This is a genomic window from Gordonia jinghuaiqii, from assembly GCF_014041935.1.
GTDB classification, from domain to species: domain Bacteria; phylum Actinomycetota; class Actinomycetes; order Mycobacteriales; family Mycobacteriaceae; genus Gordonia; species Gordonia jinghuaiqii.
In genome coordinates this window covers 863445-920532 of sequence record NZ_CP059491.1, presented here as the reverse complement: position 1 = coordinate 920532, position 57088 = coordinate 863445, and the positions used below count along the sequence as shown (strand labels likewise).

The following is a 57088-nucleotide window of genomic DNA, read 5'->3' as shown; positions in this document are numbered from 1 at the left end:
CGTCCGACCCGGGCGCGTCCGGGGTCATCGGCGAGGTCGACAACGGATGGCGGGTGGCGATGAGCACCGCCGCCAACGAACGCGGCCTGTCGCTGCGCGCGCCGGGACGGTTCCTCGCCACCACGGACCGTCTGGTGGAGCTCTGGCGTTCCAACCGCGACGACGTGCCGTCGACGGCGAACGCCGACGCGCGTGTCGCCGACGCGTGGATCGGTTCCCGCGCCTACGAACTGTCGACCTATCAGACGGTGAGCCGTCTCGCCGCCGGCGGCTCACTGGGCATGGAATCGTCGATCAACAAGGTCTTCTGGTCGCAGTGGGACATCGCCGCCCACGAGACGGCCCTCGACCTGCAGGGGGCCGCCGCCGAGCTCGACGACCCGTGGATGGACGGTTACCTGTTCTCCTTGTCCGGCCCGATCTACGCCGGCACCAACGAGATCCAACGCAACGTCATCGCCGAGCGACTCCTCGGCCTTCCTCGCGGAGATCGGTAGAATCCCATGGACTTTCAACTCTCCGACATCCACACCGACCTGGCATCGACGGTCGACGCGATGCTGGGCAAGGCCGACATGCCTGCCGCGGCACGTGCCTGGGCCGCCGGTGATCGCACCGCGGTCGCCAAGGTGTACTCCCAGCTCGCCGACGCCGGGATCAGCGGCTTGCTGATCGATGAATCGCATGGCGGGAGCAGCGCGGGCGCCGTGGAGATGGTCGTCGCGGTCGAACAGCTCGGACGTCACTGCGCGCCCGGGCCGATCGCCGAGAGCGTTGCGGTACTGCCGGTCCTGTTCCGTGACGCCGACGTGTCCGGCCGGTACCTGAGCGAGCTCGCCGAAGGTCGCCTCGCGACCTGTGCGATCGCCCCGCTGCAGCCGATGGCACCCGACGTGGCGTCCGCGGATGTGTATGTCGTCGTCGACGGTGTGCTGTCGACGGCTTCGGTGGAGGGCACCGAGGCCTCCGTCGACCCGACACGCACACTGTCCCGGGTGGCGCCGGACAAGCAGCTCGCGTCCGGGGTCGACGCCTCCGATGCCGCCGACGCCGGTGCACTCGCCACCGCCGCACAGCTCCTCGGGCTCGGCCAGGCGATGCTCACGATCGCCGCGCAATACGCGCAGTCCCGCAAGCAGTTCGGCAAGCCCATCGGTTCATTCCAGGCGGTCAAACACCACCTCGCCGATGTGGCGATCGCCATCGAGATGGCCCGCCCGCTGGTCCATGCCGCCGCACTCGGGATCGACGGGCAGGTTCCCGAGGACACCGATGTGTCCCGGGACGTCTCGGCGGCGAAGGTCGCCGCGGCCGACGCCGCACACCTGTCGGCGCGTCGCTCACTGCAGGTGATGGGAGCGATCGGCTACACCGCCGAACACGACATCTCGTTGTACATCACCAAGACCCGCGCGCTGCTCAGCGCCTGGGGCGCTCCCGCCGTGCACCGCCAACACATCCTGGAGACGTTGTGACCGTGAACGTTGACTCCGGGACCCTGTCCCCCGCGATCTCACCGGAGGAGCGCGAAGCGCTCGCCGAGTCGGTGCGCGACCTCCTCCGGCGCCGAGGGGATTCGGCTGCGGTCCGCTCCGCGATGGCCTCGCCCGGCCGGATCGACGCGAGTCTGTGGCAGACCCTGTGCACCGAGATCGGGGTCGCCGCACTCCCGATCCCCGAAGCGCACGGCGGTGCGGGTGCGAGCTGGCTGGAAACCGCCGCCGTCCTCGAAGAACTCGGCGCCGCGCTGAGCCCCGTCCCGGCTTTCGGCTCGGCGGTACTCGCCACCTCGGCGGTGATGCTGGCCGCGGATGACGACGCCTCGTCGAGGTTGCTCGGAGATCTGGCCGCCGGTGAGCGGATCGCCGCACTCTGTTGGGCCGGCGAACGCGGCTGCGACCGCCCCGGCGTGCACGCCGACGCCGGACTGCTCTCCGGCACGGCGCATTACGTCGTCGACGCCGAGTCGGCGGATGTGTTCCTCGTCTTGGCCTCCGGCCCGGGTGAGCACGTCACCCTGCACGAGGTGGCCGCCGACTCCCCGGGCGTGACGGTGTCACCGATGCCGGTTCTGGACCCCACCCGCGCGCTGGCCTCCGTCCGCTTCGACGAGGTCGCCTCGACCGTGATCCCCGCCCCCGCCGACCTCGCGGCACGCCTGCGAACACTCGCCTGGGCACTGCTGTCGGCCGAACAGGTCGGTGGCGCGCAGCGCGCACTGGATCTCACCGTCGAATACACCAAGTCGCGCAAGCAGTTCGGTCGCATCATCGGATCGTTCCAGGCGCTCAAACATCGCATGGCCGACATGTATGTGCTCGTCGAGACGGCCCGGTCGATCTCGCGGGCGGCCGTCGCGGCGGTCGCCGCCGACGCGCCCGACGCCGCCGAACTCGCTCTGGCCGCGCACGTCTACTGCTCCGACGCCTACCGCAGCATCACCGGCGAGGCGATCCAGTTGCACGGCGGCATCGGCATCACCTGGGAACACGACATCGGCCTCTATTTCAAACGCGCACAGAGCACCTCACAGCTGCTCGGTGCGCCTCACAGCGCGGTCGCGCACGCCGCCGCAGGTCTTCGTTAGAGGAACGTCACCGACGGGCCGTGTTCGGGCTCGACCCCTCAAACGGCCGGTTTCCGAATCCGGTCGAGCATCCGCTCGGCCGGATCGGTGAGGACCAGCAACAGCAGGGGTACGTTGCCGCTGCGCGGGAACACGATGGCGATGATCAGGGCGACCGCCAGCACCAGCAGGGTGCCCAGTCCGCCGGAGAACTGCCTCCACCGTTCGGTCTGCTCGTCGTCGACGAGCAGGTCGCGATGACGCTGGCCCCATCGCGCAATGGCGACCAGCGCGGCCACCGACACCGCGAGGACTCCGATGTAGAGCACATTGGCCTGCTCGACGTGCTCGCCGTCGACGAGTGCGGTGGCGAACGGTAGCGCCACGATCGTCAGCAGCCAGACGAAGTGCAGGTTGACGATCGTCCGGTCATAGGCACGGAAGTACTCCATCGTCTGGTGGTGCTGCCGCCACAGGATCCAGATCACCACGAAGCTCACGAGGAAGCTGCCGAGCTCGACGGACTTGTCCGACACGACGTCGGCCACCGTGGTGCCCTCGCGCAGTTCGCTCGCGATGTCGACGAGCGGCAGCACCAGCAGGGTGAGTGCGATGGCGACCACGGCATCCGCGAACGCGATCAGCCGGCTCAGACCCTCCGCGGACCGCCGGTTCTCCGGTGCTGGCATGGGTTGCACTGTAGAACCGAAAGCGCACCGGCGCCCGGCGATCGCCGGACTGCACTTGGCGGCCGTACGCTGTTCAGCGTCCGAACGCCGCCTCGACCATCTCTTCGTCGAGCCCGTAGTCGGCCAGTTGGTAGCGGTGCTGTGGTTTTCGCGCCCCCGAACGGCTCTCCTCGTCGAGCGCTGCCACCGCGCCGCGCGCGGCGTCCGACATCGGGATGTCGAGAGCGGCGTACACGCGTTCGACGGTACCCATCGGATCCGAACGCAGATCGACGAAGTCGATGTCGAGGAACTGGTCGCGGTCGTATCTGGTTCGCGCGGCGGAGAACTCCCGCAATCCGCGCGACCACAGCTCCAGCTGATCGCGGCCGATCTGGTCACCGGTGAAGGTCGTCGACCATCCCGGGGTGGCGTGTTCGGCCAGGCTGCACATCGACGCGATGATGGTGCTGGGCTCCCGATGCGTCTGGATGACCAGCGCGTCCGGGTACGCCGCCATCAAGGCGTCCAGCGCGAACAGGTGACTCGGGTTCTTGAGCACCCACCTTTTTCCCGGGTCGTTCAGGCCGATCAGTTGCAGGTTGCGCCGGTGACGCCGGTACGCCGGCGTCCAGTCCTGCGCGGCGAGCCACTGTGAGTAGGTGGGGATGTGGGCCAGTGATTCGTACGAGATCGACATGACGCTCTGGCGCAACAACTGCCAGCATTCCTCGACCTCGCCCGCATCCATGTAGTGCAGGCCCATGAACTCCGGATTCTCCACATGGTGCTGCTCGAAGCCGGACTGGATCTGCTGGTAGACCGGGTTGTCGGTCCAGGTCTCCCGCGGGGGCCGGGGCTGCGGGAACTCCGCCAGCCACATCTCTAGGCCCTGATGGTTCGGGTCGGCGGCGAGAAGACGGTGCAGCGCAGTCGTTCCCGTGCGCGGCAGGCCGGTCACGAAGATCGGCCGGGTGACCTCGACGTCGGCGTGCGCCGGATTCGCCTTCCACGACGCCTCGCTCAGCAATCTGGCGATCAGGGCGCCCTTGAGGAAGAAGCGGAACATCTTGCTGCCCAGCTCGGTCAGGCCGGCCTCGGCCCGATACGAGTCGAGCAGGATGCCCAGCGCTTCGAGGTAGTCGGGGTCGCCGAAGTCGTCCAGGCCGGTGGCGCGTGTCGCCGAGGAGTGCAGATCCTCGATCGTCCCGACGTCGGTCCGAGCCGCACTAGTCATGGTATTCACCGCAATTCACGTCCAGCGTGTGCCCGGTGATGGCCCGCGCCATCGGGGAGGCGAGGAACACGACGGCGTCGGCGATCTCGTCGGGTTCGGGCAGACGCTTGAGGTCCGACTTCGAGGCGGTCTGTTCGTAGACCTGCTCGGGGGTGATCCCGTACTTCTTGGCGACCTCGCCGAAGTACCACTTCAGCTGGTCGTCCCAGATGTAGCCCGGTGCGACCGAGTTGACGCGGATCCCCTTGTCGCCGAGCTCGGTCGCCAACGACTGGGACATGGCCAGCAGTGCCGATTTGGCGATCTTGTAGCTGCCGTACCGCGGTTCGGAGTGCCGGATGACCATCGAGTTGATGTTCACGATCGAGCCGTCGGCGTCGGCCAGCGTGTCGGTGAACGCTCGGATGACGCGCAGCGTACCCAGCACCGTCACGTCGATACTGGCGGCGATCTGGTCGAGGTCGGTGCGTCCCAGCGGCTTCATCGACGGCAGGGCGAAGGCATTGTTGACCAGCACGTCCGCCCGCCCGAACTCGGCGACGGTGGTGGCCACGAGATTGTCGACCGCGGCGTCGTCGGTGATGTCGGAGGGCACCACCAGACTGGTGCCGCCGGCCGCATCGATCTCGGCGGCAACCTCTTTCAACCGGGACTCGGTACGGGCCGCGAGCACCACCCGTGCGCCTTCGGCGGCCGCGCGCAGGCAGATCGACCGCCCGAGACCCGGTCCCACCCCCGATACGACGACCACCTTGTCGTCCAGCAGTCCGGCACCGGGCACTCCAGCACTCATCCCAGCATCCTCTCCGCGAACGCGCGTTGCCGCGCCGCGATCCGCTCCGCCCAGCCGTCGGCGTCGATCTTGTTGTGCTCGAGATACGGCAGGTGCGTGTGCACCTCGTCGAAGCCGACCACCTCGGCGGACGGCCCGAGGTCGGGCCCGATCGGCGAATCGGTCCGCTGCCAACGGAACTGCAGGATGCCCTTCGACCGCCCGGTGGTCTCGATCCAGTTGGCCACGCCCGGATCGCGGTGCGCCACCACCATCCGGATCATCCCGTCCGGATCGACCTGCGCCTGAGCCGAGTTGAGGCTGGTCTGGTGGTTGACGTAGTCGAGCGAGATGTACCACATGCTGCCGAGCTGAAAGCCCTGATAGGGCGCATCCGAACGCGGGATGGTGATGACCATGGCCTCATCGGGCCCCAGCCGGAAATGCCCGACGGACGAGAACTGGGTACTCAGGCCTCCCGGCGTCTGCCGCGGCGGGGTGAAGGTGTTGACCGGCTCGTCGAGGTAGAACCACTTGGGGAAGTTGAACCAGGTGTTGATGCGCGCCGTGAGCATCTTGCCTGCGGTGGCGTAGCGCCTGGAGACGCGTGCCAGATCGGGTTCGGCCGGCGCGGTCCCCACCGTGTCGACACGTTCGACGGTGATCGACCCCTTGCGCTCGGTCCAGTCGGAGTAGACCTCGCGTACCGCCAGCATCGACGCCCCGTCGCCGAGCGCGAAGTAGCCTGCGGGCGGGTCGGCGATCGGCGGGCCGAACGTGAGCTCGAATGTCCCGTCGTCGGCGATGTCGAGGCGGCGGTCGTCGAACGCGTCCTCACCACCGGGAACCGCCGACGCCGTGTAGTCGCCGCGCAGGACCTGGAAGCTGAGATCGGTGGTGGTGCCGCGGCGGCCGCGGACCACGTAGGTGCCCGACGGTTCGACGTCGGCGTGGTAGTAGAGCGTGTCCGGGTTGTCCAGCCCCATCTTGGTCGCCGGCCCGGTGGAGGTGACGAAGTTCGGGTGCGACAGCGATCGCGCCCGGACGAGCTGGACGATCGCGGCGATGCTGCCGGCCAGATAGTCGTACCCCTCGGCCAGATCCTGCTCGGTCTCGGCGAATTCGGCTGCGGTGACGAGCTTCTCGGCCTCGGCGATCGCGTCGGTGAGCGGCTGGGTGACCAGAGGCCGGGTCACCGGTGTCTGGGGGGCGTCGTCGGTGTCGGTGGTGCTGTCCGGACTCACAGCCACGTGTCCCCGCCCGTCCACGTCAAGAAGTTCTCCAGTTCTGCCTGCGCGGGGGTGACCCGCGGGTGTTCGGTCGAGAGGTAGCCGCCGCGGTAGAACAGCAGAGGCTTGTCCTGCAACACCTCTCCGAGCGTGAGTGCCCGGCCGATCACGATGTGGTGGTCTCCGCCGTCGGTGACGCTCTCGACGTCGCACTCCACCCAGGTGAGCCCGTGCCGGATGACCGGCAGACCCGCCGGTGACGGGTCCCAGGTGATGTTGGCGAACTTGTCGTCACCGGGCGCACCGAAAGCCGCGCTGACGTCCTGTTGCCGATTGGAGAGGATGTTGACGCAGAACTTGCCGGTCTCCTCGATGACCTTCCAGCTCCGCGAGGTCTTCATCGGACAGAACAGCACGAGCGGCGGGTCGAGGGAGAGCGCGGCGAAGGACTGGCAGGCGAACCCCACCGGGCCGCCGTCGGGGCCGAGGGTCGTGATGACCGTGACACCGGTGCAGAACTGACCCATCGCGGTGCGGAACTGCCGGGAATCGAACTCGGCGGAACCGTAGGGCGTCCGCGTGGAAGTCCGCTGGGTCATGTCAGCTCTTGAATCCGACGGTGAAATCGTGTCCCCACAGGCTCACCGCGGTGCTTTCCCGCGCGATCCACTCGTCGTCTTTGACCGTTCTTCCCTCACAGCCGAATTCGACGTCGAATCCGCCGGGGGTCTTCATGTAGAAGGAGAGCATCAGGTCGTTGACGTGCCGGCCCAGCGTCGCCGACATCGGGACCTTCTTGCGCAGCGCGCGGTCGAGGCACAGGCCGACGTCGTCGGAGTTCTCCACCTCCACCATCAGGTGGACGATCCCGGTGCTGTTGGGGATCGGCAGGAACGCGAGCGAATGGTGCCGAGGGTTGCAGCCGAGGAAACGCAGCCACGGGACCTCGTCACCCTCTTCCCGTCCGACGACCTGCGGCGGCAGCCGCATGGAGTCGCGGAGCCTGAATCCCAGGACGTCCCGGTAGAACTCGAGTGCCGCCTTGTCGTCTGAGCAGGTGAGCACGACGTGGCCGAGGCCCTGCTCTTCGGTGACGAACCGATGACCGTAGGGGCTCACGATGCGCCGGTGCTCGAGTGCCGCACCGTGGAAGACCTCGAGGGTGTTGCCTGCCGGGTCGTCGAAGACGATCATCTCCGCCACCCGACGGTCGGCGACCTCTTCGTCCTTGCCCTCGCGGAACAGCACACCCGCACGCGACAGGCTGTCGCGAACCTGCTGCAGCGCTGCGGCGTTGGCGACCTCCCAGCCCGCACTGGACAGCCGGTCGTGCTCGGACGGGACGATCACCAGTCGCGCCGGGAAATCGTCCATCCGAAGGTAGAGCGCGCCTTCGGTGAGCCCGGACCCCTCGATCATGCCGAGTACCTTCAGCCCGTAGGTGCGCCATGCCTCGACGTCGGTGGCCTCGATCCTCATGTATCCCAGCGACCGGATCGGACTCTCACTCATCTGATGACTCCTGAAGTTGTGCCTGATCGAGCGTCTGTTGCACCCTGCTCACACCATCGTGTCACCGATGGGAATCCCGAACTCGCCGTTGCCGAATGCCACGTATGCGCGTTCGGGATCGTTGGCGGCGTGCACACGACCGGCGTGTGCGTCTCGCCAGAACCGCTGGATCGGGGTGCCGTTCTCCAGGGCATGCGCGCCGGAGTTCTCGAAGAGCCGGTCGATGGCCGAGATGGCCCGCCCGGTGGCGCGCACCTGATCTCGACGCGCGGCCAGCCGCAGTTCCATCGGGACCTCCTCGCCCGCCACGATGAGGTCGTATTCGGCCTGCAGGTTGCCCGACAGCTGGCGCCAGGCGGCGTCGATGTCGCTGGCCGCCTCGGCGATACGGACCTTGGCGAAGGGATCCTCCTTGGCCTTCTCGCCGGCGTACGCGGCGCGGACACGCTTGCCCTGATGCTCGACGTGGGCGTGGTAGGCGCCGTAGGCCATGCCGACGATGGGCGTCGCAATGGTGCTGGGATGAATTGTGCCCCAAGGCATCTTGTAGACGGGCGCGGTGTTGATCTCGAGCCCCGGACTCTGGCCCATCGACATCGTGCGCATGCTCAGCATGCGATGCGTGGGCACGAAGACGTCCTTGACCTCGATGGTGTTGGAGCCGGTACCGCGCAGGCCGACGACGTTCCAGACGTCCTTGATGGTGTAGTCCTCGCGCGGGATGAGGAAGCTGACGAAGTCGACGGGCTTGCCGTTCTTGATGACCGGACCGCCCACGAAGACCCAGTCCGCGGTCTCGCAACCCGACGACCAGGCCCAGGAACCGTTGACCTTGTAGCCGCCGTCGACCACCTCGCCCATGCCCATCGGGGCGTACGACGACGAGATGCGGACGTTGGTGTCCGATCCCCAGACATCCTCCTGCGCCCGCTGGTCGAAGAGCGCGAGGTGCCAGTTGTGGACGCCGATGATGCCCGACACCCAGCCGGTGGAACCGCACGCCGAGGCGATGCGGCGGACAGCCTCGTAGAACGTGACCGGATCGACCTGATGGCCGCCCCACTGCTCGGGCTGCAGCAGCCTGAAGAAGCCGGCGGTCTCGAGGCTCGACACGGTCTCGTCAGGGATGCGTCGCAGGTCCTCGGTGGCCTGTGCGCGCTGCTCGATCTCCGGGAGCAGCGCGTTGATCTTCTCCAGGACCTGCTCGGCGGCTTCGCTCCGTTGTGCTGGCATCTCGCCTGCTCCTACTCGTCTCTTCTCGACCGGACAACGCCGGCCGCTGCACTCACGAGTTCGAGATTAGAACACGTTCTCATTTCTGTCGAGCACCGGGACTTTGTGCCCATGTACAGGCCCGATCGCGCTTACGGGACGCGTTCCGCCTGACAAATCTGAAACGTGTTCTAGTATTGAACGCATATCCCCGACGCGACACGAGTCACAGACAGGAGAGGGCACATGTCATCAGCACCCGACACGATGACCCCGAACACAGGCGCAACCGGTGGCGCCGCCCCCGACCACGCCGACGTGGGCATCCGCGAGATCGACACCGGCGCCCCGCCCACCCGGTTCGCCCGCGGGTGGCACTGCCTGGGCCTGCTCGAGGAATTCTCCGACGGCGAACCCCACTCGGTGCAGGTGTTCGGGACCAAGCTGGTGGTCTGGGTCGACACCAAGGGCGAGGTCAACGTGCTCGACGCCTTCTGCCGTCACATGGGTGGCGACCTCTCCCAGGGCAGGCTGTCGGGGGACAACGTCGCCTGCCCGTTCCACGGCTGGATGTGGAAGGGCAACGGACGCTGCGCGGGCGTGCCCTACGCCAAGCGCAATCCCAAGCTGGCCAAGACCCGCTCGTGGCCGTCGATGGTCCGCAACGGCCAGGTCTTCGTCTACAACGACCCCGAGGGCAACCCGCCGCCCGAGGAGTGCATCATTCCCGCGCTCGAGGAGTTCGGCTCCGACGAGTGGACGCCGTGGACCTGGAATCGCATTGTCATCGAGGGTTCCAACTGTCGCGAGATCATCGACAACGTCGTCGACATGGCGCACTTCTACTATGTCCACTTCGCGCTGCCGGACTACTTCAAGAACGTCTTCGAAGGCGAGATCGCCGCGCAGTACATGAACTCCCACGGCCGGCCCGACGTCACCCTCGGCACCAACTACGGTGACAGCCGGCTGGAATCCATCGCCGCGTATTACGGGCCGTCGTACATGCTCAACCCGATGATCCAGTACTACGGCGGGTACGCGGTCGAGACCATCCTGACCAACTGCCACTACCCGATCGACGAGAACTCCTTCGTCCTCATGTACGGCGTGATGGCCAAGGTGCCCGAGGGCCTCACCGCCGAGCAGGCCGCGAAGATGGCCACCAAGATCAGCGCCGGCGTCGAGGTCGGCTTCCTCCAGGACGTCGAGATCTGGAAGAACAAGACCCGTATCGACAACCCCCTCCTCGTCGAAGAGGACGGGCCTGTCTACCAGCTCCGCCGCTGGTACGACCAGTTCTACGTCGACAAGGCCGACGTCACCGACGAGATGACCGGCCGGTTCGAATACGAGATCGACACCGCCAAGGCTCTCGAGAGTTGGAACGAGGAGATCCAGGAGAATCTTCGACGCCAAGAAGCCGAGAAGGCCGAACAAGAGCAGACCGAGACCGCGGCGGACACCACCAAGGCCGAGGTGTGACGATGACCCGGGCTGTGTCGCGATCACCCGGGTGGGCCAAGGCACCCGATTTTCACGACGATCCCGACCGGGCGGCCCGGGTCCAGGCGGCCACCGAGCGCGACCGCGAGCACTACCTGTCCGGCGGCATGCGCGAGATCGAATGCCGCGCATGCCATGCCTGCGTGATGGTGAAGAAGACCAGCTCGTTCCACACCAGCGTGCAGTGGAACGCCGACGCCCGGAACCGCTGCCACGGTCTCGAGCAGATGCGCGCCGGCGGGGACGAGACGAGCGGCACCGGGGGTAACGGACCGCTCCTGCCGGGCGCGATGATGCCCACCTGCGCACGACTGTCCGCGAGTATCGACCACGGCGTCATCGAGGGCATCATTCCCGCCGGGTCGCCGGACACCGATCCCGACGGCTACTGGTGATCTGCCGGGAGAATTTGCCGGCACCGCAATCACATTAGGCAACACAAGCCTCAGGCATCACATCAGTCACGCGTGCGTCACGTGTCGAGAACGAAGGGCGACACGCCGCCCGCGCTCGGTCACGCTGACGTCATGTCCGATTTGCGAACCCGCTGTACGCGGGTCACCTGCGCTGTTGCCATTTCCGCCGCTCTGTCCGTCGCGGCGCCGTTCGCGGGTTCTCCTTTTGCCGATGCCGGTCGCGCCGCCGCGGCCGGTTCCAGCTCCGGCTCCAGCGACTCGACAGGCTCGGTGCCGATCTACCTCCCCATCCCCACCCCCACCGGCCTGACCGCCCTCGCCGCGGCGATGACTCAGATCGGCAAACCGTACCGATGGGGTGGCACCGGCCCCCACTCCTGGGACTGCTCCGGCCTGATGCAGTGGGCCTTCTACACCGCAGGCGTCAAACTGCCCCGGACCAGCCAGCAACAGGCGAGGGTCGGCAATGCGATCCCGCTCAGCGCCCTCGCCCCCGGCGACATCATCATCTTCGGCCGCGACGCCGGTCACGTCGGCATCTACGCCGGCGGCGGCCGCCTGTTCAACGCCTACACCACCGGCAAACCCATCGGCTTCACCAAGGTCAAGGACATGGGTCCCATCAAGACGATTCGTCGTTTCGGCTGACCCGCGCAACACCGGCCGCACCCCCTGACCACACCGAGGTCACGACCGCGAACCCCACGACGACGAGCAACAGCACCGCGACAACAACGGTGCCGACCAGCCCGTAACCCGGCTGCATCGTCGGGAGGTCGAGGTCGAGTGCCTGCGACACGCGTTCGGAGAACAGGTGCGCGGCGGGGTCGCTCAGCGTCCGGATGCCCACGACAAGTGCGATGACCGACGCCAGACCGATCAGCCCGATGGCCGCAGGCCGGAGCCGGGCGCGCCACCACGCGAGTGCGGCGACCACGGCGATCACGGCGCCGAGCAGGATCACGCTCAGGCCTGGGCGATCGGTGTTGTCCTCGAAGAAGAACGCCACGTCTTCGTCGCTCGCACCCGGCACGGTGACGCGGCCGAGGCCCGTGATCGACGGCTGGACCCCTTCGTCGGTGCTGCCCCACTCCACCTGCGCGAGTAGCACGAGCAGCAGTCCCCCGACGAGTGCGGCGGGCCACACGAAGCCGCGGAGCCGGTCGACGGTGAGGTGTTGCGTCGTCATCCGACAAGAGTGCCACGCGCCCCCGGCGTCGATCCGGCCACGCCGCCGCCATCGGTGGTTCCGGGCGTCGATCCGGCCTGGGTGCTCCCTCGGACGGCTTGGGCGAATCGTTCCGCGACCGATGAGTTTGCGCGACCCTGGAGGTCAGAAGTGTCAGCAGCAAACACAACCGAGTAGTGACGAGAGGACGCGACGATGGCTGAGTACGCAGCCCCCTCGGGGGCGCCGATCTGGTTCGACCTGATGAGCAGCGACACCGCGAAGGCCGAGGACTTCTACGGCCAGATCTTCGGCTGGGAGGCCGAGACACCGAACGAGGAGTTCGGTGGCTACCGCAACTTTTACAAGAACGGCAAGCGCGTCGCCGGGCTGAGTCCGACGATGGAGGGCGCCGGGCCGCCCAACATCTGGTCGGTGTATCTGCACGCCGAGGACGCCGAGGCCACCGCGAAGGCGGTCGAGGCGGCGGGCGGCAGCATCATGGTGCCGCCGATGGCGATCGGCGACGAGGGCACGATGATGGTGGCCGTCGACACCGCCGGCGCGGTCATCGGGTTCTGGCAGCCGGGCACCCACCAGGGTTACGCCGAGTACGGCGACCACGGCACGCCGTACTGGTTCGAGTGTCAGAGCAAGGACTACGCCAAGTCCCTGGACTTCTACCGCACGGTGCTCGGGGCGCGGATCGAGGAGGTCGGCACCGGAGGCGACCCCGATGCCGTCGGACCCGACAATTACGGTCAGATCTTCTACGGCGACCTGTCGTACGCCGGGATCATGGACGCCGCCAAGATGTTTCCGCCCGAGGTGCCGTCGTTCTGGCAGCTCTACATCACCGTCGACGACGTCGCGGCGAGCGTGAAGCAGGCCGAGACCCTCGGCGCCGAGATCCTGATGCCCGGCGAGGACACCCCATGGGGAACACTCGCCGCGATCAAGGACCCGCTGGGTGCGTTGATCTGCCTGGGCCATCCGCCGGCAGGCATGTGATCGCAGCCGTACGTGGCCGGACCGGAGCTCCACCGCCCGAGTCCGGCCACGCCGGTAGGCGTCGCATTCACTGATTCGCTGTTGAGTTCTCAAAGGACACACACGATCCCGGACATCCGGGAAGCTCTTCACCTCTGCCGAACCCGCCTTCTGGGGCCGGCGTACCCCCGTGCTTCTGGCGGCCGAATCGGCCCAAGCAGTCAGGCGAGTACCGCGATCGGGGCACCACCCCTCCGCGCTACACAGTCAGGTCGTCGAGTCGCATGGTGCGCCCTACGCAGACCCGGCGGTGGTGACGGTCGCGCCGATCGCGGCCTGGTCGAGCAGCACCTCGAAGCCGTCGGCCCACCGCTGTTCCCGCGAGCGGCGGTCTGCGGCGCCGTCGGGTTCGGGCCGGGGACAGGAACGTTCATCGATCATAGACAGGAATTTCTCGCCGATCACCGCGGTCACGTCCGCGGCGATCGCCACCCGACCGTCCCCGGTGACGTGTCCGGTCACCGAGTTCAGCGTGGCATCCTCGGCCGCGGGGACACCACCATCACCAGCGTCTGCGATCCGATGCCCGATGCTCCGGGCGTGCTCATCGATCTCCGCCGGGGTGGCACCGGAGAATGCTTGCGTGAAGAATTCGGCTTCGTAGATGTCGCGGTCGCTTTCAGAAATCGCTGACGGTGAACGCTTCTCGATGTGGTTGACTCCGCGGACGATCGCATCGACGCATTCACAGGCCAGGTAGCCCTCCGCCGCGCAGCCGGCTACCTTCGACAGCGACTCGAGGCTGCCACCGATCCGCAGATACCGCTGTGCGACCGACGGCGGCATACCCATCTCGATCAACACCCCCCGCGTCGTCGACCCCGCCTTCTCGGCAGCGCCGGAGTCGTCGAAGGCCGAGACGTGGACGGCGATCTGGTGGTCGATGACGTTGCGCAACAACCGAAGCTCGTTTATCGCATCGAGCACTGCTTTCCCGGTCGGATTGGCCGGGACGCCGAGTGTTGAGATGATCGCGGATCTCGGTGATCGAGGGCATGAATTCACAGTACGGGCACATCCGTTCGATCAGCCACAACTCTCCACAGGGCAATCACGGCGAATCATGGTTCTTCACAGACACTTTCACTCACACCACACCGGTGAACCCCAGTGGACCGTGGTGAACAGAAGCCCCACCAGTCACACCGGCACCGGCACCGGCACCCGGAGCAGTTCGCCCGACGCCATGCCACGCACGGTGCGCGCGGCGACGACCGTCCATGCGGTCACCAGGATGACGAACCCGGCGACGGCCGCCACCTGGAAGACCCTCCAGCCCAGGGTGAGTGCGAGCGCGCTCGACGCCGTGACGTAGGTGCCGACCGGGAAGGTGAAGGACCACCACGTCATCGCGAAGGGCATGCCGGTGCGCGTCGTGCGCACGGTGAGCCGCGCGGCGATCCCGATCCAGAAGGTGGCCGCCACCCAGACGACCAGCCCATAGGTGAGAGAGAAGTCGTGCATCGCCGCGGCGATCGGCGTCGAGACGACCTGCGGCGCAACATGCGCCAGAAGGCATGCGGCGGTGACCGACTGGCCGAGCGGACCGAGCACGATCCACCAGGTCGGCATCATGTTGGCCGCACCGAGGTCCCCGGTGCGCAGACGGGCCACCAGCGCCACCATGATCGGCGTCGCCGCCAGGAGAGCCAGCGCGAACATCGCGCAACCGATTCCGACTACCAGGTCTCGCGCCCAGCCGGCGTCGAGTTGACCGACCAGGACCGCGGCGGCCGATGCCGACACCATCGGCGGTACGACCGGCATCAACCACCCGCCGAAGGCCTCGCCGACACCCGGCCGAGCGGCGATGAGGTGTCGGTACGGGATGACCAGCGCGGTCACCACACCGCCGAGAGTGCCGACGATCCAGCAGACCACGTCGACGCCGAGTGCCGCCTCACGACCGATGATCGCCGCACCCACGACCATGGTGCTGGTCCCGACCGTCATGACCGCCATCGGCACGGCGCCGTAGAAGTGCGCGACGACACGATGCCCGTGATGACCGCGGGCGACCTGCGGATCGCGCACCCAGTGGCGGATCGTGGCCGCTACCACGCCGATGAACACCGCGCACGCCAGCAACCAGAACCCTGTGGCGACAACGCGCAGACCGGCCGGCTGCCACGGCAGACTGTGCGCTGCGATCGCGATGATCCCCGTGCCCATCACCGCCGCGAACCAGTTGGGCGGAAGGTAGGTCGCCTGCCGAACGGATACGTCGGTCCGGCTCCGGAGGAGGGTCGTCGTGGTCATGTCCCCACCTTCCCGCGGCCGACGGCCCGCCAGTAGGGGCCGAATCCTTGGGAGGTTACAAACCGAGGTTGTAGCCTCTGGGGATGGTGCTCAGTCCGCGGATGCCCGATCTCGCGTCGTTGGAGACGCTGCAGGCGGTCGTGGACACGGGGAGTCTCAACGCGGCCGCAACCGAGCTCGGCGTCACGCAGCAGGCGGTGTCGGCGCGCATCCGCGCGATGGAGACCCAGCTCGGCGTCGCACTGCTCACGCGAACGCCACGCGGTTCGGTGCCGACAGAATCCGGGAGGCTCGTCGCCGAATGGGCCGACAGGTTGCTGACCCTCGCCGGTGAATTCGACGCCGGGCTGGCCGCACTACGCCTCGAACGCCGTGATCAGCTGCGATTGGCTGCCAGTCTCACCATCGCCGAGCACCTGCTCCCCCGCTGGCTGGTCTCCTTCGCGGCCCAGCACGAGCACGCACCGAAGGTCTCGTTCACCGCCACCAACACCGAACAGGCTTGCGCGATGGTCCGCGCGGGCGATGTCGAACTCGGCTTCGTCGAAGGGTCACGTGTCGCTGCGGGAGTCCGGAGCAGAACGGTCGCCCGCGACGAGTTGGTGCTCATCGTTCCGCCCGATCATCCGTGGACGCGAACCCGTAGACCGATCACCGCCGCCGACGTCGCCCGCACCGCACTGGTGACCCGCGAAGAGGGATCGGGCACAAGGGAATTCCTGGAACGCTCGCTGACCTCAGCGCTGGGGCCGGACCGCGAGGTCACCCCGCCGGTGCTCGAACTGTCCACCACGGCATCGGTCCGCGCGGCGGTCATCGCCGGTGCCGGACCGGCGGTGCTCAGCAATCTGTCCGTCGCAGACGATCTCGGGCGGCGGCTGACGCGCATCCCGGTCGAGGACCTCGATCTCGAACGGTCACTACGCGCGGTGTGGCTCGCGGGCCCGCAACCCGCCGCGGGCGCCGCCCGGGACTTCCTCGCGCACATCGGCCGTCACTGAGCCCGACGCTTCGCCGGAGCCCGCGATGGCCATGCCCGCGCCCGTGCCTCAGGGAATCGCGACGGCGTCGTGTTCTCCCCTGCGCGGGAACAACTTCGACATCGCCTCGTGCTGGCGGAGGATGAGCTTGCGGCGGTCGGGGCCATTGATCTTCTCGGCTCGCGCGGCGTTGCCGCCGGCAATCCACACCGGACCGTCGGCGAGATGCTCGAGACCTTCGCGTGCGACGTCGTCGGGTTCGCTCACCCCCATGGCCGCACCGAGGTTCAGTCCGGCGCGCTCCATGGCGGGCGTCCGCGTCACGCCCAGAACCAGCTCGAGCACATCCACTCCGTGATCGCGCAGCTCCAGCCACAACGACTCCGCGAACACCCGCCCGAATGCCTTGACGCCGCCGTACACCGAGAGGTGCGTGCCACCGAGGTAACCGCTCATCGACCCCACCAGCAGCAGACCGCCTCGCCCGCGATCCCGCAGGCGACGACCGAAGTGATGGACCAGCGCCAGCTGCGCGGTGATGTTGAGGTCGATCACGGTGCGGAATCCGTCGAGATCGCCGGTCACGAACTCACTGCCGTAACTGTTGGCCCCGGCATTGTAGACGAGGAGTCCGACGTCGAGATCGGCTGTCGCCGCGATGATCTCGTCGATCGCCGACGACTCGGTCAGATCGACCGACAGGGTCACCGCCCGTACCCCGCGGGCGCGGACCGCCTCGGCGGTCTCTTCGAGCGGGCCCGGCTTGCGGGCGATCAGCACCAGGTCCACACCGGCGTCGGCGAGTTGCAGCGCGAAGGACGCACCGACTCCCTCGGAGCCTCCCGCGATCACCGCCCATGGGCCGTATCTCGCGGGGTCGAAGCCAGCGGGGTCAAGGCCAGCGGGGTCGGAGCGTGCGGTGTCAGACACCGGCATTCGCGTCCTGCTTCTTCTTGAGCTCCAGGGCGATGTCGATGAGCTGGTCTTCCTGACCGCCGACGAGTTTGCGGTTGCCGGCCTCGATCAGGATCTCCGCGGCCGACACCCCGTAACGCTCGGCGTGGCCCTCGGCGTGCTTGAGGAACGAGCTGTAGCAGCCCGCGTAGCCCATCATCATCGCCGAGCGGTCCACCAGGCATTCGGTCGGCATGACCGGACGGACGACATCCTGGGCGGCGTCGGCGATCTTCATGAAGTCGATGCCGGTGCTGATGCCGAGCTTGTCGCACACACCGACGAACGCCTCGGTCGGCGTGTTGCCCGCACCTGCCCCGAAACGGCGGATCGATCCGTCGATCTGTTGCGCCCCGGCACGAATCGCGTTGACGGAGTTGGCCACCGCGATGTCGAGATTCTCGTGACCGTGGAAGCCGACCTGTGCGTCGTCGCCGAGTTCGGCGACCAGTGCCTGCACCCGGACGGTGACGTCCTCGAGCACCAGGGCGCCCGCGGAATCGACCACATACACGCACTGGCAACCGGCGTCGGCCATGATGCGTGCCTGCTGGGCGAGAACTTCCGGGGGCTGGCTGTGACTCATCATCAGGAATCCGACGGTTTCCAGACCGAGCTCGCGCGCGAGCCCGAAGTGCTGGATCGACACATCGGCCTCGGTGCAGTGGGTGGCGATCCGGCAGATCTGGCCGCCGTTGTCCTGGGCCGCCCGAATGTCGTCCTTGGTACCCAGGCCGGGCAACATGAGGAAGGCGATCTTGGCCTGCTTCGCCGTCTCCGCGGCAGCCTTGATCAGTTGCTGTTCGGGCGTTTTGGAGAACCCGTAGTTGAACGACGAGCCGCCCAGACCGTCGCCGTGGGTCACCTCGATGACCGGCACGCCTGCGTCGTCGAGGGCGCCGACGATCGATCGCACCTCGTCGGTGGTGAACTGGTGGCGCTTGTGATGGCTGCCGTCGCGCAACGACGAATCGGTGATCCGGATGTCGAGCGCGTCGGAGTACTTGCGTGCGTTCGCCATCAGTCCCGCATCGCGCGGCGTCGTGTGCACATTGGTGCTCATGCCGAAACTCCCAACTTCTGCTTGGCGATCTCCTCGCCGACCTTGGTGGCGGCGGCGGTCATGATGTCGAGGTTTCCGGCGTACGGCGGCAGGAAGTCTCCCGCGCCCTCGACCTCGACGAAGATCGACACGCGGGCATGTCCGCCGTTGAGCACGCTCGGCGGATCGAACTGTGGGTCCTGCAGCAACCGGTACCCGGGCACGTAGGCCTGTATCTCCTTCTCCCGCCGGTGGATCGACTCGGCGATCGCATCGGTGTCGGCATCTGCCGGGATGGCACAGAAGATGGTGTCGCGCATGATCATCGGCGGGTCGGCGGGGTTCAGGATGATGATCGCCTTGCCGCGATCGGCCCCACCGATCGTCTCCACGCCTGCCGACGTGGTGCGGGTGAACTCGTCGATGTTGGCGCGGGTACCGGGCCCCGCGGAAACCGAGGCCACCGACGCGACGATCTCGGCATAGGGAACCGGCACCACCGAGCTGACCGCGTGCACCATCGGGATGGTCGCCTGTCCACCACACGTGATCATGTTGGTGTTGGGGGCGTCGAGGTGTTCCCGCAGATTCGCCGGCGGCACGACGGCCGGCCCGATAGCCGCGGGCGTCAGGTCGACCGCGATGATCCCCGCCTCCTGGTATCTGGGTGCGTACTCGCGGTGCACGTAGGCCGAGGTCGCCTCGAAGATCAGATCGGGCTTGTCCGACGACGCGAGCAGTTCGTCGGCGCCACCGCTCATGGTGATCAGGCCGCGATCGGCCGCCCGCTTCATTCCTTCGGAGTCGGCGTCGATGCCGACCATCCATCGCGGGTCGATCACCTCCGAGCGCTCCAGCTTGTACATCAGGTCGGTGCCGATGTTGCCCGACCCGATGATCGCTGCGGTCAGCTTGGCTGCCACAAGTGCCTCCTCATGCTCGGTGAGTTCGTGTTGTCTAGGTGAAATCGAGTGTGACGCTGCCCAAGCCGGCGAAGTCGGCCACGAAGTGGTCGCCCGGGGAGATGTCGATGGCCCGGGTCGCGGTGCCCGGGAGGATCAGGTCGCCCTTGCGGAGCCGGACCCCGAAACCCTCGACCTTGCGCGCCAGCCAGCTGACGGCGTTGAGCGGATGCCCCAGCACCGCAGACGAGTTGCCCTTCGCCACGATCTCCCCGTTTCGGTGCAGCACCGCGTCGACGTCGCCGGTGTCGATCTCGTCGATCGGCACCCGTTGCTGTCCGAGGATCCAGCCGCACGACGACGCGTTGTCGGCGATGGTGTCGCAGAGGGTGATCTTCCAGTCCTTGATCCGCGAGTCGATCAACTCGATGGAGGGCACCACCCAGGCGGTCGCGTCGATGACGTCCTGATTGGTGCATCCCTCACCGGGAAGGTCCTCGCCCAGGATGAAGCCGACCTCCACCTCGACGCGCGGAAAGCACAGCTTCCCGGTGTCGATGGGAGTGTGCTCGAAGTACTGCATCTCGTCGAGGAGGTGGCCGTAATCGGGCTCGTCGACGCCCATCATCTTCTGCATCGCCTCCGATGCGAGGCCCACCTTGTGACCGGAGATCTTCGCCCCGTCGGCCAGGCGTTTGCCGATGTTGAGGAGCTGGATCTCGTACGCGTCCACGACGTCGAGATCGGGATGGCTGTCCGTTGGGCGGTCGATGGCGGTCGCCGACTGCTCCGCGTTCCACAGGTCTGCCGCGATGCGCTCGCGTATCGCCTGGTCAACCGCCATATCGGCCTCGCCTCCCGGATGTGAACCTGTTCTAGTTTAGAACACGTTGCAGTGATGCGACACCGGCAACCGCTCAACCGATACGAGGACGATTTCCACGCACGACGACGTGACGTCACACCGTCGCGGCTGCCTCGACTCCCATGTAGGCCTGTTCGATGCGCCCGGGGTTCGCCTTGAGCGCCGACGCCCGATCGTCGATGGCAATGGCGCCGTGGACGAGAACGGCAGCCTTGTCCGCCACGCCGAGGGCGAGGTGGACGTGCTGCTCGACGAGCAACACACCCATGCCGGTTTCGGTGGCGAGGCGGCGCAGCACTGCGAGTATCTCGTCGACGACAACCGGGGCCAGACCCATGCTGAGCTCGTCGATGAGCAACACCTTGGGCCGTTGAACTATCGCTCGGCCGATGGCGAGCATCTGCTGTTCTCCACCCGAGAGCCTGCCGGCATCCACTTTGAGACGCCTCTCGAGTGACGGGAAGTACTCGAGGACCTGGTCCACGGCGGCGGCGCGACGGGCCCGCTCCCGGACGGCCAGACGCAGGTTCTGCACCGTGGACAGCTGCCTGAACAGAGCGCGGTCGTCGGAAACCAGCACCATCCCCGCCCGCACCGTGTCACGAGGACGTCCGCTCCCGAGCGATGTTCCGGCCACCTCGACGACGCCGTCGAATCTCGGCAGCATGCCGGCAAGAGCCAACAGCAGCGTCGTCTTGCCTGCGCCGTTCGGACCGAGCAGGCACCGGATCTCACCCGGCTCGACCACAAGGTCGACGTTGCGGACACACGGCCGTTGCTTGATGTAACCGGTCGACAGTCCGCGACAGTTCAGAGCGCTCATGACAGGACCTCCCGGGTGCTTGTGACCTCGGTTGCTGTGTGTAGTTCCGGGATCGCCTCGTGCTCGACGTCGAGCTCACCACTGGGCATCCCCAGGTAGGCCCGGATGACGGACTCATCGGTGCGGATCTGCTCGGGGGTTCCGATCGCGATCACCTTGCCCAGATCGAGGACCACCACGCGGTCACAGATCGACAGGACGAGGTCCATGTCATGGTCGACCATCAGGATCGACGTCCCTGCGTTCCTCGCCATCCGCAATCGTTCGCCCAGCCATTGACTCTCGGAGGAGTCCAGTCCGGCAGCCGGCTCGTCGAGCAGCGCGACGCGCGGTGACGCCGCCAGCACACGTGCCACCGAGACCAACTGTCGTCGGCCCTGTGACAGGGTGGCGACCTCGACGTCGGCCACCTCGTCGAGTCCCACCATCTCCAGCACATTCGCCACGCGCCTATCCGCCGGTACGTCCGACCGCGACCGGCTCGCGCCGACCGTGACGTTCTCGATCACCGACAGGTCGTCGTAGAGTTCGACGTCCTGAAAGCTCCGGCCCAGGCCTCGGCGGCTGCGCACATGCGGGCGCAACGCGCTGATCTCGCAGCCGTCGAGCCGGACCGTACCGGTGGACGGCGCGAATCCGGTCAACGCATCGATGACGGTGGTCTTGCCGGCACCGTTCGGTCCGATGAGCCCGACGATCTCCCCCGCAAAGACCTCGAACGAGACGTCCTCTGCGGCAACCACTGCGCCGTAGCGGACACCCACCCGGTCCACGGCGAGGACAGGACTGGTCCGGTCGATCGCCGGCGCGGGAGCTCCCGCGGTCGCGGGAGCAGCGACCGGCGCCACCTCCCCGGCCGGCCGGCGATGCATCGACGGCAGTGCAGGCCACGGGACGTGCGGCAACCGGCTCGCAATACCGTCCGGGTTGACCATCACGGAGACGATCAACAGGATTCCGCTGATCAGCGTGTAGTACTCACCGATGTCGGCAGTCCGGTCGAGGACGATGTAGAGCAGACCGCCGGGCGCCATGATGCCGGCGAGGATACCGCCGGTGATGGAGGTGATACCGGCGATGTACATGACCGCGAACAGGCTGATCCCCAGGAACACGGTGAAGGATTCGGCGGTCGCAAGGGTCTGCTGATAGCCGAGCAGGGAACCGCCCAGGCCGGCGATGAAAGCGCCGATCCCGAAGGCGGCCAACTTGGTTCGCGACACATTGATCCCGGTGGCCGCCGCCGACCGCTCGTTGGCACGGACGGCCAGCATGTCGGTGCCGAGTGTGCTGCGGCGCAACCACACCACGCCGAGACCCACGACGACCAATACGAGCAGAGACAGGATGCCGAAGGCCAGCCGCGGATAGCCCTCCCCCGCGCCGATCCCGAGGTCGATCCCGAAGATCCGCGGCGTGTCGATGGGCGCGCCGGCCATGCCGCCGTTGAGCGACGGGTTCCGGAACCAGAACGCCTCCAGGAACACCGCGAGAGCGAGCGTCACGACCGTCAGGGGGAGGCCCCGGACGCGCAGAGCCGGGAGACCCACGACGACGCCGAGCACGGTGGCGAACACGGCTGCGATCAGGGGCGCGAACGGAAACGGGATGCCCAGGTGGGTGTTGAGCACCGAGAGTGCGTAGGCGCCGACACCGGCGAGGGTCAGCTGCGCGAGAGACACCTGTCCCGCGTACCCGGTGACGACGACCTGCGACAGGGCGACGACGGCGAAGATGATGCTGGTGATGACTGCGGCCCGGTAGCTGCCGGTGGTCACCATCAGTGCGATGACAGCCACCACGATCGACACCAGCGCCGGGAGCAGGATGTGCTCCGGTCGCGGCGCCCGCCCCAGTGCCTGCCTCACGACCGCGCCACGGTCGGGCAGCGGCCGCCCCTTCACGACCAGGAAGCCGAGAATGAGGAGGAGTGGAATCGCCTCGGAGAGGCCGGTTTTGGGGAGAAAGTCGAAGGTGTTCTGCAGATTCGTCGCCTCGGACTGCATCGCCCCGATCGCGATGCCTGCGGTCACCGTGAGCCAGATGGACGAGAAGTTCCCCACGAGCGTCGCGGCCAGCGCGGGCACGATGAACATCGTGTAGGCGACCGGGTTCAGTGCGACCAGCGGCGCGATCAGGATGCCGCCGAGTCCGGCGAGCACCGACGACAGCGCCCAGTTGCTGAACGCGATCTTGTCCGGTGAGAGTCCGGTCAGGTAGGCACCCTTCTCCGACTCCGCAGCCGCTTCGGTGGCGACGCCGAACCTGGTGTAGCGGAAGGCGATCGTGGTGACGATCGCCAGGCCGACGACGCAACCGGCAAGCCACAGGCGGTCGGTCGGTGCGACGCTGCCGCCGATGGGGATCGTCTTCATCGGGAAGATCGGCTCCACCAGCGGGATCTCGGTACCGACCCGCTGTGCGATGACCGCCTGCAGCACGATCATCAGGCCGATCGACGCCACCGCCTTGGCGACGACCGAGGCATTGCGCATCGGCCGGAAGATCAGCGCGTAACACAGCACGCCGAGCAACGCGGCGATGACGAGCGCGATCAGCATGGCCGGGAACACCCCAAGAGGTCCACCGAGCTGGACCGTCTTGGGGAGTCCCGGTATCGGGACCATCAACTCCCCGTCCCTCAGCAGGACGTATGTGTACGCGGTATAGAGCGCGACCGCGCCGGTCGCGAAGTTCACGACGCCGGAGCTTTTGAAGGTCATCACGAGCGCGAGCCCGATCGCCGCATACACAGCACCGTTGCCGAGGCCGAGTACGAGATATGAGAGATGGTCGGTCATGTCACTTCCTTTGTGCCCTCGGTGCTTACGCTGACGGCTTCTGTCCGGCGAGCTTCAGGTCGACCGGGACACCATCGTCGTTGAGGGGGCCGTAGAGCATCTGCGTCGAGCACAGGGTCGGCATCTGAGGGAAGGCGGTGCCGTCGCATGTGAAGGTGATCCCGCCGCCGGCCGGCATCTCGACGTCCTTCGCCGACTTCAGTGCCTGTGCAATGGACGCCGCGTTGACCTCACCCTGGACATCCTTGGATGCACGGACGAGTCCGAGAACGACTTGGTAGCCGGACGAACCCGCTCCGGTGATCGACAGGTCAGGTGCGTACTGCCCCATCACGCTGCGGTAGAGGACGGTGTCGGGCTGATCGGAGAGATAGTCGGTTGCCGTGATGCCGATGTTGCCCTTGATCGCGTCCATTCCGACGACCTTGGTGACGTTCGGGTCCAGGCACGTCGGGATCAGGAGCTTCTTCACATTCGGGTCCTGTGTCTGCACCGCCTTCAGCACCGAGGCGCAGGTGCCCGCGTCGGCGACCACGCTGATCCCGTCCGGCTTCTCCGACAGGCCTGCGGTCACCATGGGCGTCGGGTCGGGCACTCCGAGAGGGATCGGCACGACCTTCAGATCGACACCCATTCCCTGGAAGATGGGGCCACCCATCTGGCTGATCACGGTGCCGATCCCACCGCCGTCACTGGCGAAGATGGTGACCTTCTTCAGGCCCGCATCTTTTGCCGCAGTGGCGGTGGTGGTCAGCGACCCCGGAAGACCCGAGGACAAGGCCGACACACCGGGCGAGGACAACTCGGCCGCGGACACCGCGTTGAGGGTGACGTACGGGATCTTGGCGCCGGAGATGATCGGTACGATCACCTGCCCCATCGAGGTACCGGGCGTGAGGACGGCCGCGACCCCCTGCTCGACCAGCTCGTTGGCGCATTTGGTGGCCGAGGTCGGCTCCTCCTGCTGCTTGCACACGACAAGCTCCACCGGTCGACCCGCCAGACCGCCGGCGTTGTCGTTGACGTACTTGACCGCGGCCTCGGCACCCTGGCGGTACTCGGGAATCGACACCGCCGCACCACCTTCGGGAGAGATGAAGCCGACCTTGACGGGCGCGCCGTCGGCCGGGTCCGCAGGCAGGGACGTCGTCGGAGCCGCCGAGGCATCATTGCTCGACGACTCGTCACTGCCGCATGCCGTCAGCCCCGCCATGCTCACCAGCGCCAACGCGCTCAGGCCGGCAATCGCTCGCCTATGGCGAGTTTGTCCACCCAGTTTCATTCCAGGTACTCCTTCACAAGAACTGCGAGGCGCGCGTGCCGAACGGGACATCCAACACATCGGCTCCCCCCGCGGAATTCGCATCACCCATCGATGCAAGCAGTGAATTATGTACGGACGGAACGACGATGCGGAGACAGCGTTTCCCGGTGACCGGGAGGTTCGTCGGCAATCCATCCGTCGGCTCGATGACGCTTCGCACATATTGACAGGTTGTGACAAAAATGGTCACCTCGATACGTGCTCACCGCCGACGACCCAGCCGCCTCCGCGTCCGGTGCCTCGCCCCGCGGACGCGGACGGCCGTCGGTGATCGATTCGGGAGCGGTGGCCGAGGCCGCGTTCCGGCTCTGGCGTGAACGCGGGTTCCGCGACACCAGCTGGGCCGATCTGGCCGATGCCACCGGCGTCAGCACCCGGACCCTGCTCCGCCACTTCCCCACCAAGGCCGACATCGCCTGGATCGGGGTGCCTCGAGCCACCGCCCGCCTTCGGGATGCGCTCGCGGCGACTTCGCCCACCAGCGCCCTCGACGACGCCATCCGCACCGGCGTGGTGAGTTCGGTGTCCCACGACCCCCGCGTGCAGCGCGTCAACCCTGCGTGGCTGCGCCTGATCGCCGGCGAACCCGAACTGATCGCGATGGCACCCGCCGCATACCGCCCGTGGATCGACGAGCTCGCGGGATTCATCAAGCGGCGGGTTCCTGCTGCGCCGCAGGCAGTCTGCCGTGCACTCGCCTCCGCCTACCAGGCCGCGGCGTTCGCCGCCCTCACCGAGTGGGCCGACGCCGGCGCACAGGGAGATTCCGCGGACGCCGTCGATGCGATGCTCGCCTGGATCGACATCCGGATTCCGGACATACAGACCGGTTCGTGAGCCCCGTATCCCAGCGGTTTTCGCCTTCCGTCCGAACACAGCCCCCGCCCCACCGTCACCCCGATACTCAGCCCCAGCCCGAACCGAGGAGATCCCGATGTCCGACAACAACCCACCACCCGTCTCGGCGACGACCGCTGTCGACCCACTGGCACCGGCCCGCCTGGGGCCGGTGTCGATGCGTAACCGCATCATCAAGTCCGCGACCTTCGAAGGTGTCACCCGAAATGCCCTGGTGACAGACGAACTCATCGACTTCCACGTCGCCGTGGGCAAGGGCGGCGTCGGCATGACCACCGTCGCCTACCTCGCGGTGGCCCCGGAGGGACGTACCGAGCGCGACCAGATCTATTGGCGACCGGAGGCTTTGCCGGGCCTACGACGATTGACCGACGCGGTGCATGCGACCGGCGCCAAGGTGTCGGCCCAGATCGGACACGCCGGGCCGGTCGCGAACTCCCGGTCCAACGGGTTGCCCTCCATCGCCCCTTCGTCCCGGCCCAATCCGCTGGCGATGGGATTCGATCGCGCAGCCTCCGAGGGCGACATCGCCCGGGTCATCACCGCGCACGGGCAGGCCGCACGCATGGCCAAGGACGTCGGCTTCGACGCCGTCGAGATCCACCTCGGACACAACTATCTCGCCAGCTCCTTTCTGAGTCCGAACATCAACCGCCGCAAAGACTCCTGGGGAGGGCCGCTGGCCAACCGCGCGGAGTTCGCGCGTCGTATCGTGGCCGAGGTCGGCGAGGCGGTCGGAGGCGAGATCGCCGTGCTGGCCAAGGTGAACATGGCCGACGGGGTACCCGGAGGCCTGTGGCTCGACGAATCCCTGCAATTCGCGCAGATGCTCGAGACCGACGGGCATCTCGACGCGATCGAACTGACCGGCGGTTCGTCGCTACTCGACCCGATGTACCTGTTCCGCGGCGACGTGCCGGTCCGCGCGATGGCCGAGACACAGTCCGGCATAGTCAAAGTCGGAATGAAGCTGTTCGGCCGCTTCGTGTTCAAGAAGTACCCGTACCAACCGCTCTACTTCCGCGATCACGCGCGCCAGTTCCGTCAGGCACTGAACATGCCCCTCGTGCTGCTCGGCGGAGTCACCGACCACGCAGGCATGACCACCGCGATGACCGACGGCTTCGAGTTCGTGGCGATGGCCCGCGCACTACTGCGCGAACCGGACCTGATCAACCGCATCCAGATGGATCTGGCGACGACCTCGCTGTGCATCCACTGCAACCTCTGCGCAGCCAGCATCTTCACCGGCACCCGGTGTCCGCTCGCGGTCGGCACCAGGGAGTGACCACCGGAACGCCGGCATCTTTCTGTGCAGCATTTCCGTGAGCTACTTCACATCGTCCACTCGATGTGGTTCTATTCCTAATAGAAACAGCCACGTCAGGGCGATCTTGCACATCAAGGTTGCAGCCCTAGAGGAGGACCGACCGGCATGTCCATTCCGACCGAGATCGTCGACGATTCCCCATCAGCGCCGAGCGCCATCCTCGATCGGCTGTCGCTCGTCCTCGACGCCTTCGACGGCCGGGGCAGACTCAGCCTCGCCGAGATCGTGTTGCGCACCGGACTCCCCCGTTCCTCGGCACATCGGATGCTCGACCGTCTCGTCGCCCTGAAATGGCTGAGCCGAGAGGGCCGCAGTTACAGCCTCGGCATACGGCTCGTCGAACTGGGGTCGCTCGCCGTTCACCAGGACCGTGTGCACGCTGCGTCCATGGAACACCTGCACCACCTCTATCGCACGACCGGCATGGTGGTTCACCTGGCCGTCCTCGACGGTGAGGACGTGGTCTATCTGGAGAAGATCGGCGGGCGACTCGCGCCCCTCGTACCCACCCGGATCGGCGGGCGCCGGAACGCGCACAAGTCGGCGCTGGGCCGGGCGCTGCTGGCCTACAACGGACAGCAGATCCCCGGTGCCGACCTGATCCTGGAACACGGAATCGCTTACGAGCGCAACGAATCCCTGAGCGGATTCGGATGCATCGCCGCGCCGATCGGCCCGATCGGCGAGGCGACCACGGCGGTGTCTGTGTGCGGGCCACTACGCGACCTGACCTTCGATTCCACGATGATCACCCCCGTACGCCTGACCGCCGGCGCGATCTGGCGCAGCATGAGCAACGGAACCCGGGTCACCCCGACCCTCCAGCGTCGCAACATGATGCGCTCGATGCCCACCGCCGCCCGCGTCCTCGCCGAAGGCTGACCCGGCGCCGGCATCATCCAGGCTCGCCCCGCTCCGCAGGGAGATCGCGCCACACGCCGGGGTTCTTGGGGATCGGCAGACCGCGCTCGTCGCGCTCAGCGATGGTCTCGAATCTCTCTGCGGCCGCGTCGATCTCGCCCAGCAGCTCTTCGGCGAGCTCGATCTCCGACTGGTAGTGGCGGTGCGCCCAGCGCAGACTCAGCTGAGAGAACGCCCAGCCCGGCTCGGCTTCGGAATGCTCGGCGTGCAGCGCAGCACGTTCCGCTGCCGCGCGGAGATTCGCGATATGTGCGTGCACAACACGTTTGAGTTCCTCGGGCGTCTGGAGATGGCCCATGTACATACGGAGCATCACACCGTCTTTGAGAACCGGGATGTCGATGTCCGCCGAACGCGACCAGCTGCGGAGCGCCTCGAGTCCTTTGTCGGTGATTCCGTAGACGCGCCTGCCGCGCACACCTTCGTCGGACACCTTCCGCGACACGACGAGCGACTGATCCTCGAGCTTCTTCAACTCGGCGTACACCTGACTCACCGAGGGACTCCAGTAGAAGAACCCGATGCTCCAGTCCGCCCACTTCTTCAGATCGTTGCCGGTCAGCTCCTCCCCGAACGACAACATGCCGAGCACCGCCCAGCTCGTAGCCGGCAGGTTCGGGTAAGAATCGTCGCTCACCAGCCGAGACTACCAACGCGACCCCCTCTGATCGGCCTCCGCTTTCCCGGCCACCGGGAGCCCGCCATGCCCGGCCGGCGCATCTCCCGTCCACCGGGAGATCAGCACGCGCGTGGTCCACGACCCGGTTAGCGTGACCATCCATGAACGACCGAACCATCTTCATCGTCGATGAGGTCGTCCTCAAAGCCGGTGCCGCACGCGATTTCGTCGCCGCATACCTCGATGAGTACGCACCCTCCGCCCAACGACGAGGCCTGACGCTTGATCGGGTCATCGTCACACCACCGATCTGGCTCGACGACGACAGCAACACAGTGACCGCAACATGGTCGGTACCGGGCACCCGAGCGTGGTGGCAGACGATGATCGTGGCCAGACACGACCCCTCCCCCTCACAGTGGTGGGCGGACATGGCTCCGCTCATCGTCGAGCGCTCCCGGTCCATGGCCGCGGACGTCGGCGATGTGGATGGACTCTGCATGGCGGAAGGACTGGACGTGGTGGAAGGACTGGACGATGTATGAGGTCACCCGACTCGTGAACGTCGTCGAGCCCGGCGACGAACAGGTGGTGGCCGCGGTCGCCGACCAGATCTCCGCCGCCGCCACCGCCACCGGTGCGCGTACGACGCTGGTGTCGCCGACCCTGCCCGGAGCACGCAACGGGGGTGACGTCGTCGCCCACCTGCAGTTCGACTGCGAGGATCAATGGCGGCGCACCCGCGCCGACTTCGACCTGGCCACCTCGAGCGCATCGGTCGCGCGCATCAACTCGGTCGAGTACCACGGTGGGAATACACGATGGGCGGTGGACTCCGGCCGTCGTCATCCCGCCTCTCACGGAACCGTCTACCGCACACTGTTACTGCGCGTCGACGAGACGGCCACGTGCGCTCAGATCGACGAGTTCGAGGAAGCCCTGCTGCGCATGCCGCGGTACATCGGCTCCATCCAGGCATGGCAGCTCAGCCATGTGGCCGTGGCGCACGGCGACTCGCGGTGGACGCACGTATGGGAGCAGGAGTTCGCCGACGTCGACGGTCTGCTCCGCGAGTACATGGACCACCCTTTCCACTGGGCTTCGGTGGATCCGTTCTTCGACCCGGAAAATCCCAAGTGCATCGTGAAAGACCGGGTATGTCACAGCTTCTGCCTCACGGAGGACCACGTGGTGGCGCCGGCGGAACCAGCCCGATCGGTGGACTCGGCGCTGTGACGACTCCACGCGCGGCGGCCTCTCGCGCACAGAGAAGCCGCCACCGCGATAATGGTCGGTCAGCGTGTCAAGAATGCGAGAACCGCTGACTCCCAGGCTTTCTGTTGTTCGATCATGACCCAGTGACCGCAGTTGGGGAAGATGTGGACCTCGCCGAACGGCAGGGTTCGCATCGGGATGATCGACATGTCGACAGGACTCACCCGGTCGTCACGTCCCCAGGTGATCAGGGTCGGCACCTCGAGCCGTCGGAGATTCGCCCAGCCGGGCGACGCCTCCGAGTTCCGCATCGCATCGGTCATGCGCTGCAGCGCAGCCGAGCCGTACATGGCGCGCGAACTCGCCAGCGTGTCCGGATCCGTGGCCTGCTCCCACCTCTCCTCGACCATCTCCTCGGTGATCAGCGAGCGATCGAAGACCATCGAATTCAGCCATGCGACCAGGGATTCGCGGGTCGGGTTCTCGACGAACTCGCTGAGGCGGATGATGCCTTCGCCCGGTTGCGGACCGAAGAGGTTTGTACCGGCACCGCCGACCGTCACCAGGCGTTCCACCCGGTCCGGCGCGGCGAGGGCGAAGTCGGTGGCGATGAAGCCGCCCATCGAGTTGCCGATCATTCGGACGCGTCCGAGGTCGAGACCGTCGAGGAAGGCCCGGATTGCGGTCTGCGCGGACTGCATCGGGTGCGGAACCCCGAAACCGTCACTGACGCCGAAGCCCGGCAATTCGAGTACGAAAGTCCGGAAATGCTCCGCCAGGGCCGGGAGATTGTTCCGGAAGTTCCGCCATCCGGTGACCCCGGGCCCCGAGCCGTGCAGCAGGACCAACGGCGGCCCGTCGCCGGCCTCTCGATAGCGCAACACACCGTGTTCGGTGGGCAATTCGAGGAGCGCCGGCCCGGTCTGGGTGTCGGCAGTCCGGGTGTCGGCGGTCTGGGCGTCGGCGGTCCGGGTGTCGGGGTTGATCGTCATCTGACGAGCGTGCCACCGCCACGTCGGCGTGACCGTCGACGATCCCGTTCACCGGCACACGCGCGACGCCGGGCCGATCGAGGCGCGGCGGGCGACCCGCCACGGCGTCCTCGATTCAGTGGAGTCTCGGAAGGTGTTCCGCCGACGGTAATTCGAGAGTCGACTCGGGAAGTTCATCGTCGAGCACGGCTTGGTCGATCGTCCGGCGCAACTGGTCGCAACTGCGAGAGTGCGACCCGAAAATGTCGGAATCGGCGAGCGCAGCGATGAAAGGACATTCGCGAGAGTCGAAGGTCCATTCGACGGATGTGTGTGCCGCGCTGAACTTCTCGACGCGAACGACCCTGCCGCAGCCCCGGCAGTTCAAAGGTGTCATCGTCATGGCAGTCCCCGGGCAAGTTCCGCGGCTGGAGGCAGTCGGCCGGCTGCCGCGAGGGCAGCGATGTAACCGTAGACCAGCCCCTGGCCGATCGTCGCGCCCGCGCCGGGATAGGTGGAGCCGAAGGCGTTCGCCGCGGTGTTACCGACAGCATAGAGCCCCTCGATCACCGAACCGTCCTCACGCAGCACACGAGCGTGGTCATCGGCGCTCAAACCGCCGCAGGTTCCCAGGTCGCTGAGTACGACCCGGACCGCGTAGAGCGAATCTCGCTTCAATGTACGAAGATTCGGGTTCGGACTGATGGTCGGATCGCCGTAGTAGCGGTCGTACGCACTCGAACCGCGACCGAAGGCGTGGTCGACACCCACCTCGGCGGCGGCGTTGAACGAGTCGAAGGTGTCGACGAACCCGGACTCGTCGACCCCCATGCGCACCGCCAGCTCCCGCGGATCGCCGGCCGCGACCGCGATGCCCTCGTCGTACCACTGCTGTGGCAGCGGCTGCCGCGGGAAGAGTCCACCCGCCATGACATAGCTGTTCCGGTACTTCTGGTCGAAGACGAGCCACATCTCCCCGACCGGGTCCCCGGCGCGCTCGCGCTCGAGCACGCACTGACCGAAGCTCATGTAGTCCACGGCTTCGTTGATGAACCGGCGACCCGAGGCGTCGACGATGAACGAACCCGGCAGCGACCGTTCGGCCAGTAGGACCGACGGCGACTGCCCCGGGACGGCGGCGACGGCGGGAAACCACCACGCCTGGTCCATCGAGGCGGTCCCGGCGCCGAGCTCCTGACCGACCTTGATCGCGTCGCCGGTGTTGGTCGTGGCACCGAGACTGACCCCGTCGATCAGGCGCTCGGACTGGAACTTGTGGCGCATCTCCATGTCGTGATCGAATCCGCCTGCTGCCAGGACCACACCCCTGCGGGCATGCACGACGGTCTCGACGCCGTTGCGCCGCACCACCGCGCCTGTCACCTGCCCTCGGTCGGAGGTCAGCCGCACCATCGGCGAGTCGGTCCACACCGGGATACCGGCACGCACGACGCCGGCGAACAAGCCCGCGGCCAGGGCCTGTCCCCCGGCCACGTACTGCTTCTTCAGGGCCAGTCCGCCGACACCGATCGCGAGCGCTTTGGCCATCCGCCACATCGCCTTTCGCGGCACCCTCGTGAGCAGGTTGAGCCACTTGTAATCGGCTCCGGTGATCGGCACGGGCAGCGGCGCCTCCATGAGGCCCGGACGCAGCCGCGGGCGTTCCGGCCCGAGCTGTGCCACATCGAACGGCTTGCACTCACAGGTCCGGCCAACCGCGGAACCTCCCGGCAGTTCAGGGTGATAGTCCGAGTACCCTTCCGCCCACATGAACTTCATCGGCGTCGTGCGCGAGAGCATGGCGACCGCGGCCGATCCGTGGTCCAGGAAGGCGGCGCCGCGCTCCGGCGGCGCGGAGTCACCGACAACCGACTTCAGATATGTCGCGGCCACCCGAGTCGTGTCCTCGGGCTGCTCGCGCGCGAGAACCGGGTTCCCCGGAATCCAGAACGCACCACCGGACCGTGCCGTCGAACCACCCACGTATTCCGACTTCTCGACCACGAGTGTGGTGAGTCCGAGCTCGTGTGCGGTCAGTGCTGCAGCCATACCGGTTCCGGCACCGATGACCAGGAGGTCGACGGTGTGCGCCGGCGATGACCCGCTCATCGGGCCGTCTCCGCTGCTGCGCGCGCCACGAAGGTCATGTCCTCGGCAGCCGGTTCGCGCATCATCGTCCAGTAGTCGACCAGTCGCCAGGGACACGGCACGATGGGCCGTCCGCTGCTGTTCCGGTAGTAGCTGTTGACCGGTCCCCCGGTGTGCACCCAGACCGTCTCGTCGAGGGCCTTGTCGACCTCGGCGTTGTAGTCGTCGAGCACATCCTGTCGCACATCCATGGAGGCGTAGTCGTGCTCCAGCAGATACTGGAGGCATTCCACGACGTAGTGGACCTGTTCCTCGCTGGTGATGTTGTGTCCCGCGCCGTGATTGGGCGCCGAGTTCGGCCCCGAGGTCACGAAGAGGTTCGGGAAGCCGGACACCTGCACACCCTTGTACGCGCGCGGGTCCTCCCCGCCCTTCCACACGTCGGCCAGCTTCTCGCCGTTCCGGCCGACGATGTCGATCTTCGTCGTGAAGTCGAGCGTGAAACCGGTGGCCAAGATGATCACGTCGGCCGGGATGAACTCGCCGGTGGTGGTATGCACCCCCTCGGGGGTCACGCGCTCGAACGAGGCCCGGTGCAGCGAGACATGGTCGCGGGTCAGGGCGGCGTAGAAACCGGGGTCCTTGACGATGCGCTTGGCGTAGGGACGGAAGTCCGGTGTCAGCTTCTCGATCAGGTCGGGACGGTCCGGGAAGCTGTCCCGCAGGTACTTCTGGGCGTTCTGCAGGACCATGTCGTTCTCGGCGGACGCCGAGAAATGGCTCGCCGCCCACTCCGGGTCGACCCGCGGCAGCCGGTAGAGGTTGTCCGAGGCGAACCAGTAGGACCGCAGGCGGAACCACTGGTTGTAGAACGGGAGGTGTTCCAACGCCCACCGCTGGCCGGCCGGCACGTCCCGGACGACCGTGCGCTCCGGAACGATCCAGTGCGGGGTGCGGACGACCACGTCGAGGGCCGACACCTTGTCGACGATGCTCGCGACGACCTGCACCGATGTACAACCGGTGCCCAGCACGATGACGCGTTTACCGGCGACGTCGAGGTCGGCGTCCCACTCGGCGGTGTGGATGACACGTCCGCCGAAGGTGTCCAGGCCGGGCACGTCGGGGATGTTCGCCGAATTCAGCATCCCCAGTGCCGAGATGACGGCCTTCGCCCGATGATGCTCGACGCGGCCGCGGCGATCCCGGGTGGTGACCTCCCAGACCTGGTCCTCTTCGGACCACGTCATCGACTGGACCGAGGTCTCCAGCCGGATGTGCTCGCGCAGCTCGTACTTGTCGACCACGTCGAGCAGGTACCGCTGATACTCCGGCCCCGTCGGGTAGTACCGGGACCACTCGGGGTTCAGCTCGAACGAGTACGAGTAGTAGTGGCTCGGCGTGTCGACGGCCGCACCAGGATAGGTGTTGCGCGTCCAGGTGCCGCCGATCTCGTCGCGGGATTCGAAGACGGTATAGGAAAAGCCTGCCTGGCCGAGCTTGATCGCGGCGTTGATACCCGTGATCCCGGCACCGACGACGATGATCTCGAAGTCGTTCGGCGGCGTCACGGTCACCGGAACATACCGCTGGTCGGTGACGAAACCGGCTTGTTCACGAAGCAGCGGGATGAACTCCTCGTCGACCTCCTGGGAGGTGGCCACCCGGGCCATCCCGGCGAACACCTCGGGCGCCGGCACTTCCAGATGCGGCACGAGATCGGAGTCGGTGAGGATCTCGAGGGCCCGGGCCCGGATGTCGTCCGCCACCTCCTGTGGGTACTGACCTGCGGGCAACGAGTTCGGCGACGGTGTCCCGTAATGCGTTCCGGGACGGGAATATTCGATCCGAGACCCGAACTCCTCGAGGAGTGCGGTGTCACCGGTGAGGTGGATCAGCGACATGAGCAACGGCGCGGGGTCGCATTCGGCGAGCACGTCGCGCAGGACCTTCGGGTCGATCCGGACGCCGAGTTCTGTTCCGGGGGTGATGGTCTCGGTCATGGATTGCCTTCCGGGAACGGCACACCCATCCGGGTGAGCATGTCTCGTGGATCTGATGGCGGGAGGAGGTCGAGGAGCTGACGGCCACGACGACGCGCGGCGGCCGTGCACATCTCGTCGTCGGAGTGAATCCAGAACTCGCCCTTCGCGATCTGCTCGAGCATGTGCTCGGCAGCATCGAGGGGATCGAGACCCGTGGTCGCGTTGTCGCGTTGCATGGCGGCGAAGACCGCATTGGCGGTCGGGTTGTCGGTCGGCGCCTCCCGTTGGGCGGCGAGGAAGATCTGACTGCGGACCGAGTGCGGGATGATCGCGCTGACCTGGATCGGGGCACCGACGATCGACAGATCCTGGTGGAGACACTCGGTCATCGCGAGCACTGCGTGCTTGCTCACGATGTAGGGCGCCTGCACCGCGACCGCGTTGAGACCGCCGACCGAGGACATGTTGGCGATGCACGCGTGCGATCCCGCCGCGATCATCCGTGGCACGAACGATCGGAGGCAGTAGAACACCCCGTCGACGTTGATCTGCATGAGGCGTCGCCACCGGGCGTCGTCGATCTCCCAGAGCAGACCGGCTGATTCGATCCCCGCGTTGTTGATGAGCAGTTCGACGCTGCCGTATCGATCGAACACCGACTCGGCCAGTGCCTCGACCTCGTCGGGGCGACTGACGTCGACGCCGCGCCCTTCGGCATGTCCACCGCAGGCGGAGATGTCGGCGGCCACCGAGACCGCGCGATCGGCATCGATGTCGGCGACCACAACCGTCATCCCGAGAGATGCCAACCGGCGGGCAAGTCCCTCACCGATGCCCGCAGCCGCACCGGTGACCACCGCCGTACCCGTAGAGAACCTCTGTTGCGCAACAGCGCCCATCGTCGTGCTCACTCCTCGGGCGTCAGAGCCCGGTCGGGCGGATGTTGGGATTACTCCATGACGGCGGCTCCCGGCGCGGCAACTCGCCGCGGCCGTCCAGCGTGCGGACGGTGGTCTCGGTCGCCCACGGGTAGTGGAGACTGAATGCGATCAAGCCGGTTCGCTCCGCGGCCGGTTCGGTGCACATCTCCAGGACGGTCTGGGCGAGGTATTCGACGGGTTCGGTCTCGTAGCCCTCGGGCAGCAGCGCCGCCGCCCCGGGAGTCCTGATGGCGGTCGACGGACCGACGGCGTTGACCGCGATGTTGTCGTCGAGGAGTTCCGCTGCCAGACCCTGGGTGAACCGGTGCTGCGCCGCCTTGGTGGCGGCGTAGATGACGTCGCCGGAGGTCTTGTTGTACTCACGGAAGGGTCGGATCGGGCTCATCCCGGTCGAGGACCCGATGTTGACGATCCACCCCGCTCCGCTCTTGCGCATATGCGGTATCGCACTCTGCGACAGCAGGAACGGAACCTTCAGATAGTGCTCGACGGTGCGGTCGAAGGTCGCCTCGCTCATGTTCTCGATGCTGCTGTAGTCGGCGAATCCCGCGTTGTTCACCAGGATGTCGATGCCGCCGGCCGCCTCGACCACGGCGTCGACGAGGCCGTCGCGGTCGACCGGGTTCTCCAGGTCGGCCGGGATCGCGACAGCGGTACCGCCGTCCTCCTCGATCGCCTGGACAGTCTCGGTCAGTGTTCCCGACAGCACCTGGGTCTCCCCGTTGCGCACCGACGGTGACGGCTTCGCCGACCGTGCCGTGACGACCACCGTCGCACCCTCCGACGCCAGCCGGCGGGCGATCCCCCGACCGATGCCGCGACTGCTGCCGGTGACCAGGGCGACCTTGCCCGTCAACCGACGGCCCGCCACCTGTTCTGTCATGACCACCTCTGCGCATTCTCGTTGTTCGGCTTCACATCTCGCCCCATGCTCGGCCGTCGGCTGCGGCATCGGGCCGCACCGGCCCACTCAATGGGAGGTGGATTCACGGCTCCGGGGCCAGGACATCCCGCATCATCTGCCAGACCTTCTCCCGCGCAGGCGGTGTCAACGACAACTGCGGAAAGGTCAAGAACCCGTGGAACAGTCCGTCGAAGCGGTGCTCGATCACCGGAATCCCGGCCTCGCGCAGTCGATGTGCATAGTCCTCCCCCGCCGAACAGGGAGGATCGAGTTCGGCGGTGGCCACCACCGCCGCCGGCAGACCGGACAGCGAAGACGCACGGGTCGGGATGATCAGCGCGCTGTCACGCCCCTGCGGCGCGTACTGCTCCCAGTACCAGCGCATCGCCTTCGTGGTGTTGTAGTAACCGACTCCGTAACGACGGTACGACTCGGTGTCGAGGTCGTCGTCGATGACCGGGTAGAGCAGGACCTGGGCCGCGATCGCCGGTCCGCCGCGGTCGCGCGCGGCGATACTGGTGGTCGCGGCCAGGTTGCCGCCGGCGCTGTCGCCTGCGACGGCGATCCGAGCGGGGTCGCCCCCGTACCCGGCGATGTTCTCCGCCGTCCAGCAGACCGCCCGGTACATGTCCTCCATCGCCGCCGGCGCGGGATTCTCCGGCGCCAGGCGATAGTCGACCGACACCACGACGACGCCGACCTCGGCCGCCATCGTCCGGCAGAATTCGTCATGGCTGTCGAGATCGCAGAAGACGAAGCCACCGCCGTGCGCGAACACCACGACGGGCAGGGCGTTCTGCCGGAGCTGAGCATCGGACTCGTCGGAACGACTGTGCGGGACGAAGATCCGTAATCCGAGACGGCCACCGGGGCCGTCTATCGCGATGTCACGAGCGAGCGCCATGTCGGGTTGTCGCGACAGCGGCGCCCGCCTGGACACGATGATCTCGCGGAGTTCGGCGGCATCGTGCTGCGTCACGTCGGGGAAGCCGGCCTCGAGCGCGGACAGCATCGCCTCGACGTCGGGGTGCAGATCCTCTCTGCGTCCGCTCATGGTGTCATCGTCTTCCCGTCTCACGAGATCACGAATCCCTTGTAGCCGGCCTCGGCCACCTCCGCGCAGATCTTCCCGTAGTTGCCGAATCCGCCGATGTAAGGCATGAACACACGCGGCTTTCCCTCGATGTTCGCGCCCATGTACCACGAGTTCGCGGTGGGGAAGAGTGTTCCGGCAGCCTTGGCGTTGCATTCGGCGACCCAGGCGTCGACGGCTTCCTTCTCCGCCTCGATCGCCGCCGCGTTGTGCGCGTCGACATGGGCGATACACGCTGCTATCCAGTCGATGTGCTGCTCGGCGCCGAGCACCATGTTGGCGAGCACGCTCGGGCTTCCGGCTCCGGTCACGAAGAACATGTTCGGAAACCCGTTGACGGCGAGCCCGATGTAGGTGCGCGGGCCGGCCGACCACTCCTCGGCCATCGTCCGTCCACCCCGACCACGGATGTCGATACGGGACAAGGAACCGGTCATCGCGTCGAATCCGGTGGCGAAGACCAGCATGTCGAGCGGGTACTCCTGCTCGGTGGTTCGCACACCGCGCGGCGTGATCTCCTCGATCGGGGTGGCGCGCAGGTTCACCAAGGTCACGTTGTCGCGGTTGAACGTCTCGAAGTAGCCACTGTCGGTGACGATCCGCTTGGTTCCGATCGGGTGATCGGTCGGGATGAGAATGTCGGCGACCGCCGGGTCCTTCACGATCTCCCGGATCTTCGCCTCGACATACTCACGTGCGGTGTCGTTGGCCTCGAGGCTGGTCGTCTGGTCGGGGAACGCCTTGGCGAACAGATAACCGCCGCGGTGCCACCACTCGTCGTACACGCGCTTGCGCTCGGCTTCGTCCACCTCCAGAGCGCTCTTCGGGTACGGGGAGTTCGGGGTACCGCCACCGCTCTCCCGCGAGAGACGCCTGCGCTCGGCGTAATTCGCCTTCACCTCGGCGATCGATTCGTCGGTGAGTGGCCGGTTGCCGGCCGGGATCGAGTAGTTCGGGCTGCGCTGGAATACCACGACCTGTTGCGCGGTCTCCGCGATCACCGGGATCGACTGGATACCCGACGATCCGGTGCCGATGACGCCGACGCGCTTACCTGCGAAATCGACTTCGTCGTGCGGCCATTCACCGGTGTGGTAGTTCTCCCCCTCGAAGAGGTCGAGGCCCGGGATGTCGGGGCGGTTGGTTGCCGACAGGACACCGGTTGCCATCACGACGAAGCGGGTCGTCGTGGTGACCCCGGTGTCGGTGGAGATCGTCCACCGTGCGGTGTTCTCGTCGTAGACGGTGGAGGTGACCCGGGTCAGGAAGTCATAGTGCTTGCGCAGGTCGAACCGGTCGGCGACGTGTTCGAGGTAGGCCAGGATCTCGGCCTGCGTGGCGAAGCGTTCCGACCAGGTCCACTCCTGCTGCAGGTCGTCGTCGAACGAGTACGAATAATCGATGCTCTCGACGTCGCAGCGGGCGCCCGGGTAGCGGTTGTGATACCAGGTCCCGCCCACGCCCTCGGCGGAATCGAACCCGTGGACGCTCAGCCCCTGTGCGCGGAGTCTGTACACCGCGTAGAGACCGGACAGCCCCGCGCCGATCACCACGGTGTCGTAGTCGGAGTCTTTGGTCGTCACGATGCCACTTCCTCGTCCTCGGCTGCCTTGCGGGCGGCCTCTTTCGCCTCACGGGCCCACATCCACTCGTGACCCCAGTAGCTGTCGGCGGTGATTTCCTCTGCGGTGTAATAACTTTCGTCGACAAGCTGCCCGCCGGTGCCGTACTCGATGTCCCAGCCGCCCGGCACGCGGACGTAGAACGACACCATCTTGTCGTTGGTATGGCGGCCGAGTGTCGAGGACACCGGGAAGTCGCGCGCCATCACCTGGTCGTAGGCGCGCCCGACCGCGTCGAGCTCGTCGACCTCCACCATCACGTGGATCAGTCCGGGGTCGCGACCTTCGAGACTCGGCATGATCGCCAGGCTGTGATGCCGCGGGTTGACACCGAGGAACCGGATTCGCAGCGGGCCGACACCGGGGGGCGACGGCATGCGGAAGGCACCTCGCGGAAGGAAACCCAGTGTCTCGGTGTAGAACCGGTAGGACTCGTCGAAGTTCGTGGTCGGCATGACCACGTGTCCGAGACCCTGCTGACCGGTGACGAACTTCTGGCCGTACTTCGTGTTCACCGGACTGTGATCGAGAGCGGGCCCGTAGAAGATCTCCAGCGGTGTGCCGCCCGGATCCTTCAGCGAGATACCGCCTTCGATCCTGCGCGCATCGCAGAGGTCCTGCGGCATCTCCGTGTGTTCGATGCCCTCGGCGTCGAACATGGACGTCAACCGCCGCAGGGCGAGGTGGTCACGGACCTCCCAGCCCACCGCGCTGACGCGATCGACGTCCGCACGCTCGACGGTGATCCGCGACGGCCGTTCGTCCATCCGGAAATGCAACGCGTCTTCTTCGGGGCCCGAACCGGGGGCGAAGCCGAGTACGTCGTAGCCCAGTTCACGCCAGCGGTCCATGTCGGTGGCCAGAACCCGTACGTAGCCGAGCCCCTTGATCTCTGTCATGTCGTTGTGCTCCCTGTGATTCGCCGGCTCAGATCATCACTCGCAGTGGACCCGCCGGGACGTCGGCGCCGAGCGAGGCCAACGCGGCCGCGTGGTAGGGCGTGCTGGTGACGTGGATCGCGTGGTGCAGGCCCGCGTGCGCGTCGCGCCAGAACCGCTGGAGCGGGTTGTCCATGCGCAGTGCGTTTCCGCCGGAACGGTCGAACACCTCGTCGGCCGCGCGGACTGCACGCCAGGCCGAGCGGATCTGGTTGCGCCGCGCGGTTGCCCGCGTCTCGAAGTCGACGTCCTCGCCGGCGTCGACGAGATCCCAGATGCGGTCCACGTTACTGAGCAGTTGCTGCCGCGCCGCGTCGATCTCCGATGCCGCTTCCCCCAATGCGTGGAGGACATACGGGTCGTCCTTGATCCTGGTGCCGGCGGCCCCGACCCGTTCCCGCTGGTAGTCGACACCCGCGGCGAGTACACCCTCGCAGATGCCGATCGTCGCCGAGGTGATGCCGAGCGGGAACATGGTCGACCACGGCATCCGGTAGAGCGTCTCGGTGACGCCGTACTCCTTCGCCGCCACACCGTCGATGACGTCCTGCGACCTCATCACGCGGTACTCCGGGATGAACGCGTCGGTCACCACGATGTCCTTGCTGCCGGTGCCGCGCAGACCGACCACGTCCCAGGAGTCCTCGATGATCTCGTAGTCCGACCGCGGCAGGATCACGTGCAGTCCGGTCGGGGGCATCATGGGCTTGCCGTCGTCGCCACCCACCATGGCGCCCAGGAAGATCCAGTCACAGTGATCGGTACCCGACGAGAACTGCCACCGACCCGACATGCGGTATCCGCCCTCGACCGGGATCGCGACGCCGCCGGGCATGTACGGCGACGCCTGCCAGGTGTCGGAGTCACTGCCGAGAACCTCGTCCTGGACCTTGGGGTCGGCAAAGGCCAGCTGCCAGGGGTGCACACCGACGATGCCGCCGACCCAGCCGGCCGAACCGTAGATGCTCGCCGTCTTCATGACGGTCTCGGCGAATTCCCTCGGGTGGGCTTCATACCCGTCGTACTTCTTACGCTGCAGGAGTCGGATGATCCCGGACCGCTTGAGACCTTTGGCAACATCATCGGACAGCCTCCCGAGGCTCTCCGATTCTTCGGCGCCGGAACGTAATTCATCTGCGGTCTCGACGATCTTGTCGAGGACTTCGTAGCTCATGGGGTTCTCCTGGGGTGGTGTCGGGTCGACCGCGCGCCGGCGGTCAGGAAGCCGAGTCGGCGGACGCGGGCGAGGCCGACGTCAGATTCGGCGCGAAGGCGCTGCGCCCGGCGGCGAGGTTGTCGTCGACCTCCGCCTGCCACGACTGCAGCGCGCGTTCGGTGTCGATCTCGTACTCGAAGCGGTTCACCATCTCCGGGGTCACGTCGTCGACGTCGACGTAGAACTGCTCATACCAGCGGCGGAGCTGGTAGACCGGTCCGTCCTCCTCGCAGAGCAGCGGGTTGTCGATCCGTGACTTGTTCTTCCAGATGTGCACGTCCTGCTCGAAGCCGATCGCGACGCCCTTGGCCACTGCCTGGGCGATCTGCTCGGCCTGCTCGTCGGCGAGTCCGGCAGGCTTCTCGACCATGACGCCGTATTGGAGTCGGAACGATGTCGCCGAGATCGGGTAATGGCAGTTGATGAGGTAGATGTTCGGGCCACCCTCGTGGTCGCGGCCGCCGCTCCACAGTTTGTCGATCATGTAGGAGGGGCCGTAATAGGTCGCGTCCGACTGACTTTCGAGGCTGTAGTTGGTGGTCTGGCTGACTCCCACCGCATCCGGCCGGGGCCGCGTTCGCATCGACTGCGTCGCCGTGTGGCCCTCGAACACGTTCCGGAAGTAGGTCGGCATTCCGTAGTGGACATAAAAGAAGTGGGCCATGTCCACGACGTTGTCGACGATCTCGCGGCAGTGTGAACCGGTGACCTCGATCGAGTTCCACACCCAGTCCGTCCAACCCGGGTCGCCGTATGTCGGGATCTCGGGAATGGCGAGTTCGGCTGTCGGCTTCTTGTTCTCCGGGTCGTGCCAGACGAACAACTGTCCGCTGACCACCGACGCGTGCCACGACCGCGTCCGAGCGATCGGGGGGACGCGCTTGGCGTACGGGATTCCGGCGCATTTGCCGTCACCCCGCCAGCGCCAGTCGTGGAACGGGCAGGCGATGGCATTCCCCTTGACCTCTCCCAGCGCGAGATTGCCACCCATGTGCCGGCAGAAGGCGTCGAGAACGTTGATCTTGCCGTCCTCGCCCGCGAACACCACGAGTTCGGTACCGAACGCGGACACCTGATGCGGCCGGCCGTCTGCGAAGTCGCGCGCCAGTCCGAGACAATGCCAGCCGCGGGCGAATCGTTCCGGCGGCGTCCCGGCGTCGATGACCCTGACTTCGTCTTTGATGTCGGTTGTGGAACTCATCAGGCCTCCTGATCGGATCGGATTCCGGCGACCTCGGTCGCCGTCCCGCAGTGTGATCAGCTTGGCAACGCCCGGGTTATCTGTGATGTCCGTCTCCCACCGAATGGGAGGCCGAACGGAACCCGCCGTCGGTCGCCTGCCCTTCTGACCCAGTACGACAGCCGGCCCCGACGTGCGGTTGTTCCGCTGGGCGGGAGCACGAGGCGACAGGAGTTCGCGTCCTCTGCGACGGTCGATGTTCGCGCGTTTGCGATCTGGCTGATCGCGTACGCGTATCGTGACCGGTGTCACATCGAGGAGGGCACGACAGTTGAGGACGACACATACAGGTGACACCCCCATCTCCGTCGTGGATCGGGTGTCGACTGTGCTCGAGGCGTTCAACGGTTCGGGTCCGATGACCCTGGCCCAGGTGACCGCCCGCACGAAGTTGCCCAGGTCGTCGGTCCATCGACTACTCGAGCAACTCGCCGGTGCGGGCTGGCTCGCGCGGTCACCCGAACAGACCTACGAGCTCGGTGTGAAGGCGTACGAACTGGGTCAGGCCGCTCTCAACCAGAACCGTCTGCTCAAGGGCGCCCGACCCGTGATGCACGCTTTCGCGCAGCGCACCGGCTACACGGTGCAGCTCGGCGTCGTCGATCAGGGGGACTGCGTCTACCTCGCGAAGGTGAACGGGCGTCGGTCGGGGCCCACCCCCACCGCGGTGGGGCAACGTCTTCCCGCGCACGTCACGGCCCTCGGCAAGGCCATGCTGGCCAACCAGGATGCGCCGCCCGACCGCGACTCACCGCGCGGACTCCACTTGGAGGACAACGGTTCGCTCGTCCGGCGGACGGCACTGAGCATCACCGACATCGGTCAGCTCAGCACCGAGCTCGGGCACATCCGCGATCGCGGCGGGGCGTTCGACCGGGGCGAGGCCTTCGCCGGCATCGGATGCGTCGGCGTCTCGATCGGGCCGGCGGACCACGTCTACGGCAACCTGGCCGGTCTCTCCATCTGTGGTCCGGTCGGCGCGCTCGATCATCGCAAGCTACTCGGTCCGGTCCGGATCGCCGCACGCGAGATCTGGGATCACTGCGTCGCCGCAGATCTCGCCGAGCACTGACGCGATCGGCGTTGCGTCGCCGACGACCCACCGAGTGGGAAACGGGGGCGTCGGCGCCTCCTCGCGCAGGCACCATCGAGGCGCACAGACCCTGTGCGGCCCCGACCCGGGGCCATCGACGAGGAGGACAGATGCAACGATTCGACGGCCGACGGGTCCTGGTCACCGGCGCGGCCTCGGGAATAGGGAAGGCGACGGTGCTCCGCCTGTTGTCGGAGGGCGCGACCGTTGTCGGCGCCGACGTGTCGGCCGACGGACTGGCCGCGACCGCGCAGGTCGCCGCCGATGTCGCCGGACCGGACCGGCTCGTCACGCATGTCATCGACATCGGGGACGAGGCCGCCGTGCGCGATGGTGTCGCGTTCGCCACCGATCATCTCGGCGGGCTCGACGTGCTGGTGAATGCCGCCGGAATCCTGCGCAGCGGGCACACCGAGCAGGTCACGCTGCAGGAATGGGATCAGATCATCCGCGTCAACCTGACCGGTACGTTCCTCATGATCCGCGAGTCCCTGCCCGCGCTGATCGAATCGGGACGCGGGGTGATCGTCAACTTCAGCTCCACCTCTGCGAGCTTCGCCCACCCGTACATGGCCGCGTACGCGGCGAGCAAGGGCGGGGTGCAGTCGATGACCCACACCATCGCGTTGGAGTTCGCCGAGTATGGCCTCCGGGCCGTGTCGGTGGCGCCCGGAAGCATCTCGTCCGGAATGACTGCCGCACCCGGTCTGCCCGAGGACTCCGATGTGAGTCTGTTCGCGAAGATGCAGCCGGTCGTACGGGTGGAGCCGTCGGAATCCGACGACGTCAGAATCCCGGGGATGGCGGGCCCGGACAGGGTCGCCGGAGTGGTCGCCATGCTGGCATCCGACGACGGGGCCTTCATCAGTGGCACCGAAGTCCGCGTGGACGGCGGCAGTCACATGTGACTCGAACCCACCCGCGAACATGAAGCCGGGCCGTGGTGCGCATCGCGCAGCACCACGGCCCGGAGTTTGGGGGGCGGAGTTCTAGGCCCGGAACTCCGAGCCCGCAGGCCTTTCGGGGTCAGGCCGGCTCGACAACCGCTCTGGCGCCGTCGAGCTGCGAGGCCATGTCTGCCACGGCTCGGTAGGCCATGACCATCCCGGAGCCGAGCGGCGTTCCCGGACCCGGATAGACCTCGCCTGAGATCGAGGCCGTCGAGTTGCCCGCCGCGTACAACCCGGCCACCACGCCGTTCCCGTCGGACCGCAGGACCGCACCATCACCGGTGATCACCGCTCCGCCCTTGGTGCCGAGGTCGCCGAGGACCATCCGGACCGCGTGGAAACGCGAGCCGTCGAGCGCCACCAGACATTGCGCTGCCGTCTGCGCACCGAGGAAGAAGCGCCCGTAGGGATCCTCGCCACGACGGAAGTCGTCATCGATCCCGTTGGCGGCGAACCGATTGAAGCGATCCACGGTCTCGACGAGCGTCTCCGCATCCACGCCGATTGCTGCCGCGAGATCTCCGATCGACGACGCGCTGTGCCACAGCCCGGCCTCGGTCATCGCGTCCCGATCCGGCAACGGCGCACAGATCGCCGGCAGGTCGTCGCCGAACCGGTCGTCGAAGATGTACCAGAACCCGTCACCCTTGCCGGCCCTCATCCGTTCGCGCAGGGCCCGACCCATCTGGTCGTACGGCAACAGCTCGTTGGCGAATCGGCTCCCGGTCTCGTCGACGACGATCCCCGCGCGCAGCCCAAGCGTGAAAACGGCGTGTCCGTTCGGGAAGAGGGTGGCCGGGCACCACCACGCCTGGTCGAGCAGATCGAGTTTCGCTCCGACATCCCGCAACATCGCGATGGCGTCCCCCGAACCGGTGGACGGATGTGACGAGGTCCAGTCGGCGGACGGCATCTGCTGAAGGTCCTGCCGAAGTCCGGTGTTGCGTTCGAAGCCGCCGGCCGCGAGTAGGACGCCGCCCCGCGCATGCAGTCGCCGTTCGCCCTCGGCGGTGCGGACCACCACGCCGGTGACGCGTCCGGAGCCATCGGAGACGAGCGATTCGGCGGCGCTCTCCAAGTGCAGTTCGGCGCGCCCGGACGCGTCGAGAGACAGCAGCATCCGTGCGATCCACGCCTGTCCGCCGTCCAGCACCCTACGGTCCATCTCGATCCCGAACTGGTCGGCGGGGACCATCGGACGGATGTCGTCGATCCGGGGGCCCACCTCTCCGGCCGTGATCGGCTTGGCAAAGATGCTGCGGCCGTGGTCCTTACGACCCGGGGCCGCGAAGTAGTCCGGGAATGGCCGGTGCTCGAGGGGGATGCCGACCTCGTTCTCCAAGAACTCGGCGACCACCGGTCCGGTCTCCAAGAATGCGCGCTGCACAGTCGGATCGGTCCGGTCGCCGACGGTCTCGCGGAAGTAGGTCAGACCCGCCTCCACCGAGTCGTCGACCCCGTCACGCTCGAGGACGTGGTTACCCGGTAACCACACACTGCCCCCCGAGTAGGCCGAGGTCCCCCCGAACCGATCCGTCTTCTCCACCACACACACGGTCAGCCCACGGGCGACCGCGGCGAGTGCTCCGGCGAGCGCGGCCCCGCCCGACCCGACGACGACCACGTCGAAACTGCTGTTCCATGTCATTCCCTGCGCACCCCGTGCTCTGGTCATCTCTGATGCACTCCTTGTTCGTGCCCGGCGATACATCCCGGGGCGTCGAGGCGTCCGACGAACTCCAACTCGTATCCGTCGGGGTCGGTGATCACACCGATCGTCATCCCGTACTCGGGATGGTCGGTCGCCGCGGTGATCTCGGTGCCGCCGAGCGCACAGGCACGACTCATCACCGCCGCCGGGTCATCGGTGTTGAGCACGAACTTACGCAGCATGGACCCGTGATCCGCGGCCGCGGAGGCTGTTTCGGCTGGGAGGATGAGTTCGAGGCCGGCTGAACCCGCGCGCACGATGGCCGCGGTGAAGCTCGGCGTGGTGAACTCGCGCTCCATCACGAAACCGCATCCGCTGGTGTAGAAGGCGACCGACCGGGCCAGATCGCTGACTCTGATCGCGGTGAGCGAGAGGGTGATCGCGACGCTCATCGCGTCTGGGATCCGCCGTTGAAGTCGAGGGTCTGCCCGGTGATACCGCCGGCCTCCTCGGAGGCGAGGTAGGCACAGAAAGCCCCGACCTCGGTCGGATCACCGAGTCGGCCGATCGGGATCGTCGTCAGGATGGCCTCGATCATGTCCGCGGGCATCTTGTCCTCGAGGTTCTTCTGATGACCGAGGGCGACGATGTTGGCGGTGACACCGTACCGGCCGGTCTCGGCCGCCAGGTGACGAATGAAACCCTCGATACCGCTCTTGCCGGTGGCGTACATGGTCTGGTTGATGTTCTGACCGGTGCGCGCCGACCCGGACGAGATCTGCACGATCCGCCCCCAACCCGCGTCACACATCCCGTCCAGGACGACCTTGATGCAGTTCATCGCCCCGAAGATGTTCAGGTCGATGGGGGCCCGCCAGTCCTCCGGCGACAGTTCGCGGAACGGCTTGATGATCCGGCCTTCGGCGACTCCGGCATTGTTCACCACGATGTCGACCGGCCCACCGAGTTCGGCCTCGGCGGCTCGGATGCCGTCCCGGGTCGCGTCGAAGTCGGTCACGTCGAACGCCGCGGCAACCGCGCGGTTGCCCTCCTCGGCGATCGCAGCCGCGACCTTCTCCGCGCGATCACTGTGCAGATCGTTGACGATCACGGAGGCGCCCTGCTTTCCAAGGACTTTCGCGATCCCTTCGCCGACGCTCTGCCCCGCACCGCTCACGAACGCGATACGTCCCGTCAAATCGAACATGTCGTACTCCTCCTTGCCGGCCGCAACGATGCGACCGAATCGAACAGCGACGTCTTCACGCTCACGTGCCGAACGCGCGGGAATCTCGACTGCGGACATTAGTGACGAAGGCAACACTCGCCGTCCGGCTTCCCACTCAGCGGACGCCCACCTGACCTCGTTCGAGAGATTGGATGTGATTTTGTATCCAATCTTGTAGGGTCGGCGACATGACCTCAGAGCCGATAGATCCCGGAACCGCCACCTCCGAGTCAGCTGACACTGAATCACCCACTGTGATAACGACTGTCGTCGACGGCGTCGCGCGGCTGACGCTCAACAACCCGCGCCGCAAGAATGCCATCAGCCTCTCCATGGCTGCAGCGATCGACGAGTTCTGCGACCTGGTGGCGCACGACCCGAGCATCGGGGCCGTGGTGGTCGATGCCGCGGGACAGTACTTCTGCAGCGGCGCCGACACCCATGATCTGGCCACCTCCTCCTCGGATCCGGCCTCGCCGGAGGCGGTCTCACGTACCTCTGCCGTCTACGGCGCATTCGTCCGGGTGGGTTCACTGCCCGTACCCACCATCTCGGTGGTCGTCGGCGGCGCGGTGGGGGCCGGCCTGAACCTGGCCATGGCCACCGATGTTCTCGTCACCACGCCGGACTCGGTCCTCGACAGCGGGTTTCTCGCGCGGAGCATCCACCCCGGCGGGGGTCACCTGTCGCTCCTCGGGCGCGCCGTGGGCTGGTCGACGACCATCGCCATGGCCGCGTGCGGTCAACACCTCACCGGCACCGAGGCGGTCGCACGCGGCCTCGCGTACGCGGCCGTACCGGTTGACGAACTACCGGCGCTCGTGGACGGACTGACCGGCCCGGCCGCGCGTGATCCGGAGCTGACCCGCAGGATCATGACCAGCGCCCGGCTGGAACTCGGACCGCCCGCGGTCAGCTGGTCGTCGGCACTGGAGATCGAACGCGGCGTTCAGATGTGGTCGATGTCCCGAAAGGGCAAGCAGGCCTGGTCATCCCGAGGCCCGCAACAGTGACGGCAACGACCTCCGGAACGAGCCGCGCGGTGACCGCAGACGACCTCGCCGCACTGCGTGCCGAGGTTCGCGCGTTCCTGCGCGAAGAGATCGACGACAGCGCCTTCGTGCCCGATGTCGACAGCTGGATGACGGGGTTCGATCCCGACTTCAGTCGACGCCTGGGTGAGCGCGGGTGGGTCGGCATGACGATTCCGACCGAGCACGGCGGGCACGGCCGGACCCCCGTCGAGCGTTTCGTGGTGACCGAGGAGCTCCTCGCGCACGGCGCCCCGGTCGCCGCCCACTGGATCGCCGACCGTCAGATGGCGCCGGGCATCCTGGCGAACGGAACCGACGACCAGAAACAGCGATACCTACCCGGGATAGCCTCCGGTACGGCCTTTTTCGCGATCGGCATGAGCGAGCCCGACGCCGGCTCCGACCTGGCAGCCGTCCGCACGCGCGCTGTCGACAACGGTGACACCTGGACGATCACCGGGACCAAGGTCTGGACCACGGGCGCCCACCTGGCCCACGCGATGGTGCTGCTGGCACGCACCGACGGCCGCCCGGACGATCGCCAACAGGGACTCTCGCAGCTCGTCGTCGACCTGCCCCACCCGGACATCGAGATCCGGCCCATCCGCAGCATCGACGGGCAGGCGCACTTCAACGAGGTCATCTTCCACGACGCGGTCGTCGACAAGTCCGCGTTGCTCGGCGAACGCGGGCGAGGATGGGCTCAGGTCATGGGCGAACTGGCCTTCGAGCGCTCCGGTCCCGAACGGTACCTGAGCACGATGCCCCTGCTCCGGGCGTGGGCGCGGGACCTGCGCGAGAACGGGTCGACGCCCGAGCAGCGGACGACCCTGGGCACGCTCACCGCTCAGGCGTGGGCGCTGCGCGGGATGTCCCTGCAGGTGGCCGACGAACTCTCCGCCGGCCGCAACCCCGAGGTGCTCGCCGCGATGGTCAAGGACCTGGGCTCCACCTTCGAGGGCGATCTGGTGACCGCGGTCCGGAACGCCTCGGGGATCGTCGCACGCCGCGAAGGCGGAACACCGCTCGAACGTTTACTGGCGCAAAGCGTGCTCCACACACCGGCTTTCACCCTCCGGGGCGGAACCAACGAGATCTTGCGCGGCATCGTCGCGCGCGGATTGGGGATCCGATGAGCGAACTGGCCGACGAACTGACCACCGCCACCCGCTCGATGCTCGAGCGTATCGAGATCGACACCGAGACCCCCGCAGACGGCGTGTCCGACGAACTCTGGAATGCACTGGTGGCGGCGGGCTTCACCTCGGTCGACGTCCCGGCAGAGGCAGGCGGCCACGGATGCGAGACGACCGATGCGGTCGCCGTGCTGTCCACCGTGATCGCGAGCGGCGCACTGGTCCCGTTCATCGAGCACGCGATGCTCGCCGCCTGGCTGTCCGGCACGATCGGACTGGGCCTCGGCGAGGACGTCACGACGATCGGGGTCGCCGACGCCGGATTCGTCGTGGACTCATCCGGCGACGTCATCCGGGTGACGTGCACGGTCGGCGATGTCGTCCACGTCTCCCCCGCCTCCTCGCTCGTCGTCCTGCTACCCGAGAACGAGGACTCCGGCGCCCTCGTGGCGACTCTTCCGCTGGCCCACGAAGGTGTGTCGGTGACCGTGGGCAGCGATCTCCTGGGTGCCTCGATCGGGACCGTCACGCTGGACTCGGTCCCGGCGATGTCCGTCGCGGAGTCTTCGGTCACCGCGGCGGAGCTGAGACAGCGCGGCGCCCTGGTGTACGCGGCGGCGATGTCGGCGGCGGCCGGAGCGGTTCGCGACCGGACCGTGCAGTACGCGTCCGAGCGGACCCAGTTCGGTCGGCCGCTGACGAAGTTCCAGGCCATCCAGCAGCGACTGGCCTCGATGGCCGCCTCGACGACGATGATGGAGATCGGGGCCCGTCGCGCCGTCGCAGCCGATTCGAGTGATCCGCGGATCGCCCGCAGCGCCACGGCGGCAGCGAAGGTCGTCACCTCGCTGCACAGCCACGAAGTCGCTGCCGCGGGACATCAGATCCACGGCGCGATCGGGTTCACCTCCGAGCATCCGCTCGGACGTTCGACCACGGCGTTGTGGGCATGGCGCGACCGCTTCGGCACCGAACGGGAGTGGGCGGGTGTGCTCGCCGCGCAGATCCTCGATGACGAGCTCGATCCGTGGGACCTGATCACCGGCACCACATCCGGGCCTGGCCCCGAACATGCCGAACCGGCACCGACAGAGCGGACTTCGCCGTGAGTACGACCTTCACCGTCGGAGACGACACCGCCCCCGACCCGTCGCCCGCGGTGAGCCCGCGGGGCGCGTGGCGCGCCGCGGACTCCGCCGACGGCAATGGCGTGCTGACCGGCGTCCGGGTGCTCGATCTGAGCCGGGTGCTCGCGGGACCGTTCTGCGCCCAGACACTCGCCGACCACGGCGCCGAGGTGATCAAGGTCGAGGCACCCAGCGGTGACGAGACCCGCGGCTGGGGCCCGCCGTTCGTCGACGACGGCGCCAGTAGTGCCTACTACGACAGCCTCAACCACAGCAAGGAGAACGTCTGCCTGGACCTGCGAACCGAGCAGGGACGCGCAATCCTGGCCGATCTCATCGCCGGTGCCGATGTGCTGATCGAGAACTTCAAAGCGGGCACGATGGCACGCTGGGGCTTCGACTTCGAGACCGTTCTGGCCGACCGTCATCCCCACCTGGTCTACTGCCGCATCACCGGTTTCGGCGTGGACGGACCCATGGGCGGCCTCCCCGGATACGACGCGGTACTCCAGTCGTTCGGCGGGCTGATGAGCATCAACGGTTATCCCGACGGCAGCCCGTTACGCGTGGGCGTGCCGATCGTCGACATCGTGGCGGCGAACATGGCCGTGAGCGGCATCCTGCTCGCGCTGCTCGCGCGTGAACGCAGCGGCCGCGGTCAACTCGTCGACATGACCCTGCTCGACTCCGTCGTATCGATCCTCCACCCCCACGCCGCGAATTGGATCGCGGGCGGCGGAATTCCGCAGCGCACCGGGGACTTCCATCCCACGGTCGTGCCCTACCAGGTGTTTCCCGCGCGCGACGGCGACTTCTTCGTCAGTGCGGCCAACGATCGTCAATTCCGGTCGCTGGTCGAAACACTCGGCGTCGCACATCTCGCAGACGATCCGCGCTTCGCCTCCAACAGGGACCGCTCCGCCCACCGCGAGGTCCTCGCGGCAGCACTGGGGGAACGCATCGCCGAGTACGATCGCGTGGATCTCGCCGCACGCCTCGAGTCCGCCGGGGTGCCCGCCAGTTCGGTGAACACCATCGACGAGGCCCTGACCTCCCCGCAGGTCCGGCACCGCGGACTCTTCATCGACACCGACGACTATCGCGGTGTCGGCGTGCCGATCTCACTGAGCAGCTCGTCACATCGGACGCCGCGACCGGCAGCGGCCCGGGGCGCGCACACCACCGAGGTACTCGAGGCCATGGGATACGACCCCGAACAGCTGGCCCGGCTACGCGCGGCGGGCGTGTTCGGCGACCCAGGACAGGAAGGGTGATGGGCGGCGATCCGACGGCCGCGCATCCGGTTGCGACGGGATCGGGCACGCCCGAGGTGTCCCGGGCGGCCAATCGTGTCGTCTCCGAACTCGAGCGGATGATCGTCACCGGCGAACTCCTTCCCGGACAACCGATCCGGCAGGAACTGATGGCCGAACGCCTCGGTGTCAGCCGGCTGCCCGTCCGCGAAGGACTCCGCCAGCTCACCTCGGAAGGCCTCGTCAAGCACCAGCACAACGTCGGCTACACCGTCGCACGGCTCGATCAGTCGGAGTTCGATCAGATCTATCTCATGCGGGCCGCACTCGAGCGGGAGGTGCTCGCGGTGTTGCCACGCTTCGACGACGCAGCCCTGGACGAGATCAGCAGGCTCCGTGATCTCGTCGAGGACGCGGCCGACACCGCCGACATCCTCGAGATGCGACTCCGCAACCAGGAGTTCCATTTCGCGGTGTTCGAGCGGTCGCCGCTGTCCCTGGTGGTCGCCGAGTTGCGGCGGCTCTGGAATCTGGCAATGCCGTACCACGCAGCGTATCTCTACGACGCCGAGGTGCGCGCCAGGGTGTGTGCCGAGCACGACGACATGGTCGATGCACTTGCCGCCGGCGACAACGAACTGCTGATCGAGCTGATGAACGTCCACCGTAAGGGCGGAGAGACGAGTACCGGCGTGATGCTCGGCAAGAACCCGCCGGACTCGGCACATCGACGACCCGACAGGAGCCGGACGAGATGACGACGAACCCGACACGCGATGCCGGCACCGTCTGGGATCCGGACGTCGCCGCGATCGTCGACCGTATGGCCGCGGCGGGAGCTCCCGCCTCCTGGCAGCGAGGCGTCGAGAAGACCAGGGAGATGCTCGAATCGATTGTCCGGCCGCCGGGTCCGGACATGGCGTCGGTCGAGGACGCGACCGCCGTCGGGCCGCACGGGCCCATTCCGCTGCGGATCTATCGGCCCCACCGCGCGCCGACGGTCGACGCACCGGCGCTCCTCTGGTATCACGGCGGCGGCATGATCATGGGGACGCTCGACTCGTTCGACCGACTGGCCCGCGACGTGGCCGACGCCACCGGCGCAGTGCTCATCAACGTCGACTACCGCCTCGCCCCGGAACACCGCTACCCGGTGGGCAATGACGACGCCTACGCCGCACTAGAATGGGCGCACCGGATGGCCGGTGAACTCGGGGTCGACCCGCAACGGATCGCGGTGGGCGGCGACAGCGCCGGGGGCGGGCTGGCCGCCTCCACCGCGCTGCGCAGCCGAAACATGAACGGGCCGCGGATAGCTCAACAGGTTCTGTTCTACCCGGGCCTCGCGCGCCGCGGGGACACCCCGTCCATGCGCGAGTTCGGCGACAGCGTGTTCCTCACCGCCGAAGACATCGACTGGATGAAGAACCTGTACTTGGGCGACGATCCGGTGCGAGACGACGAGTACGGCACCCCGGCCCTCGCCGAGACGCTCGCCGGCCTCCCGCCGGCGATCATCGCAGTCGGACATGCCGATCCGCTCCGCGACGACGTGGAGGCGTACGGAGACCGGATGCGTGACGCCGGCGTACACGTCGCGCAGATACGGTATCCCGGTGTCGGACACGGCTTTGCCATGCAGACGGCATCTGTGGCCCGGGCCCGCCTCGCAGTCGTCGAGGTCGGGGCACTCGTCGCCGCGCGGTTCGCGCACCCGATGGCCTGACCGGCCGCCGGGAGTGCGTCAGGTACGAACCGGCGCCAGCAGCTTCTTCAGGGGCACCGACGTGTCCGCCAGCATGTCCGGCGACGGACGGAATCCGCGGCCGAGAGCCGAACGGAGGGCGACGAAATCGGCGGGCGAGTTCAGACATTCGGCCGCGACCAGTTCGTCGTCGGCGAAGTACAGGGCGACCCGGCGACGCGGACGGTCGGGATCGACCCGGACCAACGCCGACGTATGCCCGCCGATGAGGCCGACGATCTGCAGTTTCTGGTCACCCTGATCCGACCAGAACCACGGCGCCCCACGCGACGGGACCTCGAGACCGGCGATCACGTGCGCCGCGGCATTCGCCTGTTCGGTGGCGTTGTCGACCGATTCCAGACGGAACCGCCGGCCGGTCCCGGAGACATGGACGGCGCAGTCGCCGATGGCGAGTGTGTGCCCATCAGACGCCAGACAACGGGCGTCGACGACGACCCCGCCGTCGACGTCCAGTCCGAGTTGCCCGGCCAGTTCGGTACGCGGGATCGCCCCGACACCGACGAGAACTGTTGTGGCCGGGACAATCCGGCCATCATCGAGGCGAACACCGCGCAGATGTCCGTCGTCGGTGACGATCTCGACCGGCACCGCCCCGAGTTCGACGTCGGTCGCCATCGACCGGTGGGCGGCGAGCAAGCTCTCGGCGGTCGACGGTCCGACGGCCCGTGTGAGGAGACGATCGCCCGCCTCGATCACCGTGACCTCGGCGCCGAGTGCGCGTGCGGTTGCGGCGACCTCGAGACCGATGAATCCGCCGCCGATGACCGCGACGGGACCTTTCGCGACCCGCGAGAGGAGCCGATGGGCGTCGTCCATCTCACGGAGCACCAGGACGTCGGGATGGTCGGACCCCGGGAGATCGAGGGTTCGTGCGCGTGCGCCCGTCGCCAGGACCAGACGGTCGAATGAGTCTGTCTCCGTGCGGTTCTCACATCTCATCGCGAGGGTGTACCGGCCGCCGGCGCGTGTGCTCCCCGTGACGTGGGTCCCGGTGCGGAGCTCGATCCGGCTGTCGGCGTAGTACGCCGGGTCGCGCAACAGAACCGAGTCCGCGGATGCCTCGCCCTTGAGTATCGCCTTGGACAGCGGCGGGCGCTGGTAGGGCAGACGGTCCTCGTGGGAGATCAGGGTGATCTCGCCGGTGTATCCGATCGCCCGCAGCCGGTCGGCCAGATGCACCGCCGCATGCGAGGCGCCGACCACCGCGACACTGCGCGGGGCCTGCGCCTCGGGGCCGTCGAGTCCGTCGGTCACCTCAGACCTGCTCGTCCGGGATGGAGACGTGGACGTCGATGCCGTCGGACAGCGTGAGCTGGCAGGACAACCGCGAGTTGTCCTCCCGGTCGGACGCCGTGCATTCGAGCATGTCGTCCTCGTCCTCGACCGGTTCGGGATAGTTGTCCATCTCGGCGGGGTCGAGGTAGACGTGGCAGGTCGCACACGACAACGTCCCGCCACACTGACCGACGATCCCACTGACACCGTTCTTCACCGCGGTCGCCATGACCGAGTCGCCCGCCGTGCCGTCGATCACCTTCACGGCTCCGCCGGGTTGTGTGTAGAACACCTTGGGCATACCGAGCTCCTACCAGCTGACCGAAAGGTCGACGATCGGCTGGGTCAGGTTGTCGTTGTTCATGATCGGCGGGCCGGCGAGCTGCAGTTCGGGAAGCCGACGGAACAGCTCGGCGATGGCCACCTGCATCTCCATCCGGGCCAGCGGAGCGCCCAGGCAGTGATGCATGCCGTAACTGAGGGTCAGGTGAGGGTTGGACCCGCGGCGGATGTCGAAGGTGTCGACGTGTTCGATCGCCGCTCCGTCGTGATTGGCCGACGCGGGGTCGCCCATGATCGCCTCCCCCTTGAGCACGAGTTGACCGTCGAGCTCGACGTCCTCGGTGGCCACGAAGGGCACGAGCCCGCTGGGGCCGCCGACCTTGCCGTTCAGTTCGAAGCGTCCGTGTCGCAGGATCTCCTCCACCGCCGTCGGTGTCACCCCGTCGATGTCCTCGAGCAGCACGCGGAGCTGGTCGGGGTTGTGCAGCAGGGAGAGGACGCCGGCGCAGATGAAGTTGGCCGTGTTGTCGAACCCACCGATGATGAGAACCAGTGCGACGGAGAGGATCTCTCCATCGGAAAGGGTGTCGTCCTTGTCCTGTGCGTTGGTGAGGTCGCTGAGCAGGTCTTCGCGGGGGTTCTTCCTTCGCTCCTCGATGAGCGCCATCATGTACATGACCAGTTCGGTCATGTTGGCGGTGGCCTCTTCCTCGGGCATGTTCGCGACCGCGAGTGTCGCCGAGCTCCACTTCTGGAACTTCGGGCGGTCCTCCGGCGGCACTCCGATGAGATTGGCCAGCATCTGGATCGGCAGCGCCACGGCATAATCGTCGACGAGGTTGGTCGGTGCACCCTTGGCGAGCATGCCGTCGATCAACGTGTTCGCGAATGCGACCGCCGAGTCGCGCATCGCCTTGACCCGTTTGGGCGAGATCGACTTCTGCACGAGCTTGCGCAGCTTTGTGTGCTGCGGCGGGTCCTCGAATTGCAGTGTGGTCTTGAGGAAGTCGGGGAACTCGACGAAGTAGGGCACCACGCGCTCACCGGTACGAAAGGGTTCGCGG

General features: G+C 67.1%; 55 protein-coding genes (2 of these 55 only partly in view). 21 read left to right on the top strand and 34 right to left on the bottom strand.

Annotated elements, in window-relative coordinates:
* The 3 genes in view from H1R19_RS04095 to H1R19_RS04085 are tightly spaced (at most 6 nt apart) and all read left to right on the top strand, a layout consistent with a single transcriptional unit that may run on beyond the window.
* A protein-coding gene (locus tag H1R19_RS04095) for an acyl-CoA dehydrogenase family protein (protein WP_188329549.1) crosses the window boundary here: on the top strand, positions 1–497 show its final stretch. The gene continues 670 nt to the left of window position 1, outside the view; the window shows 497 of its 1167 coding nt (coding positions 671–1167); its start codon lies beyond the left edge, outside the window; it ends in the stop codon at positions 495–497.
* 6 nt (positions 498–503) lie between these two features.
* Positions 504–1475, top strand: a complete 972-nt coding sequence (locus H1R19_RS04090) for an acyl-CoA dehydrogenase family protein (RefSeq protein WP_188329548.1) — start codon at positions 504–506, stop codon at positions 1473–1475.
* A 2-nt stretch (positions 1476–1477) separates the two neighbouring features.
* Complete coding sequence (locus H1R19_RS04085; protein WP_188329738.1) at positions 1478–2587, top strand: acyl-CoA dehydrogenase family protein; 1110 nt, start codon at positions 1478–1480, stop codon at positions 2585–2587.
* 38 nt (positions 2588–2625) lie between these two features.
* On the opposite strand, the gene H1R19_RS04080 is transcribed toward H1R19_RS04085, so the two are convergent.
* The 7 genes from H1R19_RS04080 to hsaA all read right to left on the bottom strand — a co-directional run bounded on the left by H1R19_RS04080 (position 2626) and on the right by hsaA (position 9217).
* On the bottom strand, positions 2626–3255 hold the full coding sequence (locus tag H1R19_RS04080) for a TMEM175 family protein (protein ID WP_188329547.1): 630 nt from the start codon (positions 3253–3255) through the stop codon (positions 2626–2628).
* 73 nt (positions 3256–3328) lie between these two features.
* Positions 3329–4471: a sulfotransferase family protein gene (locus H1R19_RS04075; RefSeq protein WP_188329546.1), complete on the bottom strand. Its 1143-nt coding sequence runs from the start codon at positions 4469–4471 to the stop codon at positions 3329–3331.
* Entirely contained in the window at positions 4464–5264 is an 801-nt protein-coding gene (locus H1R19_RS04070; RefSeq protein WP_188329545.1) for an SDR family oxidoreductase, read from the bottom strand. The genes H1R19_RS04075 and H1R19_RS04070 overlap by 8 nt, the downstream gene beginning before the upstream one ends.
* Positions 5261–6439, bottom strand: a complete 1179-nt coding sequence (locus tag H1R19_RS04065; RefSeq protein WP_219851518.1) for a hypothetical protein — start codon at positions 6437–6439, stop codon at positions 5261–5263. The genes H1R19_RS04070 and H1R19_RS04065 overlap by 4 nt, the downstream gene beginning before the upstream one ends.
* A 44-nt stretch (positions 6440–6483) precedes the next feature.
* A complete protein-coding gene (gene hsaB, locus H1R19_RS04060) occupies positions 6484–7071 on the bottom strand; it encodes a 3-hydroxy-9,10-secoandrosta-1,3,5(10)-triene-9,17-dione monooxygenase reductase subunit (RefSeq protein WP_219850631.1) in 588 nt (195 codons plus the stop codon).
* Between the two features lies 1 nt (position 7072).
* Positions 7073–7984: an iron-dependent extradiol dioxygenase HsaC gene (hsaC, locus tag H1R19_RS04055; RefSeq protein WP_188329543.1), complete on the bottom strand. Its 912-nt coding sequence runs from the start codon at positions 7982–7984 to the stop codon at positions 7073–7075.
* A gap of 48 nt (positions 7985–8032) precedes the next feature.
* The gene (gene hsaA / locus H1R19_RS04050) at positions 8033–9217 is read right to left on the bottom strand and encodes a 3-hydroxy-9,10-secoandrosta-1,3,5(10)-triene-9,17-dione monooxygenase oxygenase subunit (protein WP_219850630.1); all 1185 of its coding nucleotides are present in this window, start codon (positions 9215–9217) and stop codon (positions 8033–8035) included.
* A gap of 225 nt (positions 9218–9442) precedes the next feature.
* Between hsaA and H1R19_RS04045 the strand changes: the two genes are divergently transcribed.
* The 3 genes from H1R19_RS04045 (at position 9443) to H1R19_RS04035 (ending at position 11766) form a co-directional block, all read left to right on the top strand.
* Positions 9443–10681: a 3-ketosteroid-9-alpha-monooxygenase, oxygenase component gene (locus H1R19_RS04045; protein ID WP_188329541.1), complete on the top strand. Its 1239-nt coding sequence runs from the start codon at positions 9443–9445 to the stop codon at positions 10679–10681.
* 2 nt (positions 10682–10683) lie between these two features.
* Complete coding sequence (locus H1R19_RS04040) at positions 10684–11097, top strand: hypothetical protein (protein ID WP_188329540.1); 414 nt, start codon at positions 10684–10686, stop codon at positions 11095–11097.
* A gap of 132 nt (positions 11098–11229) precedes the next feature.
* Positions 11230–11766, top strand: a complete 537-nt coding sequence (locus tag H1R19_RS04035) for a C40 family peptidase (RefSeq protein ID WP_188329539.1) — start codon at positions 11230–11232, stop codon at positions 11764–11766.
* Here H1R19_RS04035 and H1R19_RS04030 read toward each other — a convergent pair.
* Positions 11741–12307 (bottom strand): hypothetical protein, encoded by a 567-nt coding sequence (locus H1R19_RS04030; RefSeq protein ID WP_188329538.1) that lies wholly within the window; start codon positions 12305–12307, stop codon positions 11741–11743. The two genes, H1R19_RS04035 and H1R19_RS04030, sit on opposite strands and share 26 nt — an antisense overlap.
* 195 nt (positions 12308–12502) lie before the next feature.
* On the opposite strand from H1R19_RS04030, the gene H1R19_RS04025 reads away from it, so the two are divergent.
* A complete protein-coding gene (locus tag H1R19_RS04025) occupies positions 12503–13297 on the top strand; it encodes a VOC family protein (protein ID WP_219850629.1) in 795 nt (264 codons plus the stop codon).
* A gap of 273 nt (positions 13298–13570) precedes the next feature.
* Here H1R19_RS04025 and H1R19_RS04020 read toward each other — a convergent pair whose 3' ends face one another.
* Positions 13571–14263, bottom strand: coding sequence for a DUF222 domain-containing protein (locus H1R19_RS04020; protein ID WP_244970866.1), 693 nt, complete (start codon positions 14261–14263; stop codon positions 13571–13573).
* Between the two features lie 213 nt (positions 14264–14476).
* Positions 14477–15595: a TDT family transporter gene (locus tag H1R19_RS04015; RefSeq protein ID WP_219850628.1), complete on the bottom strand. Its 1119-nt coding sequence runs from the start codon at positions 15593–15595 to the stop codon at positions 14477–14479.
* 83 nt (positions 15596–15678) lie between these two features.
* Between H1R19_RS04015 and H1R19_RS04010 the strand changes: the two genes are divergently transcribed.
* Positions 15679–16596 carry a LysR family transcriptional regulator gene (locus H1R19_RS04010; RefSeq protein WP_219850627.1) on the top strand — a complete coding sequence of 306 codons (918 nt, stop codon included), beginning with the start codon at positions 15679–15681 and terminating at the stop codon, positions 16594–16596.
* Positions 16597–16644: 48 nt separating this feature from the next.
* Here H1R19_RS04010 and H1R19_RS04005 read toward each other — a convergent pair whose 3' ends face one another.
* The 7 genes from H1R19_RS04005 to H1R19_RS03975 form a co-directional block, all read right to left on the bottom strand.
* Complete coding sequence (locus H1R19_RS04005; RefSeq protein ID WP_219850626.1) at positions 16645–17511, bottom strand: SDR family NAD(P)-dependent oxidoreductase; 867 nt, start codon at positions 17509–17511, stop codon at positions 16645–16647.
* Positions 17498–18592, bottom strand: coding sequence for a 4-hydroxy-2-oxovalerate aldolase (gene dmpG, locus H1R19_RS04000; RefSeq protein WP_219850625.1), 1095 nt, complete (start codon positions 18590–18592; stop codon positions 17498–17500). The genes H1R19_RS04005 and dmpG overlap by 14 nt, the downstream gene beginning before the upstream one ends.
* Positions 18589–19494 (bottom strand): acetaldehyde dehydrogenase (acetylating), encoded by a 906-nt coding sequence (locus H1R19_RS03995; protein WP_188329531.1) that lies wholly within the window; start codon positions 19492–19494, stop codon positions 18589–18591. The genes dmpG and H1R19_RS03995 overlap by 4 nt, the downstream gene beginning before the upstream one ends.
* Before the next feature lie 34 nt (positions 19495–19528).
* Complete coding sequence (locus H1R19_RS03990; RefSeq protein ID WP_188329530.1) at positions 19529–20317, bottom strand: 2-keto-4-pentenoate hydratase; 789 nt, start codon at positions 20315–20317, stop codon at positions 19529–19531.
* A gap of 115 nt (positions 20318–20432) precedes the next feature.
* The gene (locus H1R19_RS03985) at positions 20433–21161 is read right to left on the bottom strand and encodes an ABC transporter ATP-binding protein (RefSeq protein ID WP_219850624.1); all 729 of its coding nucleotides are present in this window, start codon (positions 21159–21161) and stop codon (positions 20433–20435) included.
* Positions 21158–23962, bottom strand: coding sequence for a branched-chain amino acid ABC transporter permease/ATP-binding protein (locus tag H1R19_RS03980; protein ID WP_219850623.1), 2805 nt, complete (start codon positions 23960–23962; stop codon positions 21158–21160). The genes H1R19_RS03985 and H1R19_RS03980 overlap by 4 nt, the downstream gene beginning before the upstream one ends.
* Positions 23963–23987: 25 nt before the next feature.
* Positions 23988–25244 carry an ABC transporter substrate-binding protein gene (locus H1R19_RS03975; protein ID WP_188329527.1) on the bottom strand — a complete coding sequence of 419 codons (1257 nt, stop codon included), beginning with the start codon at positions 25242–25244 and terminating at the stop codon, positions 23988–23990.
* A gap of 309 nt (positions 25245–25553) precedes the next feature.
* Here H1R19_RS03975 and H1R19_RS03970 point away from each other — a divergent pair, with 309 nt between their 5' ends.
* The 3 genes from H1R19_RS03970 to H1R19_RS03960 all read left to right on the top strand — a co-directional run bounded on the left by H1R19_RS03970 (position 25554) and on the right by H1R19_RS03960 (position 28356).
* Positions 25554–26123: a TetR/AcrR family transcriptional regulator gene (locus H1R19_RS03970; RefSeq protein WP_244970865.1), complete on the top strand. Its 570-nt coding sequence runs from the start codon at positions 25554–25556 to the stop codon at positions 26121–26123.
* A gap of 97 nt (positions 26124–26220) precedes the next feature.
* The gene (locus H1R19_RS03965; RefSeq protein ID WP_219850622.1) at positions 26221–27432 is read left to right on the top strand and encodes an NADH:flavin oxidoreductase; all 1212 of its coding nucleotides are present in this window, start codon (positions 26221–26223) and stop codon (positions 27430–27432) included.
* A 147-nt stretch (positions 27433–27579) separates the two neighbouring features.
* Positions 27580–28356, top strand: a complete 777-nt coding sequence (locus H1R19_RS03960) for an IclR family transcriptional regulator (protein ID WP_188329524.1) — start codon at positions 27580–27582, stop codon at positions 28354–28356.
* 13 nt (positions 28357–28369) lie between these two features.
* On the opposite strand, the gene H1R19_RS03955 is transcribed toward H1R19_RS03960, so the two are convergent.
* Positions 28370–28978, bottom strand: a complete 609-nt coding sequence (locus H1R19_RS03955; RefSeq protein WP_188329736.1) for a PadR family transcriptional regulator — start codon at positions 28976–28978, stop codon at positions 28370–28372.
* A gap of 197 nt (positions 28979–29175) precedes the next feature.
* Here H1R19_RS03955 and H1R19_RS03950 point away from each other — a divergent pair, with 197 nt between their 5' ends.
* Both H1R19_RS03950 and H1R19_RS03945 read left to right on the top strand, forming a co-directional pair.
* On the top strand, positions 29176–29559 hold the full coding sequence (locus H1R19_RS03950; protein ID WP_219850621.1) for a hypothetical protein: 384 nt from the start codon (positions 29176–29178) through the stop codon (positions 29557–29559).
* Positions 29552–30250, top strand: a complete 699-nt coding sequence (locus tag H1R19_RS03945) for a Dabb family protein (protein WP_219850620.1) — start codon at positions 29552–29554, stop codon at positions 30248–30250. The genes H1R19_RS03950 and H1R19_RS03945 overlap by 8 nt, the downstream gene beginning before the upstream one ends.
* A gap of 59 nt (positions 30251–30309) precedes the next feature.
* Here the strand turns inward: H1R19_RS03945 and H1R19_RS03940 are convergent, their stop codons facing one another.
* The 10 genes from H1R19_RS03940 to H1R19_RS03895 form a co-directional block, all read right to left on the bottom strand.
* Positions 30310–31221: an alpha/beta fold hydrolase gene (locus H1R19_RS03940; RefSeq protein WP_188329521.1), complete on the bottom strand. Its 912-nt coding sequence runs from the start codon at positions 31219–31221 to the stop codon at positions 30310–30312.
* A 378-nt stretch (positions 31222–31599) separates the two neighbouring features.
* Positions 31600–33309 (bottom strand): 3-ketosteroid-delta-1-dehydrogenase, encoded by a 1710-nt coding sequence (locus tag H1R19_RS03935; RefSeq protein WP_219850619.1) that lies wholly within the window; start codon positions 33307–33309, stop codon positions 31600–31602.
* Entirely contained in the window at positions 33306–35291 is a 1986-nt protein-coding gene (locus H1R19_RS03930; RefSeq protein ID WP_219850618.1) for a flavin-containing monooxygenase, read from the bottom strand. The genes H1R19_RS03935 and H1R19_RS03930 overlap by 4 nt, the downstream gene beginning before the upstream one ends.
* Positions 35288–36172 carry an SDR family NAD(P)-dependent oxidoreductase gene (locus H1R19_RS03925; RefSeq protein WP_188329518.1) on the bottom strand — a complete coding sequence of 295 codons (885 nt, stop codon included), beginning with the start codon at positions 36170–36172 and terminating at the stop codon, positions 35288–35290. The genes H1R19_RS03930 and H1R19_RS03925 overlap by 4 nt, the downstream gene beginning before the upstream one ends.
* Positions 36173–36194: 22 nt before the next feature.
* The gene (locus tag H1R19_RS03920; RefSeq protein WP_188329517.1) at positions 36195–37097 is read right to left on the bottom strand and encodes an SDR family NAD(P)-dependent oxidoreductase; all 903 of its coding nucleotides are present in this window, start codon (positions 37095–37097) and stop codon (positions 36195–36197) included.
* Between the two features lie 103 nt (positions 37098–37200).
* Positions 37201–38172, bottom strand: coding sequence for an alpha/beta hydrolase (locus tag H1R19_RS03915; RefSeq protein ID WP_188329516.1), 972 nt, complete (start codon positions 38170–38172; stop codon positions 37201–37203).
* Positions 38173–38192: 20 nt separating this feature from the next.
* Positions 38193–39794 (bottom strand): flavin-containing monooxygenase, encoded by a 1602-nt coding sequence (locus H1R19_RS03910; protein WP_219850617.1) that lies wholly within the window; start codon positions 39792–39794, stop codon positions 38193–38195.
* Positions 39791–40732, bottom strand: a complete 942-nt coding sequence (locus tag H1R19_RS03905) for a VOC family protein (RefSeq protein ID WP_188329514.1) — start codon at positions 40730–40732, stop codon at positions 39791–39793. The genes H1R19_RS03910 and H1R19_RS03905 overlap by 4 nt, the downstream gene beginning before the upstream one ends.
* Before the next feature lie 28 nt (positions 40733–40760).
* Positions 40761–41945 carry an acyl-CoA dehydrogenase family protein gene (locus H1R19_RS03900; RefSeq protein WP_188329513.1) on the bottom strand — a complete coding sequence of 395 codons (1185 nt, stop codon included), beginning with the start codon at positions 41943–41945 and terminating at the stop codon, positions 40761–40763.
* 43 nt (positions 41946–41988) lie between these two features.
* A complete protein-coding gene (locus tag H1R19_RS03895; protein ID WP_188329512.1) occupies positions 41989–43188 on the bottom strand; it encodes a 3-ketosteroid-9-alpha-monooxygenase, oxygenase component in 1200 nt (399 codons plus the stop codon).
* A gap of 310 nt (positions 43189–43498) precedes the next feature.
* Between H1R19_RS03895 and H1R19_RS03890 the strand changes: the two genes are divergently transcribed.
* Positions 43499–44299, top strand: coding sequence for an IclR family transcriptional regulator (locus H1R19_RS03890; RefSeq protein ID WP_219850616.1), 801 nt, complete (start codon positions 43499–43501; stop codon positions 44297–44299).
* Between the two features lie 131 nt (positions 44300–44430).
* Entirely contained in the window at positions 44431–45228 is a 798-nt protein-coding gene (locus tag H1R19_RS03885) for an SDR family NAD(P)-dependent oxidoreductase (protein WP_188329510.1), read from the top strand.
* A gap of 118 nt (positions 45229–45346) precedes the next feature.
* Here H1R19_RS03885 and H1R19_RS03880 read toward each other — a convergent pair whose 3' ends face one another.
* From H1R19_RS03880 to H1R19_RS03870, 3 genes are read right to left on the bottom strand one after another with little or no spacing between them, the layout of a single operon-like run.
* A complete protein-coding gene (locus H1R19_RS03880; RefSeq protein WP_223205140.1) occupies positions 45347–46945 on the bottom strand; it encodes an FAD-dependent oxidoreductase in 1599 nt (532 codons plus the stop codon).
* On the bottom strand, positions 46942–47373 hold the full coding sequence (locus H1R19_RS03875; protein WP_219850615.1) for a VOC family protein: 432 nt from the start codon (positions 47371–47373) through the stop codon (positions 46942–46944). The genes H1R19_RS03880 and H1R19_RS03875 overlap by 4 nt, the downstream gene beginning before the upstream one ends.
* Entirely contained in the window at positions 47370–48245 is an 876-nt protein-coding gene (locus tag H1R19_RS03870; protein ID WP_244970863.1) for an SDR family NAD(P)-dependent oxidoreductase, read from the bottom strand. The genes H1R19_RS03875 and H1R19_RS03870 overlap by 4 nt, the downstream gene beginning before the upstream one ends.
* A gap of 92 nt (positions 48246–48337) precedes the next feature.
* Here H1R19_RS03870 and H1R19_RS03865 point away from each other — a divergent pair, with 92 nt between their 5' ends.
* Genes H1R19_RS03865 through H1R19_RS03840 form a run of 6 tightly spaced genes read left to right on the top strand, consistent with a single transcriptional unit; the run spans position 48338 to position 54425 of the window.
* Positions 48338–49162, top strand: coding sequence for an enoyl-CoA hydratase-related protein (locus H1R19_RS03865; RefSeq protein WP_219850614.1), 825 nt, complete (start codon positions 48338–48340; stop codon positions 49160–49162).
* A 29-nt stretch (positions 49163–49191) separates the two neighbouring features.
* On the top strand, positions 49192–50319 hold the full coding sequence (locus tag H1R19_RS03860) for an acyl-CoA dehydrogenase family protein (RefSeq protein WP_244970862.1): 1128 nt from the start codon (positions 49192–49194) through the stop codon (positions 50317–50319).
* The gene (locus H1R19_RS03855) at positions 50316–51428 is read left to right on the top strand and encodes an acyl-CoA dehydrogenase family protein (RefSeq protein ID WP_219850612.1); all 1113 of its coding nucleotides are present in this window, start codon (positions 50316–50318) and stop codon (positions 51426–51428) included. The genes H1R19_RS03860 and H1R19_RS03855 overlap by 4 nt, the downstream gene beginning before the upstream one ends.
* A gap of 50 nt (positions 51429–51478) precedes the next feature.
* Positions 51479–52720 (top strand): CaiB/BaiF CoA transferase family protein, encoded by a 1242-nt coding sequence (locus H1R19_RS03850; RefSeq protein WP_188329734.1) that lies wholly within the window; start codon positions 51479–51481, stop codon positions 52718–52720.
* Positions 52720–53457: a GntR family transcriptional regulator gene (locus H1R19_RS03845; protein WP_188329504.1), complete on the top strand. Its 738-nt coding sequence runs from the start codon at positions 52720–52722 to the stop codon at positions 53455–53457. The genes H1R19_RS03850 and H1R19_RS03845 overlap by 1 nt, the downstream gene beginning before the upstream one ends.
* A complete protein-coding gene (locus tag H1R19_RS03840) occupies positions 53454–54425 on the top strand; it encodes an alpha/beta hydrolase (RefSeq protein WP_188329503.1) in 972 nt (323 codons plus the stop codon). Before H1R19_RS03845 ends, H1R19_RS03840 begins: the two co-directional genes overlap by 4 nt.
* Before the next feature lie 18 nt (positions 54426–54443).
* On the opposite strand, the gene H1R19_RS03835 is transcribed toward H1R19_RS03840, so the two are convergent.
* The 3 genes in view from H1R19_RS03835 to H1R19_RS03825 are tightly spaced (at most 9 nt apart) and all read right to left on the bottom strand, a layout consistent with a single transcriptional unit that may run on beyond the window.
* Complete coding sequence (locus tag H1R19_RS03835) at positions 54444–55721, bottom strand: NAD(P)/FAD-dependent oxidoreductase (protein ID WP_219850611.1); 1278 nt, start codon at positions 55719–55721, stop codon at positions 54444–54446.
* 1 nt (position 55722) lies between these two features.
* A complete protein-coding gene (locus tag H1R19_RS03830; protein WP_188329501.1) occupies positions 55723–56043 on the bottom strand; it encodes a 2Fe-2S iron-sulfur cluster-binding protein in 321 nt (106 codons plus the stop codon).
* 9 nt (positions 56044–56052) lie between these two features.
* Positions 56053–57088: the 3' portion of a cytochrome P450 gene (locus H1R19_RS03825; protein ID WP_188329500.1), read on the bottom strand. Its footprint extends 215 nt past the window's final position; only the last 1036 of its 1251 coding nucleotides appear in the window; the start codon falls outside the window, past its right edge; its stop codon occupies positions 56053–56055.

Coding starts and splice junctions, on each gene's coding strand:
- H1R19_RS04090 (WP_188329548.1), top strand. CDS start 504: ATGGACTTTCAACTCTCCGACATCCACACCGACCTGGCATCGACGGTC.
- H1R19_RS04080 (WP_188329547.1), bottom strand. CDS start 3,255: ATGCCAGCACCGGAGAACCGGCGGTCCGCGGAGGGTCTGAGCCGGCTG.
- H1R19_RS04075 (WP_188329546.1), bottom strand. CDS start 4,471: ATGACTAGTGCGGCTCGGACCGACGTCGGGACGATCGAGGATCTGCAC.
- H1R19_RS04070 (WP_188329545.1), bottom strand. CDS start 5,264: ATGAGTGCTGGAGTGCCCGGTGCCGGACTGCTGGACGACAAGGTGGTC.
- hsaB (WP_219850631.1), bottom strand. CDS start 7,071: ATGACCCAGCGGACTTCCACGCGGACGCCCTACGGTTCCGCCGAGTTC.
- hsaC (WP_188329543.1), bottom strand. CDS start 7,984: ATGAGTGAGAGTCCGATCCGGTCGCTGGGATACATGAGGATCGAGGCC.
- hsaA (WP_219850630.1), bottom strand. CDS start 9,217: ATGCCAGCACAACGGAGCGAAGCCGCCGAGCAGGTCCTGGAGAAGATC.
- H1R19_RS04045 (WP_188329541.1), top strand. CDS start 9,443: ATGTCATCAGCACCCGACACGATGACCCCGAACACAGGCGCAACCGGT.
- H1R19_RS04040 (WP_188329540.1), top strand. CDS start 10,684: ATGACCCGGGCTGTGTCGCGATCACCCGGGTGGGCCAAGGCACCCGAT.
- H1R19_RS04035 (WP_188329539.1), top strand. CDS start 11,230: ATGTCCGATTTGCGAACCCGCTGTACGCGGGTCACCTGCGCTGTTGCC.
- H1R19_RS04030 (WP_188329538.1), bottom strand. CDS start 12,307: ATGACGACGCAACACCTCACCGTCGACCGGCTCCGCGGCTTCGTGTGG.
- H1R19_RS04025 (WP_219850629.1), top strand. CDS start 12,503: ATGGCTGAGTACGCAGCCCCCTCGGGGGCGCCGATCTGGTTCGACCTG.
- H1R19_RS04015 (WP_219850628.1), bottom strand. CDS start 15,595: ATGACCACGACGACCCTCCTCCGGAGCCGGACCGACGTATCCGTTCGG.
- H1R19_RS04010 (WP_219850627.1), top strand. CDS start 15,679: ATGGTGCTCAGTCCGCGGATGCCCGATCTCGCGTCGTTGGAGACGCTG.
- H1R19_RS04005 (WP_219850626.1), bottom strand. CDS start 17,511: ATGCCGGTGTCTGACACCGCACGCTCCGACCCCGCTGGCCTTGACCCC.
- dmpG (WP_219850625.1), bottom strand. CDS start 18,592: ATGAGCACCAATGTGCACACGACGCCGCGCGATGCGGGACTGATGGCG.
- H1R19_RS03990 (WP_188329530.1), bottom strand. CDS start 20,317: ATGGCGGTTGACCAGGCGATACGCGAGCGCATCGCGGCAGACCTGTGG.
- H1R19_RS03985 (WP_219850624.1), bottom strand. CDS start 21,161: ATGAGCGCTCTGAACTGTCGCGGACTGTCGACCGGTTACATCAAGCAA.
- H1R19_RS03980 (WP_219850623.1), bottom strand. CDS start 23,962: ATGACCGACCATCTCTCATATCTCGTACTCGGCCTCGGCAACGGTGCT.
- H1R19_RS03975 (WP_188329527.1), bottom strand. CDS start 25,244: ATGAAACTGGGTGGACAAACTCGCCATAGGCGAGCGATTGCCGGCCTG.
- H1R19_RS03965 (WP_219850622.1), top strand. CDS start 26,221: ATGTCCGACAACAACCCACCACCCGTCTCGGCGACGACCGCTGTCGAC.
- H1R19_RS03960 (WP_188329524.1), top strand. CDS start 27,580: ATGTCCATTCCGACCGAGATCGTCGACGATTCCCCATCAGCGCCGAGC.
- H1R19_RS03955 (WP_188329736.1), bottom strand. CDS start 28,978: ATGTTGTCGTTCGGGGAGGAGCTGACCGGCAACGATCTGAAGAAGTGG.
- H1R19_RS03950 (WP_219850621.1), top strand. CDS start 29,176: ATGAACGACCGAACCATCTTCATCGTCGATGAGGTCGTCCTCAAAGCC.
- H1R19_RS03945 (WP_219850620.1), top strand. CDS start 29,552: ATGTATGAGGTCACCCGACTCGTGAACGTCGTCGAGCCCGGCGACGAA.
- H1R19_RS03940 (WP_188329521.1), bottom strand. CDS start 31,221: ATGACGATCAACCCCGACACCCGGACCGCCGACGCCCAGACCGCCGAC.
- H1R19_RS03935 (WP_219850619.1), bottom strand. CDS start 33,309: ATGAGCGGGTCATCGCCGGCGCACACCGTCGACCTCCTGGTCATCGGT.
- H1R19_RS03930 (WP_219850618.1), bottom strand. CDS start 35,291: ATGACCGAGACCATCACCCCCGGAACAGAACTCGGCGTCCGGATCGAC.
- H1R19_RS03925 (WP_188329518.1), bottom strand. CDS start 36,172: ATGGGCGCTGTTGCGCAACAGAGGTTCTCTACGGGTACGGCGGTGGTC.
- H1R19_RS03920 (WP_188329517.1), bottom strand. CDS start 37,097: ATGACAGAACAGGTGGCGGGCCGTCGGTTGACGGGCAAGGTCGCCCTG.
- H1R19_RS03915 (WP_188329516.1), bottom strand. CDS start 38,172: ATGAGCGGACGCAGAGAGGATCTGCACCCCGACGTCGAGGCGATGCTG.
- H1R19_RS03905 (WP_188329514.1), bottom strand. CDS start 40,732: ATGACAGAGATCAAGGGGCTCGGCTACGTACGGGTTCTGGCCACCGAC.
- H1R19_RS03900 (WP_188329513.1), bottom strand. CDS start 41,945: ATGAGCTACGAAGTCCTCGACAAGATCGTCGAGACCGCAGATGAATTA.
- H1R19_RS03895 (WP_188329512.1), bottom strand. CDS start 43,188: ATGAGTTCCACAACCGACATCAAAGACGAAGTCAGGGTCATCGACGCC.
- H1R19_RS03885 (WP_188329510.1), top strand. CDS start 44,431: ATGCAACGATTCGACGGCCGACGGGTCCTGGTCACCGGCGCGGCCTCG.
- H1R19_RS03880 (WP_223205140.1), bottom strand. CDS start 46,945: ATGACCAGAGCACGGGGTGCGCAGGGAATGACATGGAACAGCAGTTTC.
- H1R19_RS03875 (WP_219850615.1), bottom strand. CDS start 47,373: ATGAGCGTCGCGATCACCCTCTCGCTCACCGCGATCAGAGTCAGCGAT.
- H1R19_RS03865 (WP_219850614.1), top strand. CDS start 48,338: ATGACCTCAGAGCCGATAGATCCCGGAACCGCCACCTCCGAGTCAGCT.
- H1R19_RS03855 (WP_219850612.1), top strand. CDS start 50,316: ATGAGCGAACTGGCCGACGAACTGACCACCGCCACCCGCTCGATGCTC.
- H1R19_RS03845 (WP_188329504.1), top strand. CDS start 52,720: ATGGGCGGCGATCCGACGGCCGCGCATCCGGTTGCGACGGGATCGGGC.
- H1R19_RS03840 (WP_188329503.1), top strand. CDS start 53,454: ATGACGACGAACCCGACACGCGATGCCGGCACCGTCTGGGATCCGGAC.
- H1R19_RS03830 (WP_188329501.1), bottom strand. CDS start 56,043: ATGCCCAAGGTGTTCTACACACAACCCGGCGGAGCCGTGAAGGTGATC.